44 protein-coding genes, 1 other RNA gene and 2 CRISPR repeat arrays are annotated in these 57,671 nt (G+C 65.6%); of the genes, 24 read left to right on the plus strand and 21 right to left on the minus strand.

All coding sequences use genetic code 11. From position 1 onward, the window contains the following. Positions 1-201: 201 nt before the first annotated feature. The 8 genes from cas3 (at position 202) to cas2e (ending at position 9,109) form a co-directional block, all read left to right on the plus strand. Positions 202-2,901: a CRISPR-associated helicase Cas3' gene (cas3, locus tag ACP2WS_RS06375; RefSeq protein WP_426460015.1), complete on the plus strand. Its 2,700-nt coding sequence runs from the start codon at positions 202-204 to the stop codon at positions 2,899-2,901. 130 nt (positions 2,902-3,031) lie between these two features. Then, complete coding sequence (casA, locus tag ACP2WS_RS06380) at positions 3,032-4,639, plus strand: type I-E CRISPR-associated protein Cse1/CasA (protein WP_426460016.1); 1,608 nt, start codon at positions 3,032-3,034, stop codon at positions 4,637-4,639. A gap of 9 nt (positions 4,640-4,648) precedes the next feature. Continuing rightward, entirely contained in the window at positions 4,649-5,203 is a 555-nt protein-coding gene (gene casB / locus ACP2WS_RS06385) for a type I-E CRISPR-associated protein Cse2/CasB (protein ID WP_426460017.1), read from the plus strand. 29 nt (positions 5,204-5,232) lie between these two features. Continuing rightward, complete coding sequence (cas7e, locus tag ACP2WS_RS06390; protein WP_426460018.1) at positions 5,233-6,411, plus strand: type I-E CRISPR-associated protein Cas7/Cse4/CasC; 1,179 nt, start codon at positions 5,233-5,235, stop codon at positions 6,409-6,411. A 1-nt stretch (position 6,412) separates the two neighbouring features. Further along, positions 6,413-7,153 carry a type I-E CRISPR-associated protein Cas5/CasD gene (cas5e, locus tag ACP2WS_RS06395; protein ID WP_426460019.1) on the plus strand — a complete coding sequence of 247 codons (741 nt, stop codon included), beginning with the start codon at positions 6,413-6,415 and terminating at the stop codon, positions 7,151-7,153. Then, positions 7,150-7,917, plus strand: coding sequence for a type I-E CRISPR-associated protein Cas6/Cse3/CasE (locus ACP2WS_RS06400; RefSeq protein ID WP_426460020.1), 768 nt, complete (start codon positions 7,150-7,152; stop codon positions 7,915-7,917). Before cas5e ends, ACP2WS_RS06400 begins: the two co-directional genes overlap by 4 nt. A gap of 9 nt (positions 7,918-7,926) precedes the next feature. Further along, entirely contained in the window at positions 7,927-8,841 is a 915-nt protein-coding gene (cas1e, locus tag ACP2WS_RS06405; RefSeq protein WP_426460021.1) for a type I-E CRISPR-associated endonuclease Cas1e, read from the plus strand. Further along, a complete protein-coding gene (gene cas2e, locus ACP2WS_RS06410; protein WP_426460022.1) occupies positions 8,813-9,109 on the plus strand; it encodes a type I-E CRISPR-associated endoribonuclease Cas2e in 297 nt (98 codons plus the stop codon). Before cas1e ends, cas2e begins: the two co-directional genes overlap by 29 nt. A gap of 67 nt (positions 9,110-9,176) precedes the next feature. Further along, positions 9,177-11,463: direct repeats of the CRISPR family, unit length 29 nt; unit sequence GGTTGCCCCGCACACGCGGGGATAGGCCC. Between the two features lie 91 nt (positions 11,464-11,554). Continuing rightward, a CRISPR array of direct repeats spans positions 11,555-12,559; the repeat unit is 29 nt; unit sequence GGTTGCCCCGCACACGCGGGGATAGGCCC. 500 nt (positions 12,560-13,059) lie between these two features. Here cas2e and glmS read toward each other — a convergent pair. After that, the gene (gene glmS / locus ACP2WS_RS06415; RefSeq protein WP_426460023.1) at positions 13,060-14,922 is read right to left on the minus strand and encodes a glutamine--fructose-6-phosphate transaminase (isomerizing); all 1,863 of its coding nucleotides are present in this window, start codon (positions 14,920-14,922) and stop codon (positions 13,060-13,062) included. A 229-nt stretch (positions 14,923-15,151) separates the two neighbouring features. On the opposite strand from glmS, the gene ACP2WS_RS06420 reads away from it, so the two are divergent. The 4 genes from ACP2WS_RS06420 (at position 15,152) to ACP2WS_RS06435 (ending at position 17,919) form a co-directional block, all read left to right on the plus strand. Further along, positions 15,152-15,670: an Lrp/AsnC family transcriptional regulator gene (locus ACP2WS_RS06420; protein WP_426460025.1), complete on the plus strand. Its 519-nt coding sequence runs from the start codon at positions 15,152-15,154 to the stop codon at positions 15,668-15,670. Positions 15,671-15,810: 140 nt separating this feature from the next. After that, positions 15,811-16,806 carry a DnaJ C-terminal domain-containing protein gene (locus ACP2WS_RS06425; protein ID WP_426460026.1) on the plus strand — a complete coding sequence of 332 codons (996 nt, stop codon included), beginning with the start codon at positions 15,811-15,813 and terminating at the stop codon, positions 16,804-16,806. Positions 16,807-16,835: 29 nt separating this feature from the next. Next, positions 16,836-17,192 carry a chaperone modulator CbpM gene (locus tag ACP2WS_RS06430; protein WP_374493539.1) on the plus strand — a complete coding sequence of 119 codons (357 nt, stop codon included), beginning with the start codon at positions 16,836-16,838 and terminating at the stop codon, positions 17,190-17,192. Positions 17,193-17,247: 55 nt separating this feature from the next. Further along, positions 17,248-17,919: a glutathione S-transferase family protein gene (locus ACP2WS_RS06435; protein WP_374493599.1), complete on the plus strand. Its 672-nt coding sequence runs from the start codon at positions 17,248-17,250 to the stop codon at positions 17,917-17,919. Positions 17,920-17,964: 45 nt separating this feature from the next. On the opposite strand, the gene ACP2WS_RS06440 is transcribed toward ACP2WS_RS06435, so the two are convergent. From ACP2WS_RS06440 to ACP2WS_RS06470, 7 genes are all read right to left on the minus strand, one after another. Beyond that, positions 17,965-18,276, minus strand: a complete 312-nt coding sequence (locus tag ACP2WS_RS06440; protein ID WP_426460028.1) for a hypothetical protein — start codon at positions 18,274-18,276, stop codon at positions 17,965-17,967. Between the two features lie 86 nt (positions 18,277-18,362). Beyond that, a complete protein-coding gene (gene glmU, locus ACP2WS_RS06445) occupies positions 18,363-19,766 on the minus strand; it encodes a bifunctional UDP-N-acetylglucosamine diphosphorylase/glucosamine-1-phosphate N-acetyltransferase GlmU (protein WP_426460030.1) in 1,404 nt (467 codons plus the stop codon). Positions 19,767-19,809: 43 nt separating this feature from the next. After that, entirely contained in the window at positions 19,810-20,385 is a 576-nt protein-coding gene (gene lspA, locus ACP2WS_RS06450) for a signal peptidase II (RefSeq protein ID WP_426460032.1), read from the minus strand. Continuing rightward, the gene (ileS, locus tag ACP2WS_RS06455; protein ID WP_426460034.1) at positions 20,386-23,217 is read right to left on the minus strand and encodes an isoleucine--tRNA ligase; all 2,832 of its coding nucleotides are present in this window, start codon (positions 23,215-23,217) and stop codon (positions 20,386-20,388) included. It abuts the gene before it with no gap. A gap of 136 nt (positions 23,218-23,353) precedes the next feature. Continuing rightward, positions 23,354-24,409, minus strand: coding sequence for a bifunctional riboflavin kinase/FAD synthetase (locus tag ACP2WS_RS06460; RefSeq protein WP_426460036.1), 1,056 nt, complete (start codon positions 24,407-24,409; stop codon positions 23,354-23,356). 86 nt (positions 24,410-24,495) lie between these two features. After that, on the minus strand, positions 24,496-25,362 hold the full coding sequence (locus tag ACP2WS_RS06465; RefSeq protein ID WP_426460038.1) for a hypothetical protein: 867 nt from the start codon (positions 25,360-25,362) through the stop codon (positions 24,496-24,498). Positions 25,363-25,445: 83 nt separating this feature from the next. Further along, complete coding sequence (locus ACP2WS_RS06470; protein ID WP_426460040.1) at positions 25,446-26,717, minus strand: NRAMP family divalent metal transporter; 1,272 nt, start codon at positions 26,715-26,717, stop codon at positions 25,446-25,448. A gap of 220 nt (positions 26,718-26,937) precedes the next feature. Between ACP2WS_RS06470 and purN the strand changes: the two genes are divergently transcribed. Both purN and ACP2WS_RS06480 read left to right on the plus strand, forming a co-directional pair. Further along, on the plus strand, positions 26,938-27,552 hold the full coding sequence (gene purN, locus ACP2WS_RS06475) for a phosphoribosylglycinamide formyltransferase (RefSeq protein ID WP_426460168.1): 615 nt from the start codon (positions 26,938-26,940) through the stop codon (positions 27,550-27,552). Next, positions 27,549-28,343: an alpha/beta hydrolase family protein gene (locus ACP2WS_RS06480; RefSeq protein ID WP_426460042.1), complete on the plus strand. Its 795-nt coding sequence runs from the start codon at positions 27,549-27,551 to the stop codon at positions 28,341-28,343. The genes purN and ACP2WS_RS06480 overlap by 4 nt, the downstream gene beginning before the upstream one ends. Before the next feature lie 422 nt (positions 28,344-28,765). On the opposite strand, the gene ACP2WS_RS06485 is transcribed toward ACP2WS_RS06480, so the two are convergent. After that, positions 28,766-29,932, minus strand: coding sequence for an NAD(P)/FAD-dependent oxidoreductase (locus ACP2WS_RS06485; protein ID WP_374493556.1), 1,167 nt, complete (start codon positions 29,930-29,932; stop codon positions 28,766-28,768). A gap of 229 nt (positions 29,933-30,161) precedes the next feature. Beyond that, the gene (mfd, locus tag ACP2WS_RS06490) at positions 30,162-33,683 is read right to left on the minus strand and encodes a transcription-repair coupling factor (RefSeq protein WP_426460045.1); all 3,522 of its coding nucleotides are present in this window, start codon (positions 33,681-33,683) and stop codon (positions 30,162-30,164) included. A gap of 302 nt (positions 33,684-33,985) precedes the next feature. On the opposite strand from mfd, the gene ispD reads away from it, so the two are divergent. Further along, the gene (gene ispD / locus ACP2WS_RS06495) at positions 33,986-34,741 is read left to right on the plus strand and encodes a 2-C-methyl-D-erythritol 4-phosphate cytidylyltransferase (protein ID WP_426460046.1); all 756 of its coding nucleotides are present in this window, start codon (positions 33,986-33,988) and stop codon (positions 34,739-34,741) included. A 60-nt stretch (positions 34,742-34,801) separates the two neighbouring features. After that, positions 34,802-35,314, plus strand: a complete 513-nt coding sequence (ispF, locus tag ACP2WS_RS06500) for a 2-C-methyl-D-erythritol 2,4-cyclodiphosphate synthase (protein ID WP_426460048.1) — start codon at positions 34,802-34,804, stop codon at positions 35,312-35,314. 106 nt (positions 35,315-35,420) lie between these two features. Here ispF and ACP2WS_RS06505 read toward each other — a convergent pair whose 3' ends face one another. Beyond that, entirely contained in the window at positions 35,421-37,067 is a 1,647-nt protein-coding gene (locus tag ACP2WS_RS06505) for a sensor histidine kinase (protein WP_426460050.1), read from the minus strand. Between the two features lie 175 nt (positions 37,068-37,242). Further along, positions 37,243-37,983, minus strand: a complete 741-nt coding sequence (gene ompR, locus ACP2WS_RS06510) for an osmolarity response regulator transcription factor OmpR (protein ID WP_374493566.1) — start codon at positions 37,981-37,983, stop codon at positions 37,243-37,245. Between the two features lie 282 nt (positions 37,984-38,265). Between ompR and ACP2WS_RS06515 the strand changes: the two genes are divergently transcribed. Both ACP2WS_RS06515 and ACP2WS_RS06520 read left to right on the plus strand, forming a co-directional pair. Then, the gene (locus tag ACP2WS_RS06515) at positions 38,266-38,628 is read left to right on the plus strand and encodes a hypothetical protein (protein WP_374493568.1); all 363 of its coding nucleotides are present in this window, start codon (positions 38,266-38,268) and stop codon (positions 38,626-38,628) included. 74 nt (positions 38,629-38,702) lie between these two features. After that, the gene (locus ACP2WS_RS06520; protein WP_426460053.1) at positions 38,703-39,440 is read left to right on the plus strand and encodes an SIMPL domain-containing protein; all 738 of its coding nucleotides are present in this window, start codon (positions 38,703-38,705) and stop codon (positions 39,438-39,440) included. A 154-nt stretch (positions 39,441-39,594) separates the two neighbouring features. On the opposite strand, the gene lapB is transcribed toward ACP2WS_RS06520, so the two are convergent. From lapB to gyrA, 9 genes are all read right to left on the minus strand, one after another. Continuing rightward, complete coding sequence (lapB, locus tag ACP2WS_RS06525) at positions 39,595-40,773, minus strand: lipopolysaccharide assembly protein LapB (RefSeq protein WP_374493570.1); 1,179 nt, start codon at positions 40,771-40,773, stop codon at positions 39,595-39,597. A gap of 302 nt (positions 40,774-41,075) precedes the next feature. Next, positions 41,076-41,408 carry an integration host factor subunit beta gene (locus ACP2WS_RS06530; RefSeq protein WP_374493572.1) on the minus strand — a complete coding sequence of 111 codons (333 nt, stop codon included), beginning with the start codon at positions 41,406-41,408 and terminating at the stop codon, positions 41,076-41,078. A 205-nt stretch (positions 41,409-41,613) separates the two neighbouring features. Further along, complete coding sequence (gene rpsA, locus ACP2WS_RS06535; protein WP_374493573.1) at positions 41,614-43,299, minus strand: 30S ribosomal protein S1; 1,686 nt, start codon at positions 43,297-43,299, stop codon at positions 41,614-41,616. 149 nt (positions 43,300-43,448) lie between these two features. After that, positions 43,449-45,536: a bifunctional 3-phosphoshikimate 1-carboxyvinyltransferase/cytidylate kinase gene (locus tag ACP2WS_RS06540; RefSeq protein WP_426460056.1), complete on the minus strand. Its 2,088-nt coding sequence runs from the start codon at positions 45,534-45,536 to the stop codon at positions 43,449-43,451. 24 nt (positions 45,537-45,560) lie between these two features. Next, positions 45,561-46,445 (minus strand): prephenate dehydrogenase, encoded by an 885-nt coding sequence (locus ACP2WS_RS06545; protein ID WP_426460058.1) that lies wholly within the window; start codon positions 46,443-46,445, stop codon positions 45,561-45,563. A 48-nt stretch (positions 46,446-46,493) separates the two neighbouring features. Next, the gene (gene pheA, locus ACP2WS_RS06550) at positions 46,494-47,579 is read right to left on the minus strand and encodes a prephenate dehydratase (RefSeq protein ID WP_374493579.1); all 1,086 of its coding nucleotides are present in this window, start codon (positions 47,577-47,579) and stop codon (positions 46,494-46,496) included. 187 nt (positions 47,580-47,766) lie between these two features. After that, positions 47,767-48,903, minus strand: coding sequence for a 3-phosphoserine/phosphohydroxythreonine transaminase (serC, locus tag ACP2WS_RS06555; protein ID WP_426460060.1), 1,137 nt, complete (start codon positions 48,901-48,903; stop codon positions 47,767-47,769). Between the two features lie 64 nt (positions 48,904-48,967). Then, entirely contained in the window at positions 48,968-49,525 is a 558-nt protein-coding gene (locus tag ACP2WS_RS06560) for a DUF2059 domain-containing protein (protein ID WP_426460062.1), read from the minus strand. 152 nt (positions 49,526-49,677) lie between these two features. Then, the gene (gene gyrA / locus ACP2WS_RS06565; protein ID WP_426460064.1) at positions 49,678-52,350 is read right to left on the minus strand and encodes a DNA gyrase subunit A; all 2,673 of its coding nucleotides are present in this window, start codon (positions 52,348-52,350) and stop codon (positions 49,678-49,680) included. A 267-nt stretch (positions 52,351-52,617) separates the two neighbouring features. On the opposite strand from gyrA, the gene ompA reads away from it, so the two are divergent. The 6 genes from ompA to ssrA all read left to right on the plus strand — a co-directional run bounded on the left by ompA (position 52,618) and on the right by ssrA (position 57,587). Beyond that, positions 52,618-53,217, plus strand: a complete 600-nt coding sequence (gene ompA, locus ACP2WS_RS06570) for an outer membrane protein OmpA (RefSeq protein WP_374493587.1) — start codon at positions 52,618-52,620, stop codon at positions 53,215-53,217. Between the two features lie 409 nt (positions 53,218-53,626). Beyond that, positions 53,627-54,391, plus strand: coding sequence for a bifunctional 2-polyprenyl-6-hydroxyphenol methylase/3-demethylubiquinol 3-O-methyltransferase UbiG (gene ubiG, locus ACP2WS_RS06575; protein ID WP_426460066.1), 765 nt, complete (start codon positions 53,627-53,629; stop codon positions 54,389-54,391). 15 nt (positions 54,392-54,406) lie between these two features. Then, on the plus strand, positions 54,407-55,111 hold the full coding sequence (gph, locus tag ACP2WS_RS06580) for a phosphoglycolate phosphatase (protein WP_426460068.1): 705 nt from the start codon (positions 54,407-54,409) through the stop codon (positions 55,109-55,111). Positions 55,112-55,119: 8 nt separating this feature from the next. Continuing rightward, positions 55,120-55,638, plus strand: a complete 519-nt coding sequence (locus tag ACP2WS_RS06585; RefSeq protein WP_426460070.1) for a hypothetical protein — start codon at positions 55,120-55,122, stop codon at positions 55,636-55,638. Positions 55,639-55,746: 108 nt separating this feature from the next. Beyond that, positions 55,747-57,039 (plus strand): hypothetical protein, encoded by a 1,293-nt coding sequence (locus ACP2WS_RS06590; protein WP_426460072.1) that lies wholly within the window; start codon positions 55,747-55,749, stop codon positions 57,037-57,039. 161 nt (positions 57,040-57,200) lie between these two features. Beyond that, positions 57,201-57,587, plus strand: a transfer-messenger RNA (tmRNA) gene (gene ssrA / locus ACP2WS_RS06595). Positions 57,588-57,671: the final 84 nt, after the last annotated feature.

Raw genomic sequence — 57,671 nt, forward strand, 5'->3', positions numbered from 1 at the left:
ACATGGCTCCAATAGGCTGGATTTGTCGGAATACGCGCCTCAAAAGGTTGGACTATGCCCATTGCTGGTCAGAATGTGCAAACGGGTGTGGTGGAGTGGGAGATTGCCCCGATGTTTCTGGGCAGATTCAATCGGTGAAAAAGGCAGTTTTCAGCACCCACGGCAGATGGAACCTTGTTCGAGTTGATCGGGAGTTGAGAATTGAAAGAGCACTGGATACCTTGGGGCAAGAAGTCGGATCAACATTCCTCCGATTGCGTGCAGATCCATCCCCTGCTGGATCACATGATGGACGTGGCGGCAGTGCTGGAAGCGTTATTGCAGCTGCCGGGCATCAGCCGCGCGCTGGAACGGGTCGCCGGCCGGCCATTGTCAGACGTGGATTGCGCGCGATTGGCCGTATTGGCTTTTTTGCACGACATTGGCAAGGCCAACACCGGTTTTCAGGTGCGCTATTGGAACAAGCGCACGGAACGGTCTGCCGCGTGGAGCGTGTGCGAATGTGGCCATGGCCCGCAGGGGTGGGCCTTGTTTCGCGGGAGTCTGCATGGCGCAGAGAGGGTGACTGCGGGCTTGCCGCTGGAAGCCATGGATACCTGGGGCGAGGCCGTCATACCGCTGCTCTTTGCCAGCATCAGTCATCACGGCCGTCCGGTCGACGAATGCGCCACTTTCAGCATCTGGCAGCCCATACGGGAAGGAGCCACATGCATCTATGACCCTGCCGAGACCGTAGCTGCAATGGGTGCGTGCGTGCAGACGCTGTACCCGCTGGCCTTCACCTCGGATGCGCCTGACTTGCCAAATTCTTCTGCCTTTGCGCACCTGTTCGCAGGACTCGTGCAATTGGCTGACTGGCTGGGCTCCGATTCGCGTCCCGGCTTCTTCCCATACTCGGAGCCTGGCGAAGACCGCGCCGCCACTGCCCCACAGCGCGCGCAGAATGCGCTGCGCGCTGTGGGCCTGGATGTGGGGCATGCCACCAAGCGCCAGGCTTCCACGGTATGCGACTTTACCCAGGCCTTCGGTGTGCCGTCGCCGCGCCCCATGCAGGCAGCGATGGCTGATGACGGCTTCGGTTCCGTGGTGGTGCTGGAGGCAGAGACCGGCAGCGGAAAGACGGAAGCCGCACTCTGGCGCTTCCTGCACCTGTGGCGTGCGGGGCAGGTCGATGCGCTGTACTTTGCGTTGCCCACGCGCGTGGCCGCTTCGCAGCTTTACGAGCGTGTGCGGGAATTTGTGCTGCATGTCTGGCCGGTGAATCCACCCGTAGTAGTGCGGGCCTTGCCCGGATACGCGGCTGCTGACGGTGCAACCCCCGCATCGCTGCCCCATTTCGGCGTGCTGTGGTCAGATGCATCCGATGGGGCGCCCGATGAAGCTGCAGCTGAGGCCGAGCACCGCTGGGCCGCCGAACGTCCCAAGCGCTATCTGGCCGCCACCATCGCGGTCGGCACGGTGGATCAGGCACTGCTGGGAGCTCTGCAGATCAAGCATGCGCATATGCGGCATGCCCTGCTGGCGCGTAGCCTGTTGGTGGTGGACGAAGTGCACGCATCGGATGCCTACATGACGCGCCTGCTGGAACACCTGCTGCGTGCCCATGTGGCTTGTGGCGGACAGGCGCTGCTGCTGTCGGCCACTCTGGGGGCTTCGGCACGCACACGCTATCTGGCCATCGGCAGCCGCCGCCGAGCCGATGGCTTGCCACCCCCTCTTGCGCAGGCACAGGCCTTGCCATATCCAGCTATTGGGTACCTTGCATCCAGTGGACCCACGTTGCTTCCGGTACAGGGCAATCCTCGCCACAAGACAGTGCACTGGGCACTCTGGGATCAGATCGATGTGCCTGAGGCCATCGCTGCGCGTGCCGTCCAGGCTGCCGCTGCAGGTGCGCGCGTGCTGGTCGTGCGCAACACTGTGCCGGCAGCCATCGCGACCCTGCAGGCGGTCGAAACCCTGGCCTCGGAGCAGGGGCTGGACTGCCTGTTCCGTGTCGGGGGTGTCAGTACGCTGCACCACAGTCGATTCAGTCGCCAGGATCGGCCACTGCTCGATGCCGAGGTGCAGTCCCAGATTGGCAAACGACGCGCTTTGCGCAGCGGATTGGTCGTCATCGGAACGCAGACCTTGGAACAAAGTCTGGACATTGATGCAGACCTGCTGATCACCGATCTGTGCCCCATGGACGTGCTGCTGCAGCGCCTGGGCCGGCTGCATCGCCATGAGCGGCCGAGTGTCGAGGCGCCGCATGACTGCCGACCTGCAGGCTTTGAGCAACCGCGCGCCTGGGTGCTCACGCCGGCGGGGCATGATCTTGCTCCGCTGCTCGTGCGCTCACGCCACGGCCTAGGGCCCATCCGCATTCACGGGCAACCTATGAGTGGGGTGTACCCTGACCTGCGCATGCTCGAAGCCACGCAACGTTTGATTGCAGCGCAGCCCACGCGCAGCATTCCTGCCGACAATCGCCTGCTTGTGGAGCAGGCCACGCATCCCGATGCGCTGAACGTCATCACGCAGGAATTGGGCGAGGCCTGGGTGCGCTTCGGCATTGACTACGAAGGCGCGCTCGCTGCCACCAAGACTGTGGCGAATTTGCATGCGCTGCCGTTCGACAAGCCGTTTGATGAGATGCATTTCTCAGAGGATGAGGGGCGCATAGGCAGCCGGCTGGGTGCTGCCGACCGGGTTGTGATCTTCGATCCACCACCGCAAGGACCCTTTGGCATGCCGGTCGAGCAACTGGCGATCCGACACCATCTCCTGTCACATGACCTGACTCCAGATGCTGAGGCGAGGAATGTGGTGGCTCTGCCCGATGCAGCCGGGTTTACCTTTGAGCTGGGGGCAACGCAATACCGTTACACCCGATTAGGACTGGAAGTGGTGCCAGCGTGAAGCACATACTCATCCCTAGGCGCGGGTGCATATTAATAAAAAATACCAATATTTAATCAATAAATAGTATTAAGTATAAATCAAGTTAGAGGTTGAGATATAGTGAGTCTTCATGACCCACAGAATGCCCATGCCATCCACCTCTGCATCTATCGCGCTGCACTTTAATCTGCTCGATGAGGAGTTGATCCGCTGGCGCTGCGTTGAACGCGGTGAGCTGCACCGCGGTAGTCTGCCTGCTTTGCTGGCAGCGTTGGCTGCCAACACGGTACGAGACTTTCCTGCTCTGCGGCCCCACCAGCGCCATCCGTGGCACGCCTTTCTCGTGCAGCTGGCCGCCATTGCCTTGCACCGTGCAGGTCAGAATGAGCCCTGGATCGAGGCGACCGATTGGCGGGCCGCCCTGCTGGCACTGACGCCAGATGATGCAGACGGCGCAGCGTGGTGTCTGGTCGCACCGCCCGAGCGGCCGGCCTTTTTGCAGCCGCCAGTGCCTGGTGAGCGCATCGCCGATTGGAAGAACCTGCTCCATGCCGCCGACGAGCTGGACATGCTGGTCACGTCCAAGAATCACGATCTCAAGGCTGCACGAGCCTACCGTGCAGAGCCAGATGACTGGTTATTTGCGCTGGTCAGTCTGCAGACACAGGAAGGCTTCTTGGGGGCTGGTAACTATGGCATCTCTCGCATGAACGGTGGCTTCGCCAACCGTCCCGGTGTTGGCGTGGCGCCACTGGGTGCCTGGGGCGCGCGTTGGATCGCAGATGTGCAAACGCTGCTGGCTGAGCGCGATGCCATCACCGATCAGCAGGGTTATGCGTCCGAAGACGGTCTCGTCTTGCTGTGGTTGTTGGCTTGGGCGGGCACGCAGTCGTTGGCCATGTCATCGCTCGACCCGCTGTACATTGAGATTTGCAGGCGAGTCCGTTTGACTGCCGACGCCGAGCGACTGGTTGCGCGCGTCACGAGCAGCAAGGTGGCACGTATCGCATCCAAGGACCGCAACGGCATTACAGGAGATGCCTGGACGCCTGTCGACGTGGCTGGGGGCAAGGCGCTCACGGTTTCGGACGCCGGCTTCGAATACAGACTGATGGCGGATCTGCTGACGGGTGGGCGCTTTGCACAGAGCGCTGCTTGCCGACTGGATGGTTGGCCGTGTGATGCCAGCCTGCAGCTTATCGCACAGGCTGCCGTGCGTGGTCAGGGCAAGACCGATGGCTATCACGAGCGACGTGTACCCATCTCACCCAAACTGCGTCGCCGCCTTGCAGGTCCGCAGCGCGTGGCGGTGGCCGAAATGGCCAAGCAACGCATCGCCGCTATTGCTGCCTTGCGCAAGCTGTTGTGGAGTGCGCTGGTTGTGCTTTTTGCCAACGGCGATACTGATGAGCGCAACGACAGTATCAACGACAAGGCTAGCCGCTTCGCTCGCCCTTTCGAGCAGGGCGAGGATGCGCGCTTCTTCGACGATTTGGCACAGGAGGCCGAAGCGGACGACATCGACTGCCATGCGCTTCGCATGCAATGGATGGATGGATTGGTAACGCGCGCTGAATTCGTGCTCACCCAGGCCTTTGAGGCTGGCCCGTGCAGCGCCATGCAGCGCTACAAGGCCCGAGCTGCGGCGCTGAGTCGCTTTCATGGTGGTTTGCGCAACCCGAAAGACGCCGTGTTGAAGGATTTTGCGGACTACCACGCCCAGCAACAACGCCATGCCCCGGCAACCGAACTGTGAGGACATCCCATGCCTGAGCCTACCGTCGATTTTTCCGAAACAGCCGATGCACAAGACACGGTGCCCGTGCGAGGCAGCCCCTACGGAGCATTGGCTGCGCATGTGCGCAATGCCGGGCGGGGGGACCGCGCGGTGCTGGCGCGCATGAACCCCGATGTGCTGCGCTCGCACGAGATCGCTGCACTGGCGCGTGCGCTGCTTTCGGCTGGTCTGAGCCCCGAGACGTGGCGTCCTGAGACGTGGCCACGCTGGGCACTCATCGCCCAGGGCATGGCACTGGCGGGGCACGACGGCGCCGGTCGGCTTGGCCAGCAGCTGGCACGGGCTGGTGTAGCCGAATCGCGTGTCACCAGACTGCTCACGGCCCGGGGAGAGGCATTTCGGCAATTGCTGCCACGCATGCTGCGGCTGCTGACGTCCAAAGGTGTGCAGCCCAACTGGTTCGAACTCGGCGAACTGGTGCTCAAGCAAGACAGCGACGAGCATGACGATGTCCAACGTGCCGAGCAACTGCGCATGCGGATCGCCGGTGCCTACTTTTCCGCCCTTGCCAGCAAGACCTGAACACATATTCATCGATTCCCGGAGAAACCATGACACTGCCCCGTTTCCTGCAAATCCACACCCTGCACAACTACCCAGCGGCCCTGCTCAACCGCGACGACGCAGGCCTCGCCAAGCGCCTGCCCTACGGTGACAAGGTGCGCACGCGCATTTCCTCGCAATGCCTCAAGCGCCACTGGCGTGTGGCCGATGACACCTTTGCATTGAGTCGACTGGAGGTGCCGATGGCCGTGCGTTCGCGTGAGACGCCCCGACTCATCCGCGACAAGCTGATCAAGGCTGGTGTGGATGAACCACTGGCGCAACTGGTCGTGGAGGGCCTGCGTGCAGCAGGACTGCTCGACAAGGCCAAGGACCTCAAGGGCAAGGATGCACTGGAGACGGGCCAGGCAGTACTGCTGGGCTACGCCGAGATCGAGTATTTGGTTCAGCGATGTGCAGCGCTGGCTGTCGAGCACGGCGAAGAGAAGGAGCTCAAGACAGCCATTGCCCGCTTCCTCAAGGAGGAGAAGAAGAACATCGAAGCCTTGCGTTTGGGAAGTGGCCTGGAGTCGGCGCTTTTCGGCCGTATGGTCACATCCGATGTGCTGGCCAGCCGCGAGGCGGCCGTCTACGTGGCCCATGCATTCACCGTGCACGAGGCACAGGTCGAGAACGATTACTTCACCGTGGTGGACGACCTGCTCAAGGAAGCGGGCGAAACCGGCTCGGCCGGCATCTTCGACACCGAGTTGGCCAGTGGCCTGTATTACGGCTACGTGGTCATCGACGTACCGCAACTCGTGGCCAACCTGGAAGGCGTCGCCATCCAGGATTGGAGCAAGGCCACGGCCGAACAGCGTGCCCTGGCCGGCCGCGTGGTGCAGCACCTGCTGCACCTGATTGCCACAGTGAGTCCCGGAGCCAAGCGCGGTTCAACGGCTCCCTTTGCCTGGGCCAAGTTCATGTTGGTCGAGGCGGGTGACTGGCAGCCTCGCAGCCTGGCAGGTGCTTTCCAGAATGCGCTGCCATGCAACCAGCCCGCTTTGCGCAAAATGGCCGTGCAGAGCCTGTCTGACGAAATCGCACAGTTGGATGCGGCCTATGGGGCCCCCCTGTCGCGCCGCTATCTGTCCGTGGACGATGTGCAGGTTCCTGGCGCTGAGCGGCTGCCTTTGGCGGCGTTGGCACAATGGGCGCAGGACATCGTCACGCGCGCGGAGGCTTGAAATGGTTCGCCATCTGATGCTGCGCCTTGCATCGCCGCTGATTGCATTTGGCGGCGAGACCATCGACAACCATGGTGTCATCCGTGATTTTCCTGCGCTGTCGATGCTGACTGGACTGATCGCCAATGCGCTGGGCTGGGACCGAGGGCAGGATCAGTTGCACAACCGCCTGCAGCAGCGGCTGCGCATGGGGACGGTGCTGCAACCCATGGTCCTGCGTGGCGGAACAGTCGAGGCACGGCGACTCGTGGACTTCCAGACCGCAGAATTGGGCGCTGCCGACAGGGGCTGGACCACTTGGGGCCAGCCGGAGGAGCGTCGCGGCGGGATCGGCTCGTATGCCGGTCCACACCTGCGCTATCGGCACTACCACGCCGAACTGACGGCCTGGGTCGCATTGCACCTGGACCCCGCCGACGAGGCACCAACGCTGGAGCAGGTTGCTGCAGCGCTGGATCGGCCGGTGCGTCCCCTGTTCATCGGTCGCAAGCCCTGTTTGCCCACGGGACGCCTCGTCGCAGGCTGGCAGGATGCAGAGCATGTGCTGGGGGCCTTGCAAGCCTGGACACAACACTTGCCAGCCCATGGAGCGGGTTGGCGTGCGCAGTGGCCCGACGGCCAGGGCAGCCTGCCAGTGGATCGCCGCAGCGACCTGTGCGATGAGCGCAACTGGACCAGCGGACTGCACGGTGGCTGGCGGCCGGTGCGGGAAGGGCTGCTGCAGGCGAGGGGAGCAGCATGAGCGAACCGTCTCTGTACCTGCTGCACACGCAGCCCGATGTGCGGTTGCTGGCTGCCTGGGTGGCGCGCTACCACGCACGCCATGAATGGCAACCCTCGGATCTTGGGGATGCCCTGCATGGCCTGCTGCGCGCAGCCTTCGGGGAGGCTGCGCCGCAACCCTTTCGTTACCTGGACGAACGCCAGGGTCTGCTGGCCTACACCGCGCTGAATGCCGATGCCATGCGCGCACAGGTGGCGCTGGCCGATCCTCTGGCCGCGCAGACCCTGGGGTTGGGTGCCAATGGTCAGCATGATGGCTACCGCCTGCGGCCCTTTCCGACCCAATGGGCACCGGGGCAGATGTTGGGGTTCGAGGTGCGCGTGCGTCCCACGGTACGAGCTGACAAGGGGGAGCGGGACGCCTTCTTGCATGCGGTGGAGCGAGCGAACGGCGCACCTTTGCAGCGCGAGGCAGTGTACGTGCAATGGTTGCGCGAGCACTTGGCGCTGCGCGAGGGAACTGCGCGTGAAGACTGGCAGGGAGCTGTCGAGCTGATGGACGATGTGCACCTCGCAGGCTTCCAGCGGCAGCAGGTGGTGCGGCGTACCCAGGCTGTGGGCAGCGCGCTGCGGCGTGGGTGCGTGATCGACGGACCGGATGCGCTGCTCAAGGGGCATCTGCGCGTGCGCGATTCCGCCGCCTTTGCGAAACTGCTGACCCGTGGCGTCGGAAGGCACCGTGCATTCGGCTTTGGCATGCTGTTGCTGAGCCGGGCGAATTGAGGAGCGGGGGTGCTCAAGGGCAGACTGGGGCTGGAAAGAACGCGCATCCCGCATGCGGATCGTCACGGTCTGCTGTGGCTGTCGCGTGGAGAGCTGTGCGTGATCGACGGGTGCCTCCATTTTCTGCGTGGGCGTGATAGTCCGACGCCTGGCATCGACCAGATCCCCCATCAGGCCGTGTCCATGATCCTGCTCGGGCCAGGCAGCAGTGTGACGCATGATGCGCTGCGCCTCTTGGCACGCCACGGCACACTGCTTGCCGCTGTGGGCGAGGATGGCGTGCGCAGCTACACGGCGCCGCCACTATTGCCAGACCGTTCCGATGTGGCGCGGCGCCAAGCAGAGCTGTGGGGCAACCCGCGCCGGCGCATGAGCGTGGCGCGCCATATGTACGCCCTGCGACTGGGCGAGGTACTGCCTCACCACGACCTGGATACGCTGCGCGGCATCGAAGGTTCGCGCGTCAAGAATTTCTACAAGCTGATGGCCGAAAAGCACGGCATCCAGTGGAAAGGCCGAAACTACGACCGAGCACATCCCGATGCGGCCGATCTGCCGAATCAGGCCATCAACCATGCGGCAACGGCGGTACAGGCGGCTGCAGCCATCGCAGTGCAGTCTTTGGCAGCATTGCCACCATTGGGCTTCATCCACGAGGACTCGGGCCAGTCCTTTGTGCTGGACATCGCCGACCTGTTCCGCGACACGATCACCATGCAGATCGCGTTCACCGCAGCCAAGCGTGCACAACAGGTGGATGAGACAGTGGATCGGCTGGTGCGGCGCGAGGCTGCAGCGGTGTTTCGCAAGCAGCAGGTGATTGGCAGCATGATTGACAGCATCAAGACCGTGCTGCGCATGGACGAGTTGGAAAGCGAGGTGAAGAGTGGCACTGATGATGATTGTGATCCGCGACGTACCTGACCGGTTTCACGGCTTCCTGTCATCCGTGATGCTGGAGGTCTCGCCCAACGTATTTGTGTCGCCGCATATGAATCCCGGTGTACGTGCGCGCGTGTGGGAAGTAATGAGCGACTGGCACGGGCATGAGAGGCAAGGCAGTCTGGTGATGGTGTGGCGCGACTTGAATGCCACCGGCGGAGTCGGCATCGCCAATCTGGGCGATCCACCCCGAGAATTGGTAGAGATGGATGGCATGTGGCTGGTCAGGCGACGCCTGACCATGTCTTGAAACGCTCATTAAAATTTCGGATGAGGTGAGAGATTTTCTCTTTTTTCACGTAAGGTTATGAAGGAGAGGTTGCCCCGCACACGCGGGGATAGGCCCTGGTATGCCGCGCCGAAGATGTGAAAGACGACGGTTGCCCCGCACACGCGGGGATAGGCCCATAAGCCAGAGCAAGAAGAAGCAGCCAAGGACGGTTGCCCCGCACACGCGGGGATAGGCCCCGTCTGGAGAAACTGGAATATTCAAGACAGGAGGTTGCCCCGCACACGCGGGGATAGGCCCCTTCAGGATGGATTCAAAGACCCAGCAGGCACGGTTGCCCCGCACACGCGGGGATAGGCCCTTGGCCGCCAGACTGTGAGGATTGCCCGTCTGGGTTGCCCCGCACACGCGGGGATAGGCCGTAGTAGCGCGTCACGTCACACACAATGCGCACGGTTGCCCCGCACACGCGGGGATAGGCCCTACGTCGGCATCGCGCAGAAAGTCAAGCTCCCGGTTGCCCCGCACACGCGGGGATAGGCCCTTGTCCGACTTCTCGCGCTTGCCCACGTAGCAGGTTGCCCCGCACACGCGGGGATAGGCCCTCCATTGGAAAAATGGTGCGACATTGCACCGGGGTTGCCCCGCACACGCGGGGATAGGCCCTTCATGGAAACCTCTTCTCAAACGTCCCCCGCGGTTGCCCCGCACACGCGGGGATAGGCCTTCGTCACAGTCGTGGTAGTGGTACACGAATTCGGTTGCCCCGCACACGCGGGGATAGGCCCCGCTGGAATTTCGCCAAGACCTCTGGCGTAAGGGTTGCCCCGCACACGCGGGGATAGGCCCCAAGGGTGAGTCGAAGAAGGGGGCCAAAACCAGGTTGCCCCGCACACGCGGGGATAGGCCCGAGGAGAACCCACTATGAAGATGCAAGTGATCGGTTGCCCCGCACACGCGGGGATAGGCCCCCTTCAGACTCTGCCCCATACACAATAACGACGGTTGCCCCGCACACGCGGGGATAGGCCCCCCCAAGATTGGAAAAGAATTCAAGGCAGAAGGGTTGCCCCGCACACGCGGGGATAGGCCGTAAGGCGTCTCCGCGAAGGGATTCCCCGGCAGGGTTGCCCCGCACACGCGGGGATAGGCCCCGCAGGCTTGTGGAGAGGATCGCGACGGATTCGGTTGCCCCGCACACGCGGGGATAGGCCCCCGCATCCCCGAGAATGTCGGCCTTGCGGCAGGGTTGCCCCGCACACGCGGGGATAGGCCCAACACCGCATTGGTTGCCAGAATACACATTAGGGTTGCCCCGCACACGCGGGGATAGGCCCTGGCGGCGGCTGACGCTCTGCACGATGTAGCGGGTTGCCCCGCACACGCGGGGATAGGCCCCCTGACGCGGCGATTGCCGAGTGCGTGGGTGCGGTTGCCCCGCACACGCGGGGATAGGCCCATCACCGTGTAGTGCACTCCCTGCCACCACAGGGTTGCCCCGCACACGCGGGGATAGGCCCGTGCGCCGGCAAGTGTGCTGGATCAGAGTTCCGGTTGCCCCGCACACGCGGGGATAGGCCCCACTTGAGGACGGCTGTATACGTCCTCCGCAGGGTTGCCCCGCACACGCGGGGATAGGCCCATGAAAGGCGCTGGTATCTGCGCCCAGGTCGTGGTTGCCCCGCACACGCGGGGATAGGCCCTTGGTCTGATACCCCAGCACTGCCGGCACATAGGTTGCCCCGCACACGCGGGGATAGGCCCTGCTTGCCCTTGTCGCGGCCCTCGGTCTGAACGGTTGCCCCGCACACGCGGGGATAGGCCCATCTTCGACCGCGAAAGCGTCAAGCGCGGCGTGGTTGCCCCGCACACGCGGGGATAGGCCGCAGGTCCACAAAGAAGGCACACGCCTTGCGGAGGTTGCCCCGCACACGCGGGGATAGGCCCGCGCCGCCGTGCTGAATTCATCGCCCGCGATCGGTTGCCCCGCACACGCGGGGATAGGCCCCCAGCCTGCACATGCGCTACGCGCTCGAACGGGGTTGCCCCGCACACGCGGGGATAGGCCCGTTTCGTGGGGCACAGATTCTTCTGGTAACCCGGTTGCCCCGCACACGCGGGGATAGGCCGCAGAGCGCGATGTGGCTCCCCTGGTCGGCGAAGGTTGCCCCGCACACGCGGGGATAGGCCCCTCTCCGCTGCTGCGGTGTCCGGTGCTGTCCTGGTTGCCCCGCACACGCGGGGATAGGCCCCTACATTTTTCCAGGTGCTGTCCGGAATAATGGGTTGCCCCGCACACGCGGGGATAGGCCCCCCTGAGTAGTCATTGTCGTGATTTGCTGTCCGGTTGCCCCGCACACGCGGGGATAGGCCGCCTGCGACCAACATTCACAGGGTCGGCAGAAGGGTTGCCCCGCACACGCGGGATAGGCCCGCCTCCCCCGAGATCCTGTACTTCCAGACCAAGGTTGCCCCGCACACGCGGGGATAGGCCCTTCCATGCGCTCGGGCACGATCCACCGGCTGCGGTTGCCCCGCACACGCGGGGATAGGCCCGGCCACGCGCACATCGCCGCATCCCTCTCGTGGGTTGCCCCGCACACGCGGGGATAGGCCCGGCACGGATGTGAAAGCGATTACCCTGCTGGGGGTTGCCCCGCACACGCGGGGATAGGCCCACGCCCAAAAAGAAAGGCCCCAAGTCCGCCAAGGTTGCCCCGCACACGCGGGGATAGGCCCGCAGCTTGTCATCCTGTACCCCCACTTCTGCAGGTTGCCCCGCACACGCGGGGATAGGCCGAGGAGCCGATTTCCCCTTCCTTGAGCCGCTGCGGTTGCCCCGCACACGCGGGGATAGGCCCGCACATGATGCGCGTCAACCCTGACATGTACGGGTTGCCCCGCACACGCGGGGATAGGCCCCAGACCGACATTCAGCGCGATAGCGACACTCCGGTTGCCCCGCACACGCGGGGATAGGCCCGGAAATCCGATCACCCTCACCGTGCTGGGCAAGGTTGCCCCGCACACGCGGGGATAGGCCCTCCGGCGATGAAACAGGCTTACGAAGGCGTGAGGTTGCCCCGCACACGCGGGGATAGGCCCTGCCGCTTTGATCTACATCCCCCGCGCAATCGGGTTGCCCCGCACACGCGGGGATAGGCCCTCCGCAATCTCGGCAAGCGTGGGCTGCACTGAGGTTGCCCCGCACACGCGGGGATAGGCCCATGTCCAGCACGCCGGCCCCTGCCTCCGGAAAGGTTGCCCCGCACACGCGGGGATAGGCCCTCCGGCGATGAAACAGGCTTACGAAGGCGTGAGGTTGCCCCGCACACGCGGGGATAGGCCCAATCCGACGCCGGGCCGCTGGTACCTGCGGCAGGTTGCCCCGCACACGCGGGGATAGGCCCTGCAGCGTGCTGCACTGGGTGCTTCGAATCCAGGTTGCCCCGCACACGCGGGGATAGGCCCCAGGTGGGCTTCGGCATCATGTCTGCCTATCAGGTTGCCCCGCACACATGGGGATATAGGCCCTGCTCAAGCGCACTGGTCTTCATGCGATCCATGTCCACGGCACCAAAGTGGGCTTCATCCTGCTGCTCCGCCCCGAAGTGCACATCACCGGCATGCGCTTTTTTCCACCAGGAAAGGTCTTCTCGGTTAGAATTTTCTTGCGCCCCCGTTGTAGGGCGGCCTGCCCGGGGAATTGGACCCCGGCGCGCCGCAACACATCGGGGGCGTTTTTCGTGTCCACGTACAGCAGGCCAGCTGCTGGCTGCGAGGTATCCAGGAGCTGGGATATTGCCATTTGTCTTGGCATATACCGTCATCAACAAGCTCTCCGCAGGCACAGCTGGTGCTGGCTTGGAGCCAACGGGATTCGAATTCGGCTCCACGACCAACATCACAGGATGCACAATTAGCGTTTCCGTAGCGGTTGCCCCGCCCGCGCGGGGATGGGCTTGTCAGCCTCACTCCACCGTCACGCTCTTGGCCAGGTTGCGGGGTTTGTCGACGTCGGTGCCTTTGGCGCAGGCGGTGTGGTAGGCCAGGAGCTGCAGGGGGACGACGTGGAGGATGGGGCTCAGGGGGCCGTAGTGTTCGGGCATGCGGATGGCGTGGATGCCTTCCTCGCTGTGGATGTTGCTGTCGGCATCGGCGAGGACGTAGAGTTCGCCGCCACGGGCGCGCACTTCCTGCATGTTGCTCTTGAGCTTGTCGATGAGTTCGTCGTTGGGGGCAACGACGACCACGGGCATGTCCTTGGTGACGAGGGCGAGAGGGCCGTGCTTGAGTTCGCCGGCGGGGTAGGCTTCTGCGTGGATGTAGCTGATTTCCTTGAGCTTGAGGGCGCCTTCCAGTGCGATGGGGTAGTGCAGGCCGCGGCCGAGGAAGAGGGCGTTGTCCTTCTTGGCAAAGGTTTCGGACCACTGGATGATCTGCGGCTCCAGCGCGAGCACGGCCTGCAGGGCCATGGGCAGGTGGCGCATGTGCTGGAGGTAGTCTTCCTGGTGGGCGTCGTCGACGGTGCCCTTGACGCGTCCGAGTGCCACGGTGAGCAGGAACAGGCCGGCGAGCTGGGTGGTGAAGGCCTTGGTGGAGGCGACTCCGATCTCGACGCCGGCGCGGGTGATGTAGGCCAGCTGGCATTCGCGCACCATGGCGCTGGTGGCGACGTTGCAGATGGTGAGGGTGTGGGGCATGCCCAGGTGCTGGGCGTGGCGCAGGGCGGCGAGGGTGTCGGCGGTTTCGCCGCTCTGGCTGATGGTGACCACGAGCGTGCGCGGATCGGGGACGCTGGTGCGGTAGCGGTATTCGCTGGCGATTTCGACGTCGCAGGGCACGTGGGCGATGGCTTCGAGCCAGTACTTGGCGGTGCAGCCGCTGTAGTAGCTGGTGCCGCAGGCAAGGATGAGCACGCGGTCGATTTCGGTGAAGACGGTGCGTGCGTCCTTGCCGAAGAGTTCGGGCACGATGGCCTGTACGCCTTCGAGGGTGTCGCCCAGGGCGCGGGGCTGCTCGAAGATTTCCTTCTGCATGAAGTGGCGGTAGGGGCCCAGCTCGGCCGCGCCGCTGTGGGCGTGCACGGTCTTGACGGGGCGGTCCTGCGGGCCGAGGCGCTGGCCGGCGTTTTCGATCCAGTACTTGCCGATCTGCAGGTCGACCACATCGCCTTCTTCGAGGTAGATGATCTGGTCGGTGACGCCTGCCAGGGCCATGGCGTCGCTGGCGAGGTAGTGGGCGCCGTCCTGCCCCACGCCCATGATGAGGGGGGAGCCCGCACGGCCGCCGATGACGCGGTGCGGCTCGTCGCGGCACATCACCGCCACGGCATAGGCGCCGTGCAGCTGGGCCAGGGCGGCCTGCACGGCGGCAAAGAGATCGCCGGTGTAGAGGGAGTCCACCAGGTGCGCGATGACTTCGGTGTCGGTCTGGCTGGCGAACTGGTAGCCCTTGGCCTGAAGCTGCTGGCGCAGGAGCTCGTAGTTCTCGATGATGCCGTTGTGCACCACGGCGATGTGGCCGGGGCGCTGCTCCGGGTTGGCGGGCGGCACGCCGGGGCCGTAGCTGAAGTGTGGGTGTGCGTTGTAGACGGCAGGGGCGCCGTGGGTGGCCCAGCGGGTATGGGCGATGCCGGTGTGACCGGTGAGATGCTCGTGCTCGACCTGCGTGGCCAGCTCGGCCACGCGCGACGTGCTGCGGGCGCGCTGCAGGCCCTGGTTCCAGACGGCGACGCCGCAGGAGTCATAGCCCCGGTATTCGAGGCGCTGCAGGCCCTGCACCAGGAGGGGAACGACGTTGGAGGTGGCGACTGCGCCGACGATACCGCACATGGAAATGCTCCCGAAAGGAGAGAAAAAAGGAGAGGGGCAGGGGGCGAGGCCCCCAGGGCAGGAACGGGAACGGGCTCCACAGGCTGTGCACCTCCGCTGTCTTGGCATCATACGGGGAGGTGGTGGAAATGAAATTTCAAAAACAAAGACTGTGTGGAATAATAAATTTCATGGTGCATTGCGAAAAATAATATTTCACATGAGTCGATGTTTATGAGCTTTTATTGCCATGCCTGAAGCAAATGATTTCCATGCGGTGCTCGATGCCGTGGACTGGCGCCTGCTGCGTCAGTTGCAGGCCGATGCCAGCCTGACCAACCAGGCGCTGGCCGAGCGCTGTCACCTTTCGGCACCCACCTGCCTGCGGCGGGTGCGGCGTCTGCATGAGCTGGGGCTCGTGGAGCGCACGGTGGCCATTCTGGATGGCGATGCGCTGCGCGCGCAGGGGGTGCCGAGTCTCACCGCCGTGGTGGAGGTGACTCTGGACGTGCAGGCCGAGGAGCAGCAGCGGGCGTTCGAGGCGCGGGCGGTGGCCGATGCGGCGGTGCAGCAGTGCTACCGCACCTCGCCGGGGCCGGATTTTGTGCTCATTCTGACCGTGGCGGACATGCCGGCCTTTGCCGAGGCCAGTGCCCGGCTTTTCACGGCCGATGCCAATGTGCGCAACGTGCGGGCCTTCTTCAGCCTGCGTCGGGCCAAGTTCACGGTGGAGCTGCCCCTGGGCGATGGGGGGGCTGCCCAGGGGTGAGGCGGAAGACGCAGGAGCCGGTGCGGTTGCGCTATGCTGGAACCTATTGATGCGGGGGCAACAGGCACCATGTATCAAAAAGATGAATGACTTCCGGCTGCAGGGTCTCCGTGCAGCCGGCCCCAGGAGATGCAGCCCTCATGAAATTCAAGGACTACTACGAAGTGCTCGGCGTGGACAAGAGCGCCACCGCCGACGAGATCAAGAAGGCCTACCGCAAGCTGGCCCGCAAATACCATCCGGACGTGAGCAAGGAGCCCGATGCCGCGCAGCGCATGGCGGAGGTCAACGAGGCCAATACCGTGCTGTCCGACCCCGAAAAACGGGCCGCCTACGACAAGCTGGGTGCCGACTATGCGCAGGGCATGGGGGCAGGCGGCGCAGGGGGCAACGGCAACTACCAGCCGCCGCCCAACTGGGACGCCGGATTCGACTTCCACGGAGGCGAGGGCTTCGGTGGGGGCGATGCGCAGGGCTACAGCGATTTCTTCGAGCAGCTCTTTGGCCGTGCTGCCCGTGCGCGTGGGGCGCAGGGCGGGGCACGGGGCAGCGCCGGTGCGCACCCCACCAGCATGCGCGGCGAGGACCAGCACGCCAGGATCGAGCTCGATCTGCAGGACGCCTACCAGGGCGCCGAGCGTACCCTCACCCTGCAGGGTGCGCGTGCCGATGCGCAGGGGCACATGGTGCCCGAGCAGCGCACGCTGCAGGTCAAGATTCCCAAGGGGGTGCGTGAAGGGCAGATGATCCGCCTGGCAGGGCAGGGGGGACCGGGGTTCAATGGGGGAGCGGCTGGCGATCTGCTGCTGCAGGTGGTCTTCAAGCCCGATGCGCGCTGGCGTGCCGAGGGACGCGACGTGTACCAGCGGGTGCGCGTGGCGCCCTGGGAGGCCGCCATCGGCGGGCCGGTGCAGGTCACCACGCCTGCCGGATCAACGGTCGAGGTGTCGGTGCCTGCGGGTTCCGGCGCCGGGCGCAAGCTCCGCCTCAAGGGGCGCGGGCTGCCGTCCAAAGAGCCGGGCGATCTGTACCTCGAACTCGAACCTGCGATTCCCGGGGCCGTCACGCCCGAGCAGCGCGCAGCTTGGGAGGCCTTGGCCAAGGCCTATCCCGGCTTCGATCCCCGCGTGGCCTGAGGGCCTGAACGAACAGGAAGTGCACAGACATGGCTGAAAATTCCCAAACCCTTCCCCCCGTGAGCGTGCCGGCCGATCTGACGGAACTGCTCTCCGACCATTCTCTGTCCCTGGAGGATCTGGCCCGGGCCTGCCGCCGCGCGCCCGAATGGGTGTCGTCCCATGTGCGCGAAGGCGTGCTGGCGGTCACCCAGACGGCAGACGACCCCGCCGTATCGGCCGAGGACTGCGGAAGCTGGCGGTTTTCCTCCTTTACCGTGGTTCGCGCACGCCGCATTGCCGATCTGGAACGCATGTTCGATGCCGATCCGCAGCTGGCAGCCCTGACTGTGGATCTCATGGAAGAAGTGGACGCCCTGCGGCGCCGGCTGGCGCCCTATCAGTGACAGTGAGCACCGTGTGAGCCCTCCCATGTGTTCTTCCGATGCATCTCCGAAAGCCATGGAGCCCTCTGCGACCTCGGGCGCGGGAGGTGGCGCTCCCGCCACGCCGCTCGTGGTGATGGGGCGGCGGCCTTCGATCAATGTGCGCAAGGTGCTCTGGACCTGTGCGCTCCTGGAGTGTGACTACACACTGGAGGAGTGGGGCACCGGGGATCTGCGCCTGCAGTCGGAGGCGTACCGCCAGATCAATCCCAATGGGCTGATTCCGGCCCTGCGCGACGGCGACCTGGTGCTCTGGGAGTCGAACACCATCTGCCGCTATCTGGCCGCCCGCCATGGACGTACCGACCTGCTGCCCACCGAGGCCGCCGCCCGGGCGCGGGTGGAGCAGTGGATGGACTGGCAGGTCGCCGAGCTGGCTCCGGCTTGGCGTTATGCCTTCATGGCGCTGGTCAAGCACAGCCCGGCGCATGCGAGCCCGTCGGCCCGCAAGGAGAGCGTGGCGCAGTGGAACCGGCTCATGGCCATTCTGGACGATGGACTGCGTCGCCACGGCCCCTATGCCGCCGGCGAGCACTTCACGCTGGCGGACGTGGTGCTGGGCCTGTCGACCCACCGCTGGCTGTCCACCCCCATGCCCCGGCCTGTGCTGCCGGCGGTGGAGGAGTACATGGCACGGCTGGCGCAGCAGCCTGGATTTGCCGACTGGGTCGCCAACGGCCAGCCGTGAGCCGCACGGCTGCCGTGTGAGCTCTGCACTGGCGGGGAGGCGGAGTCAGGGCTCCGCAGCAGGCTGCGTCGTGACAGGTGCAGCGCCTGTGCCTGCGGCATCTGTGGGCCAGGCCACCTGCCAGCGCGAGAGGGCGAAATAGGCCTGGATGTCTGCCATGTCGTACATCCATGCGTCGAAGGGATCGGCCATGTCCGGCGTGCGCGACACATACACCATGTAGTGCTCGCCGTCCGGGACCACCTGGACGTGACAGCCACATTCTTCCCCCGCCACGATGCGCCCCACGGCATGCAGATGCTGCGGGTCAAACGCCAGGGTGGTGGAGGCCGGGGAGGGTGCGGAAGCAGTGGGCATGGCTTGGAACGGAGCTGGGCAAGGGGCGGAAAGGCAAAGGCACGCCAGCGACATGGCAGGGAGCCACGCCGTGGGAGCGCGTCCGTTCAGGCGGGCTTCTTCTTGGCCGGGCGCTGGTAGCCCATTTTCTGGTGCAGCGGGCCCCGCACCACGGTGAGTGCGCCCGGCGGGGTGTCGCGGCCCACGGTGCTGCCGGCGCCCACGGTGCCGCCGGCACCGATGGTCACCGGAGCCACCAGCACGCTGTTGCTGCCGATGTGCACGTCGTGCTCGATGACCGTGCGGTGCTTGTTGGCGCCGTCGTAGTTGGCCGTGATGCTGCCCGCGCCGTAGTTGACGCGCTCGCCCACGGTGGCATCGCCCAGGTAGGCCAGGTGATTGGCCTTGGCGCCATCGGCGAGGGTGGAGTTCTTCACCTCGACGAAGTTGCCGATGTGCACCTCGCGGCCCAGCCGGGCACCGGGACGCAGGCGGGCAAAGGGGCCGATGAGGTCGCCCGCGCCGATTTCCACGCCGAGCTTTTCGCCGTCCACGTGGGTGAAGGGATGGATCACGGCATCGTCCGCGACGGTGCAGTTGGCCAGCACGCAGTGCGCACCGATGCGCACGCGGTTGCCCAGCGTGACGGTGCCCTCGAAGATGCAGTTGATGTCGATTTCCACGTCCTGCCCGCAGGTGAGCGCGCCGCGCACGTCGAGCCGGGCCGGGTCGCGCAGGCGCACGCCGGCCTGCATGAGGCGGTCGGCCGTGCGCTGCTGGAAGGCGCGTTCGATCGCCGCGAGCTGCTGCGGGCTGTTGACGCCAGCCACCTGCACGGCGTCGTCGATCTGGTGGGCGACCACCGGCACGCCGTCGGCCACGGCCAGACGTACCACGTCGGTGAGGTAGTACTCCTGCTGGGCATTGTGGTTGTCGATGCGGGTAAGCCAGTCCTTGAGCAGGCGGGCCGGCGCAGCCATGATGCCGCTGTAGATTTCCTGGGTGGCGAGTTCCTCCGGGGTGCCGTCCTTCTGCTCGACGATGCGGGTGACATGGCCCTGGGCATCGCGCAGGATGCGGCCGTAGCCAAAGGGGTCCTGCATGCGCAGCGTGAGCAGCGCGAGCCGCTCACCCGCGCAGGCCTGCACCAGCGCTTCGATGGTGGCGGCCTCGGTCAGGGGCACATCGCCGGAGAGCACCACCACGATGCCGTCATCGCCCAGCACCGGCACGGCCTGCTGCACGGCATGCGCGGTGCCGAGCTGCGGCATCTGGCGCACGAACAGGCGGCGGGGGCCGGTGGCGTCGGGGCGGGCCAGGGCTGCCTCGACCTGTTCGGCACCGTGGCCGGTGACCACCACCACCTGGCGGGCCTGCAGCTGCGCGGCCGTGTCGAGCACGTGCTGCACCAGCGGCTGGTGGGCGAGCTGCTGCAGGACCTTGGGGATGGCGCTTTTCATGCGCGTGCCCTTGCCGGCGGCCATGATGACGATGTCGAGGGGGGTGTTCATGGGAGGAGGGTCTCTCAGGGGAGAAGGGGGCCGTGCGCCAAGCTCAGCGGCTGCTGGAGCGCACGCGGAAAAGCTCGTCGAGGATCAGGCAGATGGCCCCGATGGTGATGGCCGTGTCTGCCACGTTGAAGGCCGGGAAGTGCCCGCCCACGAACAGCGGCGAGAGCCAGCGCCAGTGGAAGTCGAGAAAGTCCACCACGTAGCCGTGCCACACGCGGTCGAGCACGTTGCCGATGGCGCCACCGAGCAGGCTCGCCATGGCGAAGCTGAAGAGTTTCTGGTGCGGGTGGGTGCGCAGCATCCAGACGATGAAGGCTGCCGCCCCCACGCCGATGCCCATGAACAGCCAGCGCTGCCAGCCGCCCGCGTGCGACAGAAAGGAAAACGCAGCCCCGTAGTTGTGCACGCGCACGACGTTGAAGAACCCCGTCACCACGGTGCCGTCGCCGAGGCCGTAGGTGGCCACGATGAGGTACTTGGTGAACTGGTCGAGCATGAGCCAGAGCGCCGCGAGCGACAGCCACAGCGCCAGGCTGACATTGCTGCTGCCATGGCTGTTGCTGCCGCGAGCACTGTGCACGCGGCGCACGCCGTTGGAGCGGGAGCGGGTGGCGGCCATTCAGGCAAACTCCCGGGTTTCGCCGCTGCCGAACAGGTTGCTCACGCACCGGCCGCAGAGGGTGGGGTGGGCGGCATCGTGGCCGACGTCGTCGCGGTAGTGCCAGCAGCGCTCGCACTTGGCGTCCTGCGACGCACTCACTTCCACCGACAGGGCCTCGCCGCTGCGCAGGGTGACCTGGGAGGTGATGAGCACGAACTTGAGGTCGCTGCCCAGGCTGGCGAGCAGGGCGTGGTCCTCGGGCGCGGCGGTGATGACGAGGTTGGACTGCAGCGAGGAGCCGAGCTGGCCGGCGGTGCGCAGTTCCTCGATCTGCTTGTTGGCCACATCGCGGATCTGGCGCAGGCGCTCCCACTTGGCAAGCAGGGCATCGTCGCCCGAGGGCAGGCCGTGGAAGGTTTCCAGGAAGATGGAGGGGCTGTGGCCGATGAGCTTCCAGGCCTCTTCGGCGGTGAAGCTCAGGAAAGGCGCCATCCAGCGCAGCATGGCCTGGGTGATGTGCCACAGGGCGGTCTGGGCGCTGCGGCGGGCATGGCTGCTGGGGGCCGTGGTGTAGAGGCGGTCCTTGAGCACGTCGAGGTAGAAGCCCCCCAGATCCTCGGAGCAGAAGAGCTGGAGCTTGGCCACGACGGGGTGGAATTCGTAGACCTGGTAGTGGGCCAGCACCTGGGACTGGAACTCGGCGGCGCGGGTGAGGGCCCAGCGGTCGATTTCGAGCAGCTCGTCGAAGGGCAGGGTCTGCGTGGCCGCATCGAAGTCGCTCGTGTTGGCGAGCAGGAAGCGCAGGGTGTTGCGGATGCGGCGGTAGGCGTCGATCACGCGGGCCATGATCTTGTCGTCGCCGGCAATGTCGCCCGAGTAGTCGCTGGAGGCGACCCACAGGCGGATGATTTCGGCGCCCCACTTCTTGTAGGCGTCCTGCAGGTCGATGCCGTTGCCGAGCGACTTGCTCATCTTGCGGCCCTGGCTGTCCACGGTGAAGCCGTGGGTGAGCAGGCCGCGGTAGGGCGCGCGGCCGTTGAGGGCGCACGACAGCAGCAGCGAGCTGTGGAACCAGCCACGGTGCTGGTCGTGGCCTTCGAGGTAGAGGTCGGCCTCGGGGCCCGTGTCGTGGTGCAGGGCGGGGTGCGAGCCGTGCAGCACGTGGCTGAAGGTGGAGCCCGAGTCGAACCAGACCTCCAGAATGTCGGTGCTGCGGATGTAGTGCGGAGCGTCCTCGGGGCCGAGGATGTCTTCGGTGGGCGTGCGGCTCCAGGCCTCGATGCCGCCCTGTTCGATGATGCGGGCGGCCTGATCGAGGATGTCCATGGTGCGCGGGTGCAGCTCGCCCGTGGCCTGGTGCATGAAGAAGGGAATGGGCACGCCCCAGCTGCGCTGCCGCGAGATGACCCAGTCGGGACGGTTGGCGATCATGTCGCGCAGGCGGGCCTTGCCGTTCTCGGGGTAGAAGCTGGTCTGGTCGATGGCGGCGAGCGCCATCTGGCGCAGGGTGTAGGGGGCCTTGTCTTTGGTGAATACGCCTTCGCCCTCGTCCATGCGGATGAACCACTGGGCCGTGGCGCGGTAGATCACGGGGGTCTTGTGGCGCCAGCAGTGCGGGTAGCTGTGGGTGATGGTTTCGGTGGCCAGCAGGCGGCCGGCGTTGCGCAGGGTGTCGAGAATGACGGGGATGGCCTTCCAGATGTGCTGGCCGCCGAACAGCGGAAAGTCCGGCGCGTACTGGCCGTTGCCCTGCACGGGGTTGAGGATCTGGTCGGTGGTCATGCCGTGCGCGACGCACGAGTTGAAGTCGTCCACGCCGTAGGCAGGAGCCGAGTGCACGATGCCGGTCCCGTCGGCGTCGGTGGCGTACTCGGCCAGATACACGGGGGCGAGGCGGCGGTAGCCGGGGTCCACGTCGTACAGGGGATGCTCGAACTCCAGCCCGTCAAGCGCCTGGCCCTTGACCGTGGCCAGCACGGTGCCTTCGAGGCCATAGCGCTGCAGGCACGACTCGACCAGCGAGCGGGCCAGCACCAGCAGACCCTTGGGTGTGTCGACCAGCGCGTAGTCGATCTCGGGGCCCATGTTGAGGGCCTGGTTGGCCGGAATGGTCCAGGCCGTGGTGGTCCAGATGACGACGTAGGCATCGCGCTCGAACGGGGCCACGCCGAAGGCGGCCGCCAGTCGGGCGGGGTCGTGCGCGCGGAAAGCCACGTCGAGCGTCTGGCTCTTCTTGTCCTGGTACTCGATCTCGAACTCGGCGAGCGACGATCCGCAGTCGAAGCACCAGTACACGGGCTTGAGTCCACGGTACACGAAGCCGCGTTCGATCACGCGCTTGAACACGCGCAGCTCGTTGGCCTCGTTGGCGAAGTTCATGGTGCGGTAGGGGTTGTCCCATTCGCCGAGCACGCCCAGCCGCTTGAAGTCGGCCTTCTGCTGGGCGATCTGTTCGGTGGCGTAGGCGCGGCTCCTGGCCTGCATCTCGTCGCGGCTCAGGCCCCGGCCGTATTTCTTCTCGATGGCGTTCTCGATGGGCAGGCCGTGGCAGTCCCAGCCCGGCACGTAGCCGGCATCGAACCCGTCGAGCTGGCGGGCCTTGTTGATCATGTCCTTGAGGATCTTGTTGACCGCATGGCCCATGTGCAGCTGGCCGTTGGCGTAGGGCGGGCCGTCATGCAGGATGAACAGCGGCGCGCCATGCCGCGCGGCGCGCAGGCGGGTGTAGAGGCCTTCGTCCTCCCACTCCTTGATCCAGCCCGGTTCCCGCTTGGGCAGGTCGCCGCGCATGGGGAAGGGGGTGTCGGGGAGGTTGAGGGTCTTGCGGTAATCGTGTTTCTGGTCGGACATGATGGTGGAGAGATGAAAGGGGGTGTCCAGGCTGCGTGCGGCAGGGGAGGGAGAAGGCGGAAGGGAGCGGACGGATGCGGGCCGGATGCTCAGGCGGCAGCCGGCGCAGCCGTGGCGCCGTCGGGCTCGGCCGCCGTCAAATTCGGTCGCGTGTGGTCTGGCGGCGCGTCTCGCTGTGGCGCGAGGCAAACCAGTCGCGTGCGTCGGCGCAATCCTGGGCAATGCCCTGTTGCAGGGCTTCCAGACCGTCGTATCTGCGCTCTTCGTGCAGTTTGTGCAGCAGTTCCACGCGCACGATTTTACCGTATGCCCCTTCCGGGCCCAGGGCGGCCGGCCATTCGAGGCAGTGGGTTTCGAGCAGCACGCGGCCGCCGTTGACATCGTGGGGATCGAGGGAGGGGCGCACCCCCATGTTGGCCACGCCGGGCAGGGGGCTGCCATCGGTGGTGAGTCCGTGCACCCGCACCACGAAGATGCCGCTGGCAGCAGGCTTCCAGTGCGCGAAGCGCTGGTTGAGGGTGCGGATGCCGAGTTCGCGGCCGAGCTTGCGGCCGTGCACGACGTGTCCGCTGATGGTGTAGGGGCGGCCGAGCAGGCGCGCGGCTTCGGCCATGTCGCCCCGGGCCAGGGCCTCGCGCACCTCGGTGCTGCTCACGCGGATGCCGGGATCGGCCGGCAGAGCCTGTCCCGGCGTGGCGGGACGGGGCACCTCGTAGCTGTTCATGCGCGAGACCTCGAACCCCAGGGTGCGGCCAGCCGCGTCGAGCATGGCGTAGTCGCCGGCGCGCCGTGCACCGAAGCGGAAGTCATCCCCCACGAGCACGTACTGCGCGCCCAGGCCGTCGACCAGCACCTGGCGGATGAACGCTTCGGGCGACAGGCTGGCCAGAGCCTCGTTGAAGGGCAGGATCACGGTCTGGTCGATGCCTGCGGTCGCCAGCTCGCAGAGCTTGTCGCGCAGGGTGGCGATGCGGGCCGGGGCCAGTTCGGGTCTGGAGAACTTCTCGGCAAAGAAGTCGCGCGGATGCGGCTCGAAGGTGAGGGCGCAGGCGGGAAGACCCCGGTTGCGGGCCTCGTTGCGCAGCAGGGCCAGCATGGCCTGGTGGCCGCGGTGCACACCGTCGAAATTGCCGATAGTGAGTGCGCAGGCAGGCGCCAGGTCGGGGTGTCGGAAGCCGCGGAAGATTTTCATGACGGGCTATTATCCACCGACCGCCCGCCGTCCATCATGGCCGGCAGCATCCAACCCCGCAACCCGTTGCGCATCGGGCCGGGCCATCATGGCTGATCGGCCACGAGCAGGGCCTTGTACCGGGCGGCCGTCTGGCTGCAGATCGGAGCGGTGCCGGGCTGGGCAGCCAGCTGCAGCAGGGGGCGGTCCCAGCTGGCGGTGTACTGCTGGCGCAGCTGCCGGATGTCGTACCCATGGGCCAGGGCATGCTGGGCTTCCGGGGCAAGGAGAGGCGTCTGGCCCGGCAGGCAGCTGGCCAGCATCACGTGCAGGGGCAGCAGGTCGCGGGCGGTGTTTTCGACCGTGTGGGCCTTGATGTCGGCCGGGCGAGGCACGGCGGTGCGTGCCACTTCCAGCCAGTGCTGCGCGGCATCGGCATGGCCGCTGCGTGCGGCATGCATGGCGAGGGCCTCGGCCGTGCGCAGCTGCTGCAGCGCGGGAAGGGAGGAGCGGGAAGCCGAGGCGTCGAGCACCTGGGCCAGCCAGGCGGCGAGCCGGTCCGCGAGTGCGGTCCGCGAGGCCTCGGCCGGCAGGCGCACCAGATCGGCCAGCATCTGCGTCTGGGCCTGCAGCGCCACGGCGGACAGGCGTCCATCGGCCTGCACGGGGGGCTGCGCGAGCCAGGGGGCGACGCGCTGCTGGAAGCGCTCGGCCCGCTGCTGCAGCTCGGGCAGGTCGGCCATTTCGGATTCTTCGCGCTGGCGGTAGTGGGCCACGGCCAGTCGGGTGCGGGCCGCATCTTCGGCGGACACGAGTCCGGGCACCACTGTGGCCCAGTAGGCCAGATTGGCCACCAGTCCGCTGGCTTCCTGCTGGTCGTCCATGGCGCGCACCAGGGCGCGGGAGCTGTAGATGCTGCCCACGGCCAGCGCTACGAGGGCGGCGGCCGTGGCGGCGACGGTTCTGGCTTTCATGGCGGACGATTATCCCCGAACTCTCCGGGGCGGTCCCCTCACGGGGAGAGTGGAGTGTGGCTGGCAGTGGAAAAGCCGTCTGGTCAGGCTGCTCCGACGACGCTCCAGAGCATGGCCACGACGGCGAACAGCATGACCGCAGTGGCCACCCAGCCCAGCACTTCCAGTCGGATCGAGAGCGTGAACTCGCCCAGGATGTCCTGCCGGCGGCCCAGCCACATCATCATGGCCATGATGGGCACGGCCGCGACGCCGTTGACGATGGCGCTCCATACCAGGGCCTTGATGGGGTCGAGCGGGGTGAAGTCGAGCAGCAGCCCGCCGATGGTGGCGAGCACCAGCACGGTGTAGAAGCCCTTGGCTTCGGTCATGCGGTGGTTGAGGCCCGAGCGCCACTGGAACACGTCCGCCACCGCGTAGGCGGCCGATCCGGCCAGCACGGGCACGGCGAGCATGCCTGTGCCGATCACGCCCAGCGAGAACAGCAGGAAGGTGAAGTCGCCGGCAATCGGGCGCAGCGCCTCGGCGGCCTGCTTGCTGCTCTGGATGTCGGTGACGCCGTGCTGGTGCAGGGTGACGGCCGTGGCCAGCATGATGCAGAAGGCGATTACGTTGGAGAACAGCATGCCGACGTTGGTGTCGAGCTGGATGCGCGAGAGGTGTTCGCGCATGAAGAGCTGGTCCTGTGCCACGGGCTGGGCATTGAGCTGCTGGCGCAGCTCGGCTTCCTGCGACGCCTGCCAGAAGAACAGATAGGGGCTGATGGTGGTGCCCAGCACCGCCACCACCATCATCCAGTACTCCGAGCTCTTCTGCATCTTCGGCAGCAGGGCTGTGTGCACCATGATGCGCCAGTCCACCTGGAGCATGAGCAGCACCGCCACATACGAGAGCAGGGCCAGCGTGAACCACTTGAGCACGCGCACCATGGACTCGTAGTTGAGCCAGACCGGAATGACGGCACACAGCAGCCCGAAGATGAGGGCATGTCCATGCTGCGGACCGCCCACCACGAGCTGCAGGGCCTCGCCCATGGCAGCGATGTCTGCGGCGATGTTGAGGGTGTTGGCCAGAACGAGCAGCAGCACCATGGCCAGCGCCAGCCAGCGCGGCATGACGCGGCACATGCTGCTGGCCAGGCCCTTGCCGGTCATCCAGCCGATGCGTGCGCTCACCATCTGGATGCCGATCATCAGCGGCGCCGTGAAGATCAGCGTCCACAGCAGCCCGCCGCCGAACTGGGCACCGGCCTGCGAGTAGGTGGCGATGCCGCTGGGGTCGTCGTCCGCCGCACCGGTGATCAGCCCGTTGCCGAGCTGGTTGGTGAGTTTCTTGGCGTGGCGGAAATACTGCATGCAATCCCCTGGGAAAAAGAAAGAGACAACGGGGCGCGGCGCACCCTGGGGGCAGGGTGCTGAGGCTGGGCGGGATTATCCACGAGTATGTGACGGATGTGTGTCCATCTGTCTGCTGCATGCTGCAGGTGGCCTGGCGGAGTCGGTGGTGGCCTCTGGCATGGTCGGCGTTCCCATGGCGCCGGAAGCGCGGGCCGGACGCATGCCGGATAATGGCAGGATGGTTCAGCGCAATATCGTCATACTCATTTCCGGCGGCGGCAGCAACATGGCCGCGATCGTGCAGGCATCGCTGCGCGCACATTGGGCACAGCGCTTCGGCGCACGGGTGGCTGCCGTCATCAGCAACAAGGCAGAGGCGGGCGGACTGGCATTTGCCCGCGAACATGGCATCGCCGCCGAGGTGGTGGATCACAAGGCCTTTCCCGACCGGCAGGCCTTTGATGCCGCCCTCGCGGCATGCATCGACCGCCACGAGCCGGCACTGGTCGTGCTTGCCGGGTTCATGCGCATCCTCACGCCGGAATTCGTCGCCCGCTACGAGGGGCGCCTCCTCAACATCCATCCCTCCCTGCTGCCGGCCTTCCCCGGTCTGCACACGCACCAGCGCGCCATCGAGTCCGGGTGCCGCTTTGCCGGTGCCACGGTGCACCAGGTCACGGCCGAGCTCGACCACGGGCCCATTCTGGCCCAGGCCGTCGTGCCTGTGCTGCCGGACGATACAGCCGACACGCTGGCCGCCCGGGTCCTCACCCAGGAACATCTGATCTATCCGGCCGCCGTAACCTCCTGGCTGGAGCAGCAGACGGCACGCGCCGCACGGGAGCTGGCATGAGCGCGCCCCATCAGTCCGACCGGCCGGATACGCCGGACGTCCCGGACGTGCTGGTGACCGTGCCCGCACCCTCCGACATCGTGGTGGCATGGCCCGAAGCGCCGCAGCTGCTGTTTCTGCTCTTCCACGCGGCGGGCGAACAGCCTGCCTCCCTGCTGCCGCTGGCCCAGCGGCTGGCCGCCCAGTTTCCGCAGGGCGTGGTGGCCTGCGTGGCAGCGCCCCATGCGTGGGACGAAGGGGCAGGCTTCCAGTGGTATTCCCTGCGCGGACTCACGGCCGGCAATCTGCGCGAACGTACCCAGCCAGCGCTGGCCGAATTCGCCTCCACCGTCCGCGCCTGGCAGCGGCAGTGCGGGCTGGGCCCCGAACGCACGGCCATTGTGGCCCATGGGCAATCGGCCATTCTGGGGCTTGAGGCACTGGCCCAGCTGCCGCCTTTCTGTGCACGGCTGTTTGCCATAGGTGGGCATTTCGTGACCCTGCCTGCGCACCTGCACGACCAGACCTCCCTGCACTGGCTGCACGGCCGGCTCGACGCCACAGTGCCCTACCAGGCCGCCATCGAGGCCGCTGCACACCTCAAGGCACTCGATGCCGACTTCTCCGTCGACGTGTTCGCAGACACCGCCGCGGGCCTCACCGACGAAATGGGCGACCGCATCGTGCACCTCCTGCAGAACCACGTGCCCCAGCGCATGTGGCGCGAAGCCATGGCCAGCGCCGGCGCTACAGACGAAGACGGCGAAGCCTCTTCCAGCCATCCGCCCGCACCCGGCCCCACACTGCACTGAATGCCTGCGCGCCCATGGGAGCGCAGAGGGACTGCGCTTGCCTGTCCCGAGCAGTGAGTTCGTAGACCCTCTGGCCCTGCCTCGTTTCCACGCACATCCAGTCATGCAGCCAGACGTCCGATTCCCCGGATCACCCGAGGCAGGAAACCGCTGGCCGAATGTTTCCCCTGGGCGGGTCTCCAATCCGAAGTGCCACACTGCTCAACCGGGCAATGTCCGCATATGGAATCGAGATACAGGCATTTGCAAGCTGAAGTTGGCTTCGCGTCAGTTGCGGAGTTTCGGCAACCAGTAAGGCGTGAGCCATGGAGCCCGGAGTCAGTCTGTTTCTATGCCCCATTCCAAAAGACACAGGCCCCTTCAGGGGCTGAAGGGGCCTGTGGGCAGTCCAGGGCACTCGGCCTGCTGGCCGGGCGCGGAAGTCAGGCTGCGTCGGTCTGGGCCGGGGTGCGCAGGCGGGCGGCGCCGAGGGCTTCCTCGGTCAGGCCGTGCCGCTGCAGCAGCTCCGGCAGCGGCTGGCGCAGGGCCAGCGCGGCGGCGGCCATGCCCATGGCGGGGCTGGACTGGATGCCGTAGCCTCCCTGTCCGGCGACCCAGAAGAAGTCGCTGATGGCATCGTCGTAGCCGTTGACCATGGCGCCGTCGGATGAGAAGGTGCGCAGGCCGGCCCAGGTGTGGCTGGGGCGGCGGATCTGCAGGGTGGTCATTTCCTCGATGTGGTAGATGCCGGTGGCGACGTCGAGTTCTTCAGGTTGCACGTCATGCGGCGTGGTGGGGTCGGCGTTGGCGGGAGAGCCGAGCAGCTGGCCGGCATCGGGCTTGAAGTACCAGTCTTCGCCGATGCCCATGACCATGGGCCAGGCATGCACGTCGACGCCTTCAGGGGCAGGGAAGGTGAAGGCCGAGCGGCGGCGGGGTTCGAGCCCCAGGGGCTGGACGCCAGCCATGGTGGCGATGGTGTCGGCCCAGGCGCCTGCCGCATTGATGAGCACCTTGGCGGTGTAGGTGGTGCCGCCGGCCGTGACCTGCCACAGGCCATCGTCGCCCCGGGCGATGGCTTCGACGCCCGCGTTGCACACGAGGTGGGCACCCTGCTGGCGTGCGCCGTGCAGATAGCCGCCGTGGATGGCGTGCACGTCCATGTCGGCAGCCTCGGGGTCGATGATGCCGCCGAGCACTTTGTCGCGCCGCAGCACCGGGACCAGCGCACAGGCTTCGTCGGCGGTCAGCTTGCGGGTGCGGGGGTTGAGGTTGCGGAACACTTCCCATTCGAGTTCGAGCATTTCGGCCTGCTGGGGCGAGGCCACCGTCAGGGCTGCCCGCGGGATGACGAGCTCGTGTTCGCTGAACCCTTCGGGTGGGTGCAGGAAGAATTCCTGGCTGGCGACCGACAGGCGGCGGACCTGCAGCGGGCCGTAGCCTTCCATGAAGTGGGCGGCCGATCGTCCGGTGGAGTGGTAGCCGGGCTGGGACTCGCGTTCGAGCAGGATGATGCTCGCGTGGGGGGCAAGCCAGTAGGCGGTGGATGCGCCGGCAATGCCTGCGCCGATGATCAGATAGTCAGCATGGGTCGGAGTGGTGGAGGTCATGATGCGTGAGGGGAGGCCTGAGGGTCAGGAAAAGCGCCGGTGTCAGCGCAACCGGGTTGCACCAGCTTTGTGAGTGGGTGTCCGGTTGTCAGCTTCATGCAATATTCGCGCCAGTTTGGCGCTCTTTTGGTCTGCTCCATGCTGGTGCACCCAGGGGCGGAGGCACAGTGCCCCATCCCGGGGGGCAACCGCGTCTTCTGCTCCAGGATGGCGCACCGGGAAGTGGCGTTCAGGCCGTTTCGGCACAGGAGGCGTCCGCGGTGCGGGTGGGTTGGCCGAGGCTCTTGAGGATGTCACGCACCAGCATGGCGCGGTCCACGGGCTTTTCGAGTGCGCGCTCGATGCGCAGCTTCTCGTTGCCTGCGAGCTTGACGGCCCTGTTGCCCTGGATGAGCCGGATGATGGCGAACGGATCGACCGGGGGCTGGGGCTTGAAGGTGATGGTGATGACGCTGGGAGCGGCTTCCACCTTGGCCACGCCATAGGGCTGGCTGAGCACGCGCAGGCGATGGACCTGGATGAGCGTTTCGGCCTGCGGGGGGAGCTTGCCGAAGCGGTCGACCAGCTCCTCGACCAGACGGTCGATCTGCCCTGAAGTCTGGGCGGTGGCGAGTTTCTTGTAGAAGGACAGGCGCAGGTGCACGTCGCCGCAGTAGTCGTCCGGCAGCAGGGCAGGGGCGTGCAGGTTGATTTCGGTGACGGCATGCAGGGGGCTGAGCAGATCCGGCTCCCGACCGGCCTTGAGGGCCTTGACGGCCTCGGCCAGCATCTCGTTGTAGAGCTGGAAGCCGATTTCCATCATGTTGCCGCTCTGGTTCTCGCCCAGTACTTCGCCGGCGCCCCGGATTTCGAGGTCGTGCATGGCCAGGTAGAAGCCGCTGCCGAGCTCTTCCATCTGCTGGATGGCTTCGAGGCGCTGGGCCGCCTGCTTGGTGAGGCTTTCCAGGTCGGGCACCATGAGGTAGGCATAGGCCTGGTGGTGGCTGCGGCCCACCCGCCCGCGCAGCTGGTGGAGCTGGGCGAGGCCGAACTTGTCGGCGCGGCTGATGAGAATGGTGTTGGCGCTGGGCACGTCGATGCCGGTTTCGATGATGGTCGAGCACAGCAGAATGTTGAAGCGCTGGGCCACAAAGTCGCGCATCACCCGTTCGAGCTCGCGCTCGGGCATCTGGCCGTGGGCCACGGCGATGCGGGCTTCGGGCAGGATTTCCTGCAGCTTCTGGCGCCGGTTCTCGATGGTTTCGACCTCGTTGTGCAGAAAGTAGACCTGGCCGCCGCGCTTGAGCTCGCGCAGCACGGCCTCGCGGATGACGCCGCTGCTCTCGCTGCGCACGAAGGTCTTGATGGCCAGGCGGCGCTGCGGCGCGGTGGCGATGACCGACAGGTCGCGCAGTCCTTCGAGCGCCATGCCCATGGTGCGGGGAATGGGGGTGGCAGTGAGGGTGAGCACGTCGACTTCGGCGCGCATCTTCTTCATCTGCTCCTTGTGGCGCACGCCGAAGCGGTGTTCCTCGTCGATGATGAGCAGCCCCAGGTCCTTGAAGTGCACGTCGCTCGACAGCAGCTTGTGCGTGCCCACCACGATGTCCACGGTGCCGTCGGCCACACCGGCGAGTGCGGCCTGGACTTCCCTGGAGTTGCGGAAGCGGGAGATTTCGGCCACCTTGATCGGCCACTTGGCAAAGCGGTCCTTGAGGGTCTGATAGTGCTGCTCGGCCAGCAGCGTGGTCGGAGCCAGAAAGGCCACCTGCCGCCCGCCGGTGACAGCCACGAAGGCCGCACGCAGGGCCACCTCGGTCTTGCCGAAGCCCACGTCTCCGCAGACCAGACGGTCCATGGGGCGGGGCGAGACCATGTCCTGGATCACGGCGTGGATGGCCGCTTTCTGATCGGCGGTTTCCTCGAAACCGAAGTCGTTGGCAAAGACCTCGTAGTCGGCTGCCGAGAAGCGGAAGGCGTGGCCTTCGCGGGCGGCGCGGCGGGCATAGATGTTGAGCAGTTCGGCCGCGCTGTCGCGCACCTGTTCGGCCGCCTTGCGCTTGGCCTTTTCCCACTGGCTGCCGCCGAGCTTGTGCAGGGGCGCTTCGTCCGGGCTCACGCCGGTGTAGCGGCTGATGAGGTGGAGCTGGCTCACCGGTACATAGAGAGTGGCGTCGCCGGCGTATTCGAGGTGCAGGAATTCCTGCAGCTCGGGCTCGCCCTGGGCGTTCTTCTGTCCCATGTCCATGTTGACGAGGCCCTGGTAGCGCCCGATGCCATGGGCGCTGTGCACCACGGGATCGCCCACCTTGAGTTCGCTGAGATCCTTGATGAGTGAGTCGACATCGCTGGCATGTTCCTGCCGGCGGTGCCGCCGGTGCTGGGCGCTGCCGTTGCCGGCAAACAGCTCGGTTTCGGTGACGAGGTCGATGCCCCGTTCGTTCCACGCGAAGCCTTCGGCCAGCAGCGAGGTGGCCAGCGCCACTTTTTCGGGGCTGGCCTCGAACTCGGCCAGCGTGTCCATCACCACGGGCTGGACTCCGCTGGCCCGCAGAAAGTCGAGCAGGCTCTCGCGGCGGCCGGCGCTTTCTGCCAGCAGCAGCACCCGGTGCGGGGTGGCGCGGATGTGTGCCTGCAGGCGCACGAGCGGATCCTCGGTGCCGCGGCGGGCCGCCACATCGGGCAGGCGGTCGAATTCGGGGTAGGCGGAAGGCTGGGGCTCGCCCCCATTGGCCAGTGCCTGGCGCCGCAGCGAGAGCTGGGGGAAGGGCTTGGCATGCAGGTAGAACTGGTCGGCGCTCAGGAACAGGGTCTCGGGCGGCAGGGCCGGGCGGTCGGGGTCTCCCGAAAACAGACGATAGCGCTCGCGCGTGTCCTGCCAGAAGCGCTGGAAGGGCGTTTCCAGATCGTCGTGCAGCACCACGGTGCTGCCTTCGGGCAGGTAGTCGAACACCGTGGCGGTCTGCTCGAAGAACAGGGGCAGGTAATACTCGATGCCTGCGCCGGCCAGACCGTCGCCCATGTCCTTGTAGATGCGGCTGCGCGTGGGGTCACCCTCGATGCACTCGCGCCAGCGGTGGCGGAAGCGCTGGCGCGCATCCTCGTCCATCGGGAACTCGCGTCCCGGCAGCAGCCGCACTTCGGGCACCGGGTAGAGGCTGCGCTGGCTGTCGGGGTCGAAGGTGCGGATGCTGTCGATCTCGTCGTCGAACAGGTCCACCCGGTAGGGCTGGGTCGAGCCCATGGGGAACAGGTCGATCAGGCTGCCCCGCACCGCATATTCGCCGGGGCTCACCACCTGGCTGACATGGGCATAGCCGGCCAGCGTGAGCTGGCGTCGCAGTGCGGCTTCGTCGAGCTTCTGGCCGGTCTTGAAGTGAAAGGTATAGCCAGCCAGAAACGAGGGCGGCCCCAGCCGGTAAAGCGCTGTTGTGGCCGGGATCAGCACCACGTCCGCCCCATCCTCGCGGTGATGCTGGCTGATGCGCCACAGCGTGGCGAGCCGTTCGCTGATCAGGTCCTGGTGGGGCGAAAAGCTGTCGTAGGGCAGGGTCTCCCAGTCCGGGAACATCACGCACCGCAGGGCGGGATCGAAAAAGGGCAGCTCCTCCTGCAGGCGTCGGGCATCGGCCGCATCGGCCGTCACGATGGCCGTGCACCGGCCCTCTGCCTTGTCGCGCGCGGCCATCTGGGCCAGCAGGGCCGCATCGGCCGATGCGGGCGGACGCGGGAGGGTGTAGCGATGACCGGGAGTGAGCTTGGGGAGATCCATGGGGCAGACAGACAGAACGACAGGCGATGCGAACGACAGCGGACAGAACGGATGGGGCGCCACCGCACAGCCGTGCAACAGCAACTCCACCCCACCACTGCCCGACATGGAGATGCCGGCCAGGGCAGGGAGAGCCGTGCCGCATGGCAGCCCAGACCGCTGGCAACCATTGTAGAGATGGGGATGCGGGGCTGCCCTCGCAAGGGTGCCCGCCCCCTGGGGCGGCAGGGTTGCGCCACAATACGCCCACCTCAGCGTCTGCAGCATGGCTGCTGCGCATTCCTTTTGTTCTTCAGTCTGTCATGTCGAACCCTTCAGATACTCCCCGCATCCTGGCGCTTGTGCCGTGTGCCGGCAGCGGCAGCCGCGCGGGCACCGCCATGCCCAAGCAGTACCAGCCCGTGGCAGGCCGCGCCATGCTGTGGCACGCCCTCGTGGCATTCGCGCAGGCCCCCTCGGTCGACGCCAGCCTGCTGGTACTGGCGCCGGACGATGCGGGCTTTGCAGCCCAGCCCTGGCCTGCAGAGCTGGATCCTGCGCGCCTGCAGGTTGCCCGCTGCGGCGGCAGCAGCCGTGCCGAATCGGTGCGCAATGGGCTCCTGCATCTGCGCACGGCCGGGTATGGGGAGCAGGACTGGGTGCTGGTGCACGACGCCGCGCGCTGCCTGATCACGCCCGAACAGATCGAGACCCTGGTAACAGCCTGCCGCAGCGATCCCGTAGGGGGGCTGCTGGCCCTGCCGCTGCCGGACACGCTCAAATCGGCTGTGGTGGATGCAGCGGCACCGCGCGTGCACGGCACAGTCTCCCGCGCCGACAAATGGCTGGCCCAGACGCCCCAGATGTTCCGTCTGGGGCTGCTGCTGGCTGCCCTCGATGCCGGCCTGTCCGAAGCGCCCGAAGCCATCACCGACGAATCCAGCGCCATCGAGCGCCTGGGACATGCCCCGTTGCTTGTGCGCGGAAGCGCCCAGAACTTCAAGGTCACCTATCCCGAGGACTTTGCCCTGGCCGAAGCCGTGCTGCAGGCCCGCGCCCATCCATCCCTCGCCATCTGACGGCTTTCGGCGCTCAGAGGCAGCGCAGGCGCTCCGGCCGGCGATGCGACAATGCATCCCATGACGCATACCGCCCATTCCCATCCGGTTCCCTTTCGCATTGGCGAGGGCTGGGACACCCATCAGCTCGTCGAAGGCCGCGCTCTCTGGCTGGGGGGCGTCCTGATTCCCCACGCCAAGGGGCTGCTCGGCCATTCCGACGCCGATGCCCTGCTGCATGCCGTGACAGACGCTGTGCTCGGTGCGGCCGGCATGGCCGACATCGGCACCCTGTTTCCCGATACCGATGCCGCCTTCAAGGGGGCAGATTCCCGTGTCCTGCTGACCGAGGCCATGCGCCGCGTGGCGGCGTCCGGCTGGGTGGTGGGCAATGTGGACTGCACGGTCGTGGCCCAGAAGCCGCGGCTTGCGCCCTACAAGCAGGACATGGCCGCGCAGATCGCCACCTGTCTGGGCATTGCGCCCGCTCAAGTCAACGTCAAGGCCAAGACGGCCGAGAAGCTCGGCCCGGTGGGCGAGGAGCGCAGCATCGAGGCGCGCGCCGTGGCGCTGCTCGTGCGCCAGCCCGACTGACCGGGAATCAGCCCGGCGCCGGTGCCGTCAGGACATCCGGCAGGCTCGGGGCTTCCGGCAGAGCCGCTCCCGATCTCACTCCCTGAGATGCACGCCCCTCAAAATGTCAGGGGCGCAGGGGAGCTGTCTTGTGCAGCAGCACATCGGCCTGCAGGCCCCCCTGGGGCCGGTTGCTGAGCACAAAGGTGCCCCCCATGTGCTCCACCACTTTCTGCACGATGGCCAGTCCGAGCCCACTGCCCACGGCCGAGGTACGTGCCTCATCCGCCCGATAGAAAGGCTGGGTGAGGCGGTGCAGGATGTCCTCGGGCACCCCGGCGCCGTGGTCAAACACCTGGAGGTGCACCAGCGAGCCTTCCATGCGGGCATGCACTTCCAGCTCGGTCACCTCGGTGCCGGGCGTCTTGCCATAGCGGCGCGCATTTTCCATGAGGTTGGACACCACACGTGCCAGTTCCACCTCGTCGGCATAGACCTGGAGCGATTCCGGCACATCGACATGGATGTGGATGTCTTCCGAGTTGCGGTACGGATAGGCGCTCGCCACCACCACATCCGAGAGCGCAATCACCGACATCTTCATGGAGTCCGGGCGCGCATAGTCCATGAACTTGTTGATCACGGCGTCGAGCTGTTCGATGTCGGCCACCATGTAGTCGCGCGCTTCCTGATCGGTCACGCTCATCTCGGCCTCGAGCCGCAGGCGCGCCAGCGGCGTGCGCAGATCGTGCGAGATGCCGGCGAGCATCACGGCGCGCTCCTGCTCGACCTTGGCCATCTGTTCGGCCATGCGGTTGAAGCCCACGTTCACCTCGCGCAGCTCCTTGACCGAGACGGTCTCGTCCAGATGTCCGGCGTTGAAATCCCCGCGCTTGATCTTTCCCATGGCCATGCTGAGCTGCTTGAGCGGCCGGTTCACCAGACCGGCAATTACCGCAGCTCCGAGCAGAGAAAGCACCCCTGCCATCGCCATCCAGATCAGCCAGGTAGCCCCGCCGACGGGATTCACGCGGGAGGCATCGGTCAGCAGCCAGTAGGCGTCGGTGTCGATCGTGAAGCCGATCCACAGCCCTTCCTCGCCGTTGACCGAATCCGCCACGATGGTCTCCGGCCCCAGCCGCGCGCGCAGCTGCTGAATCACCCGTTCGTTGAGCTGATCCTGCGAGATGCGCTCGATCTTGTCGTCGGGCTCGCGCGGCAGGATGCGCACGCCTTCCTCTTCGGCCAGCGTTTTCATGAGCGCATAGCGCGTGATGGAATCCGAATAGATCAGCGCGGCGCGACTCAGGTTGACCAGCGACGCAATCTGCTGGGCCGTCTGGGTGGCACGCGGTCCGAAGTCCAGCCATCGAATGGTCATCAGCCAGCCCGTGGTGCTCACCGTCAGCATCAGACCAATCATGAAGAACGAGCGCCAGAACAGCGTGAGCTGCCAGTGCGGCGCGGCCGTGCTGCGGCTGGCGTCCACCGGCTGGCGTGTGGTGCCTGCAGGCAGCTGTCCCATCGTGCCCGAGCGCGGGCGGGGAGAGGATGCGTCCGGGGTGTCGCTGTCAGTATTTCCGGGTGTCAGCGAGGAGGGCGCCATGCCGTCGTCCGCACCAGTGGCGGTGCTGCCATCCGCCGCATTTGCGGCAGACGATGCAGAGACAGGGGCATTGTCGGGTTCTGCTCCTTCCGGCGCCGCAGCGCGTGCAGACTCCTCGCCATCCTCGGGCGGCGGGGCTGGGAGAGAGAGGGTAGGGGGCAGTTTCACGTCGATGGGGCCCGGAACGAATCATCAGGGCATGAAAACGTCACACACTCACGCCGTGAGTGGAACTTTGCCGTTCGATTCTGGCAGAGACCTCGCCATGCCAGCAGAGCACAGCACGGCGAGAGGTCGAGAGCATGGGAAACGGCGAGGCGTGGAAATTTCCGGCGTCAGGCGATCAATTGCTGTTGCCGCCATCCGGCACGAAGACATACCCCACGCCCCATACCGTCTGGATATAGCGGGGCGATGCCGGGTCGGTCTCGATGAGCTTGCGCAGTCGCGAGACCTGCACATCGAGGCTGCGGTCGAAGGGCTCGAACTCCCGTCCACGCGCCAGCTGGGCCAGTTTCTCGCGCGACAGCGGCTGGCGCGGGTGCCGTACCAGCGCCTTGAGCATGGCAAACTCACCCGTGGTCAGCGGCAGGTCCTCGCCGTCCTTCTTGAGGGTGCGGGCGCTGAGGTCGAACACGAAGTTGCCGAAGCTCACGCTTTCCGATTCGGTCGAGGGGGCACCGGGTGCTTCCACGGTCGGGCGACGGCGCAGCACGGCATGTACGCGGGCGAGCAGCTCGCGGGGGTTGAAGGGTTTGCCCAGATAGTCGTCGGCACCGATCTCGAGCCCGACGATGCGGTCCACATCCTCGCCCTTGGCCGTGAGCATGATGATGGGGGTGCGGTCATTGGCTGCACGCAACCGGCGGCAGATCGACAGACCGTCCTCGCCGGGCAGCATCAGATCCAGCACGATCAGGTCCACGGTTTCGCGCAGCATGATGCGATTGAGGGTCTTGCCGTCTTCCGCGACCATCACCTCGAAACCTTCCTGACTCAGGTAGCGGCGCAGCAGGTCGCGAATGCGTGCATCGTCGTCGACGACTACGATTTTGTCCGGCCGCGCAGGGTTTGCCTGGTTCATGGAGCTCCTCCGTCAATTTGTAACACGAGAAGATATTAGGCGCCAAAAGGGCAAAATCCAGTGTTTTTAGTCGGCTTTTCACACTGTTACACATCTTTCGGCGCAGGGCATGTTGTGACAGTGCGTGGTCTGGATTCGCGGGGCCTACGGGGTATCCTTGGACTCAACCACGCCTGACCAGTCATCAGGAGAAAGCGAACCCTCCACACGGGGACGCTCTTTCGCAGTGCGGTTCGCAGCAGGCGTGCTGGCGAGCCGAGAAAGAGATCCACGGACATCATCATGAGCAGTACCTTTTCATTGCGTGCCGTTCTTGCAGGAGCACGGCATGTTCCGATCCCTGCCGCCGTCCCCAGCGGCGTGCACACCCGCATGCTGGCCGCCCTGGCAGGGCTGCTTGGCCTGTGCATGGCCAGTGCCGCGCACGCGCAGTGCCCCATTTCCGTACCGCGCCAGGATGTGCAGTTCCCCGGCCCACCCGCCCGCTATGACCTGCGGGAGAGCGTCAGCGCCCAGCGCGACAAGGAGTGCATGCAGGGCGTGCATCCGCGGCGGCTCTCCAAGCAGGAGCTGCGCGAGCTGCGCAAGGCCGTGAGAACCCAGATGATGTACTCGCGCCGACAGGCCGCATCCCATTCCCGCTGACGGCGGTGGCAAGGCAGGGCAAGCCGGCTTGCCTGCCATTCCCGTTTCCCATTTCTTCGATTGCTGGGATTCCCATGACGACACGAACCCTTTCTGTTTTCCGCCCCATGCTGTGCGTGGCTGTCTGTGCAGCTGCCGCCACGGCCACGCTGCCTGCCAGGGCCGCGGAAGATTCCTCTCCGATGATGAATGTGGTGGAGCTCAGCGGCAAGGGGGCGGTGCAGGTGCAGCAGGACATGCTGCGCATGGTGCTCGAAACCACCAGGGATGGCAGCGATGCCGCAGCCGTACAGTCCACCCTCAAGCAGGCCCTGGATCAGGCGCTGCAGGTGGCACGGCCCCAGGCGGCGCCCGGGCGTCTGGATGTGCGCACGGGGGCCTTCACCCTGTATCCGCTGCGGGATGCCAAGGGGCGCATCACGGGCTGGCAGGGCCGGGCGCAGCTGATTCTGGAGGGAACCGACATTGCCCGCATCAGCAGTCTGTCGGGACGCATTCACAGCATGACGGTGAGCGACATCGGATTCGACCTGAGCCCCGCAGCACGCCGCAAGGCCGAGTCGCAGGCGCAGGAGGAAGCGATTGCCGATTTCAGGGCGCGTGCCTCCACAATCGCGCACAGTTTCGGTTTCCAGGCGTACACCGTGCGCGAAGTGGCCGTCCGTGCCGACAATGGCGGCCTGCCGCGTCCCTACATGGCCCGCATGGCCGTGGCATCGACCCGGGCGGTGGATGACGCAACGCCCATGCCAGTCGAGCCCGGAGCCACCACGGTGCAGGTGACGGCGAGCGGCGCCGTGCGGATGCACTGAGCAGGAGCCTTGCCAGCCCGGCGCAGCGCCCTTGCCACAGGCGAGCAGCCTCCATCACAGTCACTGCATGGAGACGCAGCGAGGCGTGAAAGCCCGTGTCCTTTTGGGTGTCGACAGAATGGCTGGCTGTGCGCACGGGACAGCCCGCGGTCGCTTACAGCTCTTCGACGCGGCGAGGAGGATAGCTGTCCCAGCTCTGGCAGCCCGGGCAGTGCCAGAAATGCTGCTGTGCCTCAAAGCCACAGGCCGCACAGCGGTAGCGTGCCAGCGGCTTGATGGCGCGTTGCAGGGCGCGGTCTACCTCGGGCTGGTGGGGATCGTCGGCCAGTTTTTCCCGGTCGAGCCAGCGGGTGGCCGCGATCAGAGAGGGATTGTTCTCCAGGTGCGCGATATAGCGCTCTGCAGCGCCTGCGAGGGGCGCACCACCGAGGGCCGTGGGGGCATCGGGCGCGCCATCCAGCGTGACCAGTGCTTCGACCAGGTCGATCGATGGAGATTGGCCCTGCAGATCCTGCAGGACCTGCACGGCGTGTCGCGTGCGCTGCAGTGCCGGTGCCAGCCGTGCATAGGGCGTGGCGATCAGCGGCGCGAACGGAGGGATGGCCCGCAGCGATTCTTCCAGCAGATCGAAGGCGGCGGCCGGCTCTCCCTGCGCGGCGTGGAGCTCTGCCAGCTGCAGGCGGGGACGTGCTGCCTGCGGTGCGGTCTGGCGGGCCTTTTCCAGCAGCGCCTGGGCGGCTTCGTGGTGCCCACCGGCAGCGAGCTGTTCGGCTTCTTCACACAGGTAGTGGGCACGGCGCTGACTGAAGTCGCCCATGCCGCTGCGCTCGAGCTGCAGGGCTGCTTCGCCCGCTTGCTTCCAGTCGCGCGACCGTTCGTAGATGTGCAGCAAGGCCAGGTGGGCCTGCTGGGCATAGCGGCTGTGTTCGAGCTTGCGCAGGGCGTTTTCGGCATGGTCGAGCAGACCCGCCTTGAGGAAGTCCTTGGCCAGATCGTATTGCGCACGCTCGTGGTCTTCCGGCGGAAGGTCGGCGCGGGCCAGCAGATGTTCGTGCACACGCACGGCCCGCTCGTATTCTCCGCGGCGGCGGAAGAGGTTGCCCAGCGCAAAATGCAGCTCCGCCGTATCCGGGTCCTTCTGTACCGCTTCGACGAAGGCGTCGATCGCGCGGTCCTGCTGTTCGTTGAGCAGGTAGTTGAGTCCCTTGAAGTAGGCGCGTGGCGCGCTGTGATGTTCGAGCCGCAGCTGGCGCAGGTCGAGGCGGGAGGCCAGCCAGCCCAGCCCGAAGGTGATGGGCAGCGCCAGCAGAAACCACAGGGAGTCGATTTGCATAGGTGTGCGTGAGAAAGTGCGCCCGAAGCAGCTGCAGTGTCAGGCGGTCCTGGCGACTGTTCTGTCCCCAGAGAAAACCATCCGGCAACAGGGATGCGAGGAGGCAAAAAACCAGTCTGACGCGGGAATGGGCGCGATCAGGAGTCTACCGCCTTGCCGCCTGGCATGCGCAGGGGCGATCGGGGAGCGCTGTGGTGCTGCGCACAGGAAGTGCAGCAGAGCCCGCGACTCGGCGACGGGACACGGGAAGGACGTTCCCTGCGTGGCCAGAGAGGAAAGGGTGGCGCGCAGGATGAGCGGGTTCACCCGTTGGCCACGCGCGCTTCGCCGGCAGGGGGCGCGTCATCGTGGTCGCCCTGTCGGTCCACGGCTTCGCGCAGGGCCTTGCCGGGCTTGAAGTGGGGTACCCGCTTTTCGGGGATCTCCACGCTTTCGCCGCTGCGGGGATTGCGCCCCATGCGTGCAGGACGGTGGCTGATGGAAAAGCTGCCGAATCCCCTGATCTCGATGCGGTGACCCCGCGCCAGGGCGTCGGCCATGCAGTCCAGAATGGTCTTGACCGCCATTTCGGCATCGCGGTGGGGCAGCTGCGGAAACAGGGCGGCCAGTTCGTCAACGAGATCGGATCGGGTCATGAAAGAGGGAAAAATGCAGAGGCGTGGGCTTGCAGGGAAGGCCGGTACCACCGAGGTGATCCAGCCTGCTTTGCAAACCCCCCGCAGGGCCTGCTGCCACAAGGACAGGCAGGAGTGCGGGGAGCAGCTCCCGGCTCGGGCACCGGTCATCCGCAAAGGGATGCCGATGCACCGTGCCGGGCGGCAACGATGCCCGGGAAGGGGATCAGTTGCTGCCGTTGTCCAGCTTGGCACGCAGCAGGGCGCCCAGGCTGGTCGTGCCGGCGTGGTCGCGTGCGGAGGACTGGTTGATTTCCGCCATGGCGTGTTGCTGGTCGACAGCATCCTTGGCCTTGATGGACAGCTGGATGTTGCGGCCCTTGCGGTCGATGTTGGTGATGACGGCGGAGACTTCGTCGCCGACCTTCAGCACCTGGCTGGCGTCCTCGATGCGGTCCTGGCTGATTTCGCTGACACGCAGGTAGCCGGTCACGTCGTCACCCAGGTCGATTTCAGCGCCCTTGGCATCCACGCTCTTGACCTTGCCGCTCACGGTCTGGCCCTTGTCGTTCACGGACACGAAGGTCGTGAAGGCGTCGGCGTCCAGTTGCTTGATGCCCAGGCTGATGCGCTCGCGGTCGACATCCACACCCAGCACCACGGCCTCGACTTCCTGGCCCTTCTTGTAGTTGCGCACGGCGGCTTCGCCGGACTCGTTCCAGGACAGGTCGGAGAGGTGCACCAGGCCGTCGATGCCGGAGGGCAGGCCGACGAAGATGCCGAAGTCGGTGATGGACTTGATCGGACCCTTGACGCGGTCGCCGCGCTTGGTGTCCTGCGCGAATTCCTGCCAGGGGTTGGCCTTGCACTGCTTCATGCCCAGGCTGATGCGGCGCTTGTCTTCGTCGATGTCGAGCACCATGACTTCGACTTCGTCACCCAGGGAGACGATCTTGTTGGGAGCGGCGTTCTTGTTGGTCCAGTCCATTTCGGAGACGTGCACCAGGCCTTCGATGCCGGGTTCGAGTTCGACGAACGCACCGTAGTCGGCAATGTTCGTGACCTTGCCGAACAGGCGGGTGCCCTGGGGATAGCGGCGGCTCACGCCCAGCCACGGATCGTCGCCGAGCTGCTTGAGGCCCAGGGAGACGCGGTTCTTTTCGGGATCGAACTTGAGCACCTTGGCGTCGAGTTCCTGACCAGCCTGCACCACTTCGCTCGGATGGCGGACACGGCGCCATGCCATGTCGGTGATGTGCAGCAGGCCGTCGATGCCGCCGAGGTCCACGAACGCACCGTATTCGGTGATGTTCTTGACCACGCCGTGCACGATGGCGCCTTCCTTGAGCGTTTCCAGGAGCTTGGCGCGCTCTTCGCCCATGCTGGCTTCGAGCACGGCACGACGGGACAGCACCACGTTGTTGCGCTTGCGGTCCAGCTTGATGACCTTGAACTCCATCGTCTTGTTTTCGTAGGGAGTCAGGTCCTTGGTGGGACGGGTGTCGACCAGGGAGCCGGGCAGGAAGGCACGGATGCCGTTGACCAGAACGGTCAGGCCGCCCTTGACCTTGCCGGTGGTGGTGCCGGTGACGAAGTCGCCGGATTCGAGCGCCTTTTCCAGGGCCAGCCAGGAGGCGAGGCGCTTGGCGGTGTCGCGGGAGAGGATGGTTTCGCCGAAGCCGTTTTCAGCGCTGCTGATGGCCACGGACACGAAGTCGCCTGCTTGGACTTCGACTTCGCCCTGGTCGTTCTTGAATTCCTCGATCGGCACGTAGGCTTCGGACTTGAGGCCGGCGTTGACGACCACGTGGTTGCGTTCGACGCGCACCACTTCGGCGGTGATGACTTCACCCGAGCGCATTTCGGCGCGCTTCAGGGATTCTTCAAACAGGGCGGCAAAAGATTCAGACATGGAGTTTCCTGATCTGCAGACGGGAACAGAGCGGCACCATCGCCGGTCACAAGTCGCCTGCAGCGGTCATTGCGACACGGAGGTCGCGGGGTTGGACTGCAAAAACACCGCAGCGGATGCCACGGAACGGATGCCTCCCGGGAAGGGCCTCACGCGGCAGAGTGTGCCGGGGTGGCGCTCCCGAAGGGGCGGGTTGCCTCCCACCAGGACAGCACTCGATCTACGGACGTGGGTACGTCCATGTCGGAGTTGTCGAGGAGGTGGGCATGGTCGGCCGGCCGAAGCGGTGCCACGGCACGCTGGGTGTCGCGCGCGTCGCGGGCTTCGAGGTCGGCCAGAAGGTCGTCTATTCTAGAGGGAATCCCCTTGGAAATCAATTGTTTATGGCGGCGCTCGGCGCGTGTGGCGGCGCTGGCCGTCAAAAAGACCTTGAGGGGGGCATCGGGAAAGATCACGGTGCCCATGTCCCGGCCGTCGGCCACGAGTCCGGGCAGGCGCCGGAAGCCGCGCTGCAGCTCCACCAGGGCGGTCCGTACGGGAGGCATGGCCGAGACGATGGAGGCATCGCGGCCCGCTTCCTCGGTGCGGATGGCCTCGCCGATGGGCTCGTCGCCGAGCCAGATGGTGCCGGCGCTGCCGAAGCGGATCTGCAGGCTGGCGGCCAGTGCTCCCACACGGGCGGGCAGGGAAGGCTGCGAGAGGGAGTCGGCATCGAGCAGGCCCGTGCGGCGGGCAGCGAGGCCGACGATGCGATACAGGGCGCCGGAGTCGAGCAGGTGGTAGCCGAGCTGCCGCGCCAGTTCCGCCGAGAGTGTGCCCTTGCCGCTGGCACTGGGACCGTCGACGCACAGGACGGGAATGTCGGCCGCCCGCGTGCTGCACACGGACAGAAAGGCGTCGAAGTATTCCGGGAAGGTCTTGCCTACGCAGGCAGGGTCCTCGATGCGCACGGGCAGGCCGGCGGGATTGAAGGCCGCCAGCGACAGGCACATGGCCATGCGGTGGTCGTCGTAAGTGTGCAGGCTGGCCGTGCGCCACCCGGTGGCGGAGGGGGGGGTGATGCGCAGGAAGTCGGGGCCTTCCTCTATCGAGGCTCCGAGCTTGCGCAGCTCGCGGGCCATGGCAGCGATGCGATCGGTTTCCTTGACCCGCCAGCTTGCGATGTTGCGCAGGGTGGAGGGTGCGTCGGCATACAGGGCCATGACGGCGAGTGTCATGGCGGCATCGGGGATGTGGTTGCAGTCGAGATCGAGTGCGGCCAGCGGCCAGCGTTCCCGGTGGATGGTGATGCTGGTGGCGGTGCTGGTGATGCGGGCCCCCATGGCAGAGGCGGCCTCGATGAAGCGAATGTCGCCCTGGATCGAGTCGGCGCCCACGCCCTGGACGGTGATGCCGGTCTCTGTCGCCGCCAGGGCTCCGAGCGCAATGAAGTAGCTCGCCGAGGAGGCATCCGCTTCCACAGGATAGGTGCCGGGCGAGCGGTAGCAGGCGTCTGCGGCGATCGTGAAGCTGCGCCAGCCGGTTTCCGTGTCACGTGCGACCTGCACGCCGAAGCGCTGCATGAGCGCAAGGGTGATGGCGATGTAGGGCTTGGAGATCAGCTCGCCCTCGATGGCGATGGTGGTGGTGTGTCGCGCCAGGGGAGCCGCCATGAGCAGGGCGGTGAGGAACTGGCTCGATACGTCGCCCCGCACCGTGATGTGCGCGGGGGCAGAGGCCTCTGCGGCAGCCGGGTCGCGCGGCGCGATGCGCAGGGGCGGAAAGCCGGCCTCCCGCAGGTAGGAGACGTGACAGCCAAGCTGCTGCAGGCCGTCCACCAGATCGCCGATCGGGCGTTCGTACATGCGCGCCACGCCGGTGAGGGTGAAGTGGCCGCCCAGCATGGCCAGGGCGGCAGTCAGCGGGCGCATGGCTGTGCCGGCATTGCCGAGGAACAGTTCGAGCGGCGATGCCGCATCTGCACCCACGCCGTTCGGCAGTTGTCCGCCGATGCCGGTGATGTCCACGGTGTCGGCCCCGGTGCGCTGGATGCTGCAGCCGATGGCTGCCAGCGCCGCCAGCATGACGCGGGTATCGTCCGAATCGAGCACCCCCTGCAGAGTGGTGTGTCCGGCGCACAGGCCGGAGAGCAGCAGGGCCCGGTTGCTGATGCTCTTGGAGCCTGGCAGATGGACGGTGCCACCCGCCTGCAGAAGGGGCGGAATATCGAGAAAGGGAGGGCGGAAGTCGGTGGACATGCGAGTCAGGGGGGGCAGGGGGCGTCAGGGCAGGGCGTTTTCGTCGCGGGTGGTCATGTGCCATTGGCTGCGCGCACGGCTGGCCTCGTCGATGAGGGTGCGCAGGCGCGGTCCATCCGAGGCGGTAATGGCTTCGGAAAAGGCCAGCAGGGACTGGATCAGCTCCTGGGTTTGCAGCAGCATCTGTTCACGGTTGCACAGAAAGATGTCCCGCCACATGTCGGGGTTGCTGGCCGCGATGCGGGTGAAGTCCCGGAAGCCGGAACCGGCCAGCGCCAGCATGTCGGAGGCATCGTCCTGATGCAGGATGCTGTGCATGAGTGCAAAGGCGACCATGTGCGGCAGGTGGCTCACGGCGGCAAAGGTGGCGTCATGGGCGGCGGGGGTCATGGTCAGCACGCGGCATCCCAGGGCCTCCCACATGGCGGTGATCTGCTGCAGGGGGCCGATGCGTGTCTGGCGGTCCGGGGTGAGGATTACCTGGCGACCGCGGTAGAGCTCGGCATCCGCATGGGCGATGCCGGCCACTTCCTTGCCCGCAATGGGGTGTGCCGGCACGAACTGGCCCAGGCGTGCGCACAGGGTCGTGCGTGCATCTTCGATCACGTTCTGCTTGGTCGAGCCCACGTCCATGACCACGGCATGGGGGGGCAGCGCCATGGCGATCGCCTGCAGCACGCTGCGCGTGGCAGCCACCGGCACGGCCAGAATCACCAGGTCGGCCTGGCGGACAGCCTCTTCGGGCGAGCCCGCCGCATCCGTGATGGCGCCGAGGGTCAGGGCCGTCTGCAGGTCGGCAGGCTGGGTGCTGTAGCCCACCACGTGCTGCACGAGTCTGGCGCGGCGCAGGGCCAGGGCCAGGGAGCCACCCATAAGGCCACAGCCGATCAGGGCAAGACGTTGGAACATGACGACGGTTTCCAGTGCAAAGACAACAGAACGACCCGGGGCGAGGACTCAGCCGTTGATGGCATACGAGCCCAGCACCTTGTAGTAGGCACACAGCGGCCGCAGGTCATGCAGCGCAGCCGCCATGTGCGGTTCGCTGATATGGCCCCGCAGGTCGATGTAGAAGAAGTACTCCCACTGCTGGCCCGAGCGCGCAGGGCGCGATTCGAAGCGAGTCATGGAGACTCCGTGGCGCTTGAGCGGCTCGATGAGCTCATAGAGCGCACCGGGCCGGTTCACCACCGACAGCACCAGACTCGTGCAGTCATTGCCCGAGGCTTCGGGCATGGCCAGCGTCTGCGGCAGGCACATCACCGCGAACCGGGTGCGATTGTAGGGCTCGTCCTGAATGGCCGGGGCGACCACGTGCAGGCCGAACTGGGTGGCGGCCCGGGTGCTGGCAATGGCTGCCCAGCGCGGATTGCCTGCGACCAGGCGGGCACCTTCCGCATTGCTCGAGGCAGCATGGCGCTCGGCGTGCGGCAGGTGGGTGCTGAGCCAGTTCTGGCACTGCGCCAGGGCCTGCGGATGGGCGTATACGGCCTCGATGCCTTCCAGCCCGTCCTGTGCGCGCAGCAGATTGTGGCGGATGAGCAGGCTCGTCTCGCCGATGATGTGCAGCGGGGAGTTGAGAAACAGATCCAGGGTGCGAGCCACCACACCCTCGGTCGAGTTCTCGACCGGGACCACGCCAAAATCGGCCCGTCCGGCGGCCGTGGCGTCGAACACCTCGTCGAAGTTCACGCAGGGCACATGGTCGATGCTCACGCCGAAGAACGACTCGGCCGCCTGTTCGCTGAAGGTGCCGGCAGGTCCCAGGTAGGCCACGCGCTGCGGGGCTTCCAGGGCGCGGCAGGCCGACATGATCTCGCGCCAGATGTGTGCCACGTTGTTGTCTCTGAGCGGGCCGGCATTTTCCTGTTGCAGGGCATGGATCACCTGGGCCTCGCGTTCCGGCCGGAATACCTGCGAGCCTTCCACGCGCTTGATGTGGCCTACCTCGTTGGCCAGGGCGGCGCGCTGGTTGAGCAACTGGAGGAGCTGTTGGTCGACGCTGTCGATGGCAACGCGCAGTTCGGCAATGGTTCTTGTCATGGCTTGGCGATGAAAACAGGGGGCAAAAAGACCTGCAGGACTGCTTCGCACACTTCCCCGAAGGAGCTATGCGTGTTTCTTTCTGGTGCCCCCGGGGCATGGACGAGCGGGAATGCCCGACACACACGAGGAAACGGACAGACCCCGGTGCGGCCGCATGAGTCTGGCTGCACGCAGGTCCCGGATCTCAGGCAGAGTGGCGCTCGAAGTCCTGCATATAGCCCACCAGCGCCTGTACGCCTTCGAGCGGCATGGCGTTGTAGATGCTGGCCCGCATGCCACCGACCGACTTGTGTCCCTTGAGCGACAGCAGGCAGCGCGACTGTGCTCCGGCCAGGAAATCGGCGTTGCGGGATTCGTCGGCCAGAAAGAAAGGCACATTCATGCGCGAACGGCAAGACGGATCCACCCGGTTGACGTAGAAGTCCGACCGATCGATGAAGTCATACAGCAGGCGGGACTTGGCCGCGTTGCGCACTTCCAGTGCAGCCACCCCACCCTGGGCGCGTATCCACTGGAACACCAGCCCCATGATGTAGATCGCATAGGTCGGCGGCGTGTTGTACATCGAGTGGTTCTTGGCCACATTCGCAAAATCGAAGGCGCTCGGGCAGTGCGGCAGGGCATGGCCCAGCAGGTCATCACGCACGATCACCAGCGTGACTCCGGCCGTGCCCAGGTTCTTCTGCGCACCGCCAAAGGCCAGGCCCACACGGTTCCAGTCCACGGGGCGCGAGGCGGCATTGGAAGAGAAATCGATCACCAGCGGTGCGTCGCAGCCCAGCGCCGCCAGATTCGGCAATTCCTGAAACTCCACGCCGTGAATGGTCTCGTTGCTGCACAGATGCACATAGCGGGCACGGGGGTCGAGTGTCCAGGTCTCGGGGGCCGGAATGTGGGTGTAGGCCATGCGCCCATCCGCGCCGGCAGTGCCGGTCTGCGTGGCAAACAGCGAGTCGCAATACCGGGCTGCCTCGGTCTGGCTTTTCTGACTCCAGCCCCCGGTCACGGCAAAGCTGGCTGCCTCGCCCCGGCTCAGATTGAGCGGGATGATGGCGTTCTCGGCAATCGCACCCCCCTGCATGAACAGGATGTGGAAATGTTCCGGCACCGCCATCAGTTCGCGGATGTCCGCGACCGCGCGGTCCAGGATGACCCCAAAGGCCTCCCCCCGGTGGCTCATCTCCATCACTCCCATGCCACTGGAGCGCCCATCCGGAAAGTGCCAGTCCAGCATCTCGCTGGCAGCCTGCCGCAACACGGGTTCGGGCAGGGTCGAAGGGCCGGCGGAGAAGTTGTAGGGGCGCAGAGCAGGGGCAGACATGGGGATCGGAAACGGAAAAGTGAAAAGCGGACGAACAGGGACAGATCGCCTGGAGAGGGGGTGCTTACTTGCGTCCCAGGATATGGGCAGCGCGGGTGTCGAAATCCTTGATATGGGCATCCACCTCGGAGCGCGTGGCTTCGACCAGCTTCTCTGCCAGCAGGGATGCCATCTGCGGGTTGGCGGCATAGTACTTCTTCACCACCGGCGACTCCATGAAGGTGAGCAGCTGGCGCAGCTCATCGGCATTGAAGCGTTCGGCATAGGCGGGTACCAGCACTTCCAGTGCCACCTTGTCGTTGCGTTCCTTGATGGTGCGCACGTTCGATTCGTTGAACTTGCGCAGCTCGGCGTCCAGCTGGTCGGCAGCGGCCTTCTGGCGTGCGGCAGGCAGCTTGTCGAGCTGGGGCAGCCAGTGCGACACCACCACCTGGGTCGCAGAGTTGGCGAGCTGCGCGATCAGCGGATCCATGTCCTGCGACTTCTGCAGGTTGACGATGCGCGTAGCCAGATCGGTTCTGGCGGCATCCTGCGCCATGGCAGGTGCTGCGGCGCAGATGGCAGACACGGCCAGCACAGTGCCGGCACACAGGGAGGGAAGGGAGCGGAAGGAAATCGGCATGATCGGATCGTTCGGTAAGACGTTCGGTGGAAAGGGATGGCGGAAAGGCAGTCAGATCGACTGCTCCGCAGGACTGCGTGCCGTGTGGCCCTGACCCCGCACCGTTCATCGGAACAGGATGGCTGACGGGCACCATCGACACGCAGGGCATATCAGGATTCGTCGGCAGAGGCTCCAGCATCGGTCGGGGGCGTTTCCGGATTTTGCTCCTGATCGGCGTCGTCCGGAGTCTCGTCATCGGCCGCATCGTTTTCTACGATGCGCTGCAGGCCGATGAGGCGTGCGCCCGCATCCAGGGCAATCAGGGTCACGCCCTGGGTGGCACGCCCCATCTCCCGGATTTCCGAGACGCGCGTGCGCACCAGCACGCCGGTGTCGGTGATGAGCATGATCTCGTCGTCCGCATGCACCAGGGTCGCGGTCACCACCTTGCCGTTGCGCTCGCTGGGCTGGATGGCAATCATCCCCTTGGTGCCGCGTCCGTGACGGGTGTATTCCGCAATGCTGGTGCGTTTGCCGAAGCCATTCTCCGTGGCTGTGAGCACGCTCTGCGATTCATCTTCGGCCACCAGCATGGCAATCACATGCTGGCCGTCTTCGAGCGCCATTCCGCGCACGCCGCGGGCCAGACGCCCCATGGGGCGCACATCGTTCTCGTCAAAGCGCACCGCCTTGCCGCCGTCGCTGAAGAGCATGACGTCGTGCTGGCCGTCGGTGAGCGCTGCGCCCACCAGAAAGTCCCCATCGTCCAGGGCCACGGCAATGATGCCTGCCTTGCGGGGGTTGCTGAACTCGGCCAGAGAGGTCTTCTTGACCGTCCCCATGCTCGTGGACATGAACACGAAGCGATCATCCGGGAAGGTCCGCATCTCGCCGGTGAGCGGCAGCACCACCGTGATCTTCTCGCCCTCTTCGAGCGGGAACATGTTGACGATCGGACGTCCGCGCGAGCCACGGCTTCCGGTCGGCACTTCCCAGACCTTGAGCCAGTACAGGCGCCCCCGGTTGGAGAAGCACAGCATGTAGTCGTGCGTGTTGGCGATGAACAGCTGATCGATCCAGTCGTCTTCCTTGGTGGAAGTCGCCAGCTTGCCACGTCCCCCGCGCTTCTGGGAACGGTACTCGGACAGGGGCTGGCTCTTGATGTAACCCGAGTGGGACAGCGTCACCACCATGTCGGTGGGCGTGATCAGATCCTCGGTTCCCAGCTCCTGGGCGTTGTGCTCGATCTGGCTGCGCCGCACGCCGATCTTGTTCTGCCCGAACTCGTTCTTCAGGGCCACGAGCTCCTCGGCAATGATGGTGCTCACCCGTTCCGGGCGAGCCAGAATGTCGAGCAGATCCTCGATCTCGGCCATCACATCCTTGTACTCGGCAACGATCTTGTCCTGCTCCAGACCCGTGAGGCGCTGCAGGCGCATCTGCAGGATTTCCTGTGCCTGCACCTCGCTCAGGCGGTACAGCCCATCCTGCTGCAGCCCGAACTGGCGTGCCAGCCCTTCGGGGCGGTAGTCGTCGGCAGTGATGACCGATCCGTCGGTGCGCGCGCGCGTCAGCATCTCGCGCACGAGGCTGCTGTCCCAGCTGCGGGCCATCAGCTCCGCCTTGGCCACCGGAGGCGTGGGCGACTCGCGGATGATGCGGATGAACTCGTCGATGTTGGCCAGCGCCACTGCCAGCCCTTCGAGCACATGCCCGCGCTCGCGCGCCTTGCGCAGGGTGTACACCGTGCGGCGTGTCACCACCTCGCGGCGGTGCTGCAGGAAGATGCGCACCAGGTCCTTGAGGTTGCACAGGCGGGGCTGGCCATCGACCAGCGCCACCATGTTCACGCCGAACGTATCCTGGAGCTGCGTCTGCTTGTAGAGGTTGTTGAGCACCACCTCGGGCAGCTCGCCGCGCTTGAGCTCGATCACCAGCCGCATGCCGGACTTGTCGGACTCGTCCTGGATGTGGCTGATGCCCTCGATCTTCTTCTCGTGCACCAGCTCTGCAATGCGTTCCTGCAGCGTCTTCTTGTTGACCTGGTAGGGCAGCTCGTCGACGATGATGGCCTGACGCTGTCCGCGGTCGATGTCCTCGAAGTGGCACTTCGCCCGCATCACCACGCGCCCACGGCCGGTGCGATAGCCCTCCCGCACCCCCTGCATGCCGTAGATGATGCCGGCAGTCGGGAAGTCGGGTGCCGGGACGATCTCCATGAGCTCGTCGATGGTCGCATCGGGGTGTGCCAGCAGATGCAGGCAGGCATCCACCACCTCGTTGAGGTTGTGGGGCGGGATGTTGGTGGCCATGCCAACAGCAATGCCTGCAGAGCCGTTGACCAGCAGATTCGGCAGGCGGCTCGGCAGTACCAGGGGTTCCTGTTCGCTGCCGTCATAGTTGGGGCCGAAATCGACGGTTTCCTTGTCGATGTCCGCCAGCATCTCGTGGGCGATCTTGGCCAGCCGGATCTCGGTGTACCGCATGGCAGCCGCGCCGTCGCCGTCGACCGAGCCGAAGTTGCCCTGTCCGTCCACCAGCATGTGCCGTAGCGAGAAATCCTGCGCCATGCGCACGATGGTGTCGTACACGGCACTGTCGCCGTGCGGGTGATATTTACCGATCACATCGCCTACAATGCGGGCCGACTTCTTGTACGGACGGTTCCAGTCGTTGCTCAGCTCGTGCATGGCATAGAGCACCCTTCGGTGCACCGGCTTGAGTCCGTCGCGCGCGTCGGGGAGCGCACGCCCCACGATCACGCTCATGGCGTAATCGAGATAACTGCGCCGCATTTCCTCTTCGAGGCTGACGGGCAGCGTTTCCTTGGCAAATTCTGTCATGCGAAAACCGGTTCTTGATGCATTTTCTTGATGCGTACCATTCTAGCGGTATCGGAGATGCGGTATATTCGGGCCATTGCCATGCAGGCTTGTGGCAATGTGGCAACAACAGATTGCTTTCCCCTGAGGGGCCACGCCGGGGCCCACGAAGTGCGGTTACAGTGAATGCGTGCTGTGGCACAATGGGCTCGACGGGTTACGCTCGAAAGCATTTGAAACTCGCATAATCTTGCAGCTCCTGCTGTGGTATCTATCAAGAGGATAAACATGAAGAAACTGAACAAAGTGGCAGTGTTGTTCGCAACGATCGCAGTGGCAGGTGCTGCTGTGGCTTCTCCCTCCACCACGAACAGCGACAATTGGCGTAACAGCCATGGCAACCTCCAGTGGAAGAACGGCACCAACGAACTCTGCTGGCGCGACAGCTCCTGGACGCCCGCTACCGCAGCTCCTGGCTGCGATGGCGCCGTGGTGGCCCAGCCTGCTCCTGCTCCCACTCCTGCTCCTGCAGCAGTGGCCAGCAAGGTGACCTATGCTGCCGACGCGTTCTTCGACTTCGACAAGTCCATCATCAAGCCCGCTGGCAAGGCTACCCTGAACGATCTGGCTGACAAGATCAAGGGTCTGAACCTCGAAGCCGTGATCGCCACCGGCCACACCGACTCCATCGGTACCGTGGAATACAACAAGAAGCTCTCCCTGCGTCGCGCCAATGCCGTGAAGAGCTATCTGGTGTCTCGTGGCATCCCCGCTGACCGCATCTATGTGGAAGGCAAGGGCGAAAGCCAACCCGTGGCCACCAACAAGACTGCTGCTGGTCGCGCCAAGAACCGTCGCGTGGAAGTGGAAGTGGTCGGCACCCGCTGATCGCAGCTCCTGCTCACGCAGACTGTTCACCAAAAAAGCCCCGCTCTGCGGGGCTTTTTTCATGCCTCTCGCAGGTTGACATCTGCCGTCTCTGCAGTTTCTACCTGCACCATGCATGCACCCATACGCATGGGATGCATGGGGTGCCCGGGGGAGGGCTTCCTTGTACTCTGAGTCTGCACCAGCCGCATGGTCCAGCGGGTGAGACAGGGAGCTCAGGGCTTTGCGGCCACATGCAGAAAGAGCCTTGCGTGAAAGGAGGCTCTCCCCCTCATGCTGTGAGGGAGTACAGGCCTATTGTGTCCTTGTTCTGTAGGGCGGAGCCTCGATGGTGCCAGTCAGACGGTGGGGCTGCTTCCTGCCGCGCGCCGTGATGGGAGGGATGTCCTTTTGGGGCACAATGCATGCCATGGAACGATCCTTTCTGACTTCTTCTCCATCCTCTCGGCAGGCCAGCGCCGAGCTTTCTGCTGCTTCGAATGTGGACCCTGCCGAGATCGGCAAGTTTGCCCGTCTTGCCACCGACTGGTGGGATCGCAACGGCGTGCTGCGAACCCTGCATGCCATCAATCCTCTGCGCCTGGGCTGGATTCAGGAGCACGTCCAGCTGGCTGGACGCAGGGTGCTGGATGTAGGCTGCGGGGGAGGCATTCTGTCGGAATCCATGGCGCAGGTCGGGGCAGATGTGACCGGCATCGATCTGGCCGAGGATTCGCTTCGCATCGCCCAGCTGCATGCGCTGGAGGAAGGGGTTGAGCATCTTTCATACCGTCAGATCAGCGCCGAAGACATGGCAGCCGAAGAGCAGGGGCAGTTCGATGTGGTCACCTGCATGGAGATGCTCGAACATGTGCCCGATCCAGCGTCGGTGGTACGGGCCTGTGCGGCGGCCGCCAAGCCTGGAGGATGGGTTTTCTTCTCTACCATCGGCCGCAATCCCAAGTCGTTTCTGCTGGCGATCGTGGGAGCTGAATATCTGTTGAATCTGGTGCCGCGCGGCACGCATGAATATGCGCGCTTCATTCAACCCAGCGAGCTGGTGCGCAGTGCGCGCGACAGCGGGCTGTCGGTGACGGATATGCGGGGGTTGCATTACAACCCCTTGAATCAGCGCTATTGGCTCGATGACCGGGTGGAGGTCAACTATCTGCTGGCGTGCCGCCGGGCAGGGTGAGGCGTGGCGAACACCATGGCGGCACAGCACGCGGGACATGTGCCCGAGGTTTCTTTTCCAGAGCGTCGGCTGGTGCTGTTTGATCTTGATGGCACTCTGGTGGACAGTGCTCCGGATCTGGGGGCTGCGGTGGATCGCATGCGTACCCGGCGCGGGCTGCCCTCTCTGCCTGCCTCGGCCTACCGTCCCATGGCCGGAGCAGGTGCCCGGGGCATGTTGGGCGTGGCGTTCGGGATGACGCCGGAGCATCCCGATTTTCCGGAATTCAGGGAAGAGTTCTTCAGGAGCTACGAAGACCATCTTCTGGATCACACCTATGCGTTCGAGGGGGTGCCAGCGCTGCTGCAGGCGCTTGAAGGCGCGCACATTTCCTGGGGCATCGTCACCAACAAGTCGGAGCGGTTCACGCTGCCCCTGGTGCGGGGCATGGACGTGTTGGCCAAGGCAGCCGTCGTGATTGCCGGAGACACCACCCCGCATTCCAAGCCTCATCCAGAGCCCCTGTTCGAGGCGGCACGCCGTCTGGAAATTCCCCCGCTGGAGTGCCTCTATGTAGGAGATGACCGGCGCGACATGGAAGCTGCCCGGGCTGCCGGCATGGCCGCAGTGGCGGCTACCTGGGGCTATCTGGGTGAACATGACGTAGCGACCTGGGGAGCTGATGCCCTGGCGGAGCATCCCCGTGAAGTGGCCCGTCTTCTGGGAGTGGCGGTTTCGTGAGCCGGTGGATGACTGCCCTGAAGGGGGCGGCACTGCTGTGGCTGCTCGTTCTCGGCGGTGCGGTCTGCGCGAAGACGGCTTTGCAGAGGGGGGCCGCCACAACCTGTCTCGATGATGCGGGCGTGCAGCGCCTGCTGGCCGAGAGCCGACATCACCCGATTCTTCTGTATGTATGGTCGCCTCGCATGGTGCTGTCGGCCGAGCATGCGCACGAGGTAGCGGCAGTGGCAGCAGACATGGGGGTGCAGTTTGTTCCGGTGCACGATGGCCGGGTGCCGTCCACTGAAATACAGGAGGCCGTGCAGGCGGTACCTGCCCGTGCGGCGATACGTCCGGAGCAGAATGTGCTGGTCCACAGCCAACCCCTGTGCGCTCCTGTGCTGGAGCAGCGTGACAGCTATCGGCACTTTCCTACCGCATGGGTGTTGCATGCAGGGCATCTGGCAGCGCGTCCGCTGGTGGGAGCCATGCCGCCTTCCTATTGGCGCCAGGGCATCGGCTTGCGGGTGGCAGACCATCATCCATGAGATGACATGACACGGTGTGCATGGGGCAGAGTCGGCAGATCGCCTCTGTGCCGTGTCCATGCGTTGTTCAAGCCACTTCGCGGGCATACAAGGATCAGGAAGCAGAGCATGACACATCGACATTCCGGCTATGTGCCGCACCCGTCCACCCAGGCCAGAAGAGCTGCTGCATGGCAGAAGCGACTGGCGGGATGGAGCGTGGCAGCGGCAGGGTTAGGGTTCGGTGCCTCAGGCGCGGCGGTGTCCTCGCCGGCAGGTGTGGAGGCAGGCTCCTGCATTGCGCCCAACACCTTCATGGAGCTGACGGCGCAGGTGGCTGGGACTGGCCGGGATGCCGGTGGACAGAACGTGGTGGCCCTGGGCAGTTATGAGCGCTTCAGCCCGGATGGCCGGTTCGTGCTGCGATCCTATTCCGGAGCGGGGCTGGGCAATGTGAGCCTCATGGAACTGCCCGCGTTCGAGGGACAGGTGCTTCGTGCCTATCGCACTCCGTTTTCCAACGAGGCGTTTCCTGTACAGGGCAGCTGGCGGTATCTGGTGGATACGGATGGCGCGCACTATGGACTGGCGGATGTGCTGCAGCATGAGCGCGGCGCCCGTGCGCTTTTTCGGGGTGGCATGACGGGCTTCTATGCGGCGGCTGCCGAGCTGCCGGGGGAGCGGGAGGGAGAGATTCGCATCCGTTCGCTCAGCTGGCCCAATAGCGGGGGCGACGAACATCAGGGGGAGGGTGCACTGTCCGCACGCACGCTGACGGTCGACACGCGCTCCCAGCGCATCGTGCAGGACAGCGGGGTCCAATACCTCTGCGGCGCGCGCGTGCACGAGGACGGCGCCATGTATGCACTGCCCATGATCTCGGTCGATGGCACGGAGTTTGCGGCCATGCCGCAGATGCCGGTGCAGGGACAGCCCACCATGCGCATCTTCGCGTTTGGGACCGACGGGCAAGGATGTCATCTGCAGGACACCTTTCTGCAGGCAAGTGGCAAGACCGTGTTTGGCTTTGCGGATGGCGCGGGCGGCAGAGCGCCACTGGCCTATGAGTACCGGGCGCAGATCTGGTGGTACGTGCGCGCGCTGCACCGCGCCTTCAATCTCGCGCCCCCAGCACAGGGAGCGGGTGATGTGCTGCTGGCCAGCGCCTTCCCTGGCATCACCCGGGACGGGCGGGTGCTCTATGCGGCCACGCGGAGGAGCTGCAGCGTTCAGGGCACGCAATGCACCGACCGAGTGGGCTACATGGTGGCCGACCCGTGGCAGAGCGCCGATTTTCAGGCCTGGCGCATGGCGCATGCCGCCGAGGCGGCCGCCCAGCACTTTGCTCGTTGCGTGACGCGGGAGGACGTGCAAAGAACGCGTGCGGAGTTTGCACGGCAGCGAGGACTGCCCGGAGCCTGAGAGAGGAGGTCGGCGGAGGCGGGGCACTGTGGTACATGCACAGGGGGCAATCTCTTGAAATCGTGTCAAAGGCTCCCATGTGGAGATCCGTGGGCAACACAGTCTGCAGCATGGGAGTCGCATCCCGAGGCAGGACAGGCTAGAATGCACATTCCTTTCAAGGGGCTGCACTGGTTTCGACACGGGTTCGGAAGCGTTGCGGGGCATGTCGAGCTTGAGTCACGCTCGTAAATCTCGATTCAAAAAAGTAACTGCAAACGACGAACGTTTCGCACTCGCTGCTTAAGCCAGCGGGCCTTGCAACAGCCTGTCAATGGGTTGGGCAAGGGGTGGTCAGAGCAATCTGACCATTCCAGGCTGCAAGGTTAATTCACATTGACTGGTCGTGTGCCGTGCTCCTTGGCACGCGACAAGATTCAAGGGAGCTGGCCTGACATGCAGCGTGCCACTGTGCGGCATGACAGGTGAGATCAAACCAGATGGCTACACATGTAGAACCGGACGAAAAAGGCTTGTGGACGGGGGTTCAATTCCCCCCAGCTCCACCAATACCCAAAATCCCAACCCTCATCGGTTGGGATTTTTTTTGCCCGTTCCCCCAGTGTTGGCGCGGTTTCCGGGCATGGCCTCGC

It is taken from the genome of Brachymonas moutaii (nom. illeg.) (assembly GCF_049977365.1).
In the GTDB taxonomy this organism is placed as follows: Bacteria; Pseudomonadota; Gammaproteobacteria; order Burkholderiales; family Burkholderiaceae_C; genus Brachymonas.

Coding starts and splice junctions, on each gene's coding strand:
- casA (WP_426460016.1), top strand. CDS start 3,032: ATGCCATCCACCTCTGCATCTATCGCGCTGCACTTTAATCTGCTCGAT.
- casB (WP_426460017.1), top strand. CDS start 4,649: ATGCCTGAGCCTACCGTCGATTTTTCCGAAACAGCCGATGCACAAGAC.
- cas7e (WP_426460018.1), top strand. CDS start 5,233: ATGACACTGCCCCGTTTCCTGCAAATCCACACCCTGCACAACTACCCA.
- cas5e (WP_426460019.1), top strand. CDS start 6,413: ATGGTTCGCCATCTGATGCTGCGCCTTGCATCGCCGCTGATTGCATTT.
- ACP2WS_RS06400 (WP_426460020.1), top strand. CDS start 7,150: ATGAGCGAACCGTCTCTGTACCTGCTGCACACGCAGCCCGATGTGCGG.
- cas2e (WP_426460022.1), top strand. CDS start 8,813: ATGATGATTGTGATCCGCGACGTACCTGACCGGTTTCACGGCTTCCTG.
- glmS (WP_426460023.1), bottom strand. CDS start 14,922: ATGTGCGGTATCGTCGGCGCAGTCGCCACCTCCAACGTCGTTCCCCTC.
- ACP2WS_RS06420 (WP_426460025.1), top strand. CDS start 15,152: ATGCCTGAAGCAAATGATTTCCATGCGGTGCTCGATGCCGTGGACTGG.
- ACP2WS_RS06425 (WP_426460026.1), top strand. CDS start 15,811: ATGAAATTCAAGGACTACTACGAAGTGCTCGGCGTGGACAAGAGCGCC.
- ACP2WS_RS06430 (WP_374493539.1), top strand. CDS start 16,836: ATGGCTGAAAATTCCCAAACCCTTCCCCCCGTGAGCGTGCCGGCCGAT.
- ACP2WS_RS06435 (WP_374493599.1), top strand. CDS start 17,248: ATGGAGCCCTCTGCGACCTCGGGCGCGGGAGGTGGCGCTCCCGCCACG.
- ACP2WS_RS06440 (WP_426460028.1), bottom strand. CDS start 18,276: ATGCCCACTGCTTCCGCACCCTCCCCGGCCTCCACCACCCTGGCGTTT.
- glmU (WP_426460030.1), bottom strand. CDS start 19,766: ATGAACACCCCCCTCGACATCGTCATCATGGCCGCCGGCAAGGGCACG.
- lspA (WP_426460032.1), bottom strand. CDS start 20,385: ATGGCCGCCACCCGCTCCCGCTCCAACGGCGTGCGCCGCGTGCACAGT.
- ileS (WP_426460034.1), bottom strand. CDS start 23,217: ATGTCCGACCAGAAACACGATTACCGCAAGACCCTCAACCTCCCCGAC.
- ACP2WS_RS06460 (WP_426460036.1), bottom strand. CDS start 24,409: ATGAAAATCTTCCGCGGCTTCCGACACCCCGACCTGGCGCCTGCCTGC.
- ACP2WS_RS06465 (WP_426460038.1), bottom strand. CDS start 25,362: ATGAAAGCCAGAACCGTCGCCGCCACGGCCGCCGCCCTCGTAGCGCTG.
- ACP2WS_RS06470 (WP_426460040.1), bottom strand. CDS start 26,717: ATGCAGTATTTCCGCCACGCCAAGAAACTCACCAACCAGCTCGGCAAC.
- purN (WP_426460168.1), top strand. CDS start 26,938: ATGGTTCAGCGCAATATCGTCATACTCATTTCCGGCGGCGGCAGCAAC.
- ACP2WS_RS06480 (WP_426460042.1), top strand. CDS start 27,549: ATGAGCGCGCCCCATCAGTCCGACCGGCCGGATACGCCGGACGTCCCG.
- ACP2WS_RS06485 (WP_374493556.1), bottom strand. CDS start 29,932: ATGACCTCCACCACTCCGACCCATGCTGACTATCTGATCATCGGCGCA.
- mfd (WP_426460045.1), bottom strand. CDS start 33,683: ATGGATCTCCCCAAGCTCACTCCCGGTCATCGCTACACCCTCCCGCGT.
- ispD (WP_426460046.1), top strand. CDS start 33,986: ATGTCGAACCCTTCAGATACTCCCCGCATCCTGGCGCTTGTGCCGTGT.
- ispF (WP_426460048.1), top strand. CDS start 34,802: ATGACGCATACCGCCCATTCCCATCCGGTTCCCTTTCGCATTGGCGAG.
- ompR (WP_374493566.1), bottom strand. CDS start 37,983: ATGAACCAGGCAAACCCTGCGCGGCCGGACAAAATCGTAGTCGTCGAC.
- ACP2WS_RS06515 (WP_374493568.1), top strand. CDS start 38,266: ATGAGCAGTACCTTTTCATTGCGTGCCGTTCTTGCAGGAGCACGGCAT.
- ACP2WS_RS06520 (WP_426460053.1), top strand. CDS start 38,703: ATGACGACACGAACCCTTTCTGTTTTCCGCCCCATGCTGTGCGTGGCT.
- lapB (WP_374493570.1), bottom strand. CDS start 40,773: ATGCAAATCGACTCCCTGTGGTTTCTGCTGGCGCTGCCCATCACCTTC.
- ACP2WS_RS06530 (WP_374493572.1), bottom strand. CDS start 41,408: ATGACCCGATCCGATCTCGTTGACGAACTGGCCGCCCTGTTTCCGCAG.
- rpsA (WP_374493573.1), bottom strand. CDS start 43,299: ATGTCTGAATCTTTTGCCGCCCTGTTTGAAGAATCCCTGAAGCGCGCC.
- ACP2WS_RS06540 (WP_426460056.1), bottom strand. CDS start 45,536: ATGTCCACCGACTTCCGCCCTCCCTTTCTCGATATTCCGCCCCTTCTG.
- ACP2WS_RS06545 (WP_426460058.1), bottom strand. CDS start 46,445: ATGTTCCAACGTCTTGCCCTGATCGGCTGTGGCCTTATGGGTGGCTCC.
- pheA (WP_374493579.1), bottom strand. CDS start 47,579: ATGACAAGAACCATTGCCGAACTGCGCGTTGCCATCGACAGCGTCGAC.
- serC (WP_426460060.1), bottom strand. CDS start 48,903: ATGTCTGCCCCTGCTCTGCGCCCCTACAACTTCTCCGCCGGCCCTTCG.
- ACP2WS_RS06560 (WP_426460062.1), bottom strand. CDS start 49,525: ATGCCGATTTCCTTCCGCTCCCTTCCCTCCCTGTGTGCCGGCACTGTG.
- gyrA (WP_426460064.1), bottom strand. CDS start 52,350: ATGACAGAATTTGCCAAGGAAACGCTGCCCGTCAGCCTCGAAGAGGAA.
- ompA (WP_374493587.1), top strand. CDS start 52,618: ATGAAGAAACTGAACAAAGTGGCAGTGTTGTTCGCAACGATCGCAGTG.
- ubiG (WP_426460066.1), top strand. CDS start 53,627: ATGGAACGATCCTTTCTGACTTCTTCTCCATCCTCTCGGCAGGCCAGC.
- gph (WP_426460068.1), top strand. CDS start 54,407: ATGGCGGCACAGCACGCGGGACATGTGCCCGAGGTTTCTTTTCCAGAG.
- ACP2WS_RS06585 (WP_426460070.1), top strand. CDS start 55,120: ATGACTGCCCTGAAGGGGGCGGCACTGCTGTGGCTGCTCGTTCTCGGC.
- ACP2WS_RS06590 (WP_426460072.1), top strand. CDS start 55,747: ATGACACATCGACATTCCGGCTATGTGCCGCACCCGTCCACCCAGGCC.